General features: G+C 47.2%; 60 protein-coding genes (2 of these 60 cut by a window edge). 3 read left to right on the top strand and 57 right to left on the bottom strand.

Annotated features, from left to right (window positions below; all coding sequences use genetic code 11):
- The 6 genes from OCV88_RS07455 to OCV88_RS07430 form a co-directional block, all read right to left on the bottom strand.
- Positions 1–25 carry the start of a hypothetical protein gene (locus OCV88_RS07455; RefSeq protein ID WP_158424872.1) on the bottom strand. The gene continues 839 nt to the left of window position 1, outside the view, so the window shows 25 of its 864 coding nt (coding positions 1–25); the start codon lies at positions 23–25; its stop codon lies off the left edge, out of view.
- A 9-nt stretch (positions 26–34) separates the two neighbouring features.
- Complete coding sequence (locus OCV88_RS07450) at positions 35–544, bottom strand: capsid assembly scaffolding protein Gp46 family protein (RefSeq protein ID WP_158424871.1); 510 nt, start codon at positions 542–544, stop codon at positions 35–37.
- A 296-nt stretch (positions 545–840) separates the two neighbouring features.
- Positions 841–1,011, bottom strand: coding sequence for a hypothetical protein (locus OCV88_RS07445; RefSeq protein WP_262590933.1), 171 nt, complete (start codon positions 1,009–1,011; stop codon positions 841–843).
- Between the two features lie 296 nt (positions 1,012–1,307).
- A complete protein-coding gene (locus tag OCV88_RS07440; protein WP_158424870.1) occupies positions 1,308–2,603 on the bottom strand; it encodes an AAA family ATPase in 1,296 nt (431 codons plus the stop codon).
- Positions 2,600–2,800 (bottom strand): helix-turn-helix domain-containing protein, encoded by a 201-nt coding sequence (locus OCV88_RS07435; RefSeq protein WP_262590932.1) that lies wholly within the window; start codon positions 2,798–2,800, stop codon positions 2,600–2,602. Before OCV88_RS07435 ends, OCV88_RS07440 begins: the two co-directional genes overlap by 4 nt.
- A gap of 70 nt (positions 2,801–2,870) precedes the next feature.
- On the bottom strand, positions 2,871–3,074 hold the full coding sequence (locus OCV88_RS07430) for a helix-turn-helix domain-containing protein (RefSeq protein ID WP_158424868.1): 204 nt from the start codon (positions 3,072–3,074) through the stop codon (positions 2,871–2,873).
- Positions 3,075–3,230: 156 nt separating this feature from the next.
- Here OCV88_RS07430 and OCV88_RS07425 point away from each other — a divergent pair, with 156 nt between their 5' ends.
- Together OCV88_RS07425 and OCV88_RS07420 are read left to right on the top strand one after the other, a co-directional pair.
- On the top strand, positions 3,231–3,677 hold the full coding sequence (locus OCV88_RS07425; RefSeq protein ID WP_262590930.1) for a helix-turn-helix domain-containing protein: 447 nt from the start codon (positions 3,231–3,233) through the stop codon (positions 3,675–3,677).
- A gap of 57 nt (positions 3,678–3,734) precedes the next feature.
- Complete coding sequence (locus OCV88_RS07420) at positions 3,735–4,691, top strand: tyrosine-type recombinase/integrase (RefSeq protein WP_158424867.1); 957 nt, start codon at positions 3,735–3,737, stop codon at positions 4,689–4,691.
- On the opposite strand, the gene OCV88_RS07415 is transcribed toward OCV88_RS07420, so the two are convergent.
- The 27 genes from OCV88_RS07415 to OCV88_RS07285 all read right to left on the bottom strand — a co-directional run bounded on the left by OCV88_RS07415 (position 4,656) and on the right by OCV88_RS07285 (position 30,854).
- Positions 4,656–4,814, bottom strand: coding sequence for a hypothetical protein (locus OCV88_RS07415; protein ID WP_262590928.1), 159 nt, complete (start codon positions 4,812–4,814; stop codon positions 4,656–4,658). The genes OCV88_RS07420 and OCV88_RS07415 overlap by 36 nt on opposite strands.
- A gap of 15 nt (positions 4,815–4,829) precedes the next feature.
- Entirely contained in the window at positions 4,830–6,362 is a 1,533-nt protein-coding gene (locus OCV88_RS07410; RefSeq protein WP_158424866.1) for a recombinase family protein, read from the bottom strand.
- Positions 6,359–7,996 (bottom strand): recombinase family protein, encoded by a 1,638-nt coding sequence (locus OCV88_RS07405; RefSeq protein WP_158424865.1) that lies wholly within the window; start codon positions 7,994–7,996, stop codon positions 6,359–6,361. Before OCV88_RS07405 ends, OCV88_RS07410 begins: the two co-directional genes overlap by 4 nt.
- Before the next feature lies 1 nt (position 7,997).
- Positions 7,998–9,617, bottom strand: coding sequence for a recombinase family protein (locus OCV88_RS07400; RefSeq protein ID WP_158424864.1), 1,620 nt, complete (start codon positions 9,615–9,617; stop codon positions 7,998–8,000).
- Between the two features lie 144 nt (positions 9,618–9,761).
- Positions 9,762–9,992 carry a DUF6870 family protein gene (locus tag OCV88_RS07395; RefSeq protein ID WP_087180054.1) on the bottom strand — a complete coding sequence of 77 codons (231 nt, stop codon included), beginning with the start codon at positions 9,990–9,992 and terminating at the stop codon, positions 9,762–9,764.
- A gap of 650 nt (positions 9,993–10,642) precedes the next feature.
- Positions 10,643–11,068 carry an RNA polymerase sigma factor gene (locus tag OCV88_RS07390; protein WP_067536939.1) on the bottom strand — a complete coding sequence of 142 codons (426 nt, stop codon included), beginning with the start codon at positions 11,066–11,068 and terminating at the stop codon, positions 10,643–10,645.
- Between the two features lie 512 nt (positions 11,069–11,580).
- A complete protein-coding gene (locus OCV88_RS16020; RefSeq protein WP_301858578.1) occupies positions 11,581–11,886 on the bottom strand; it encodes a winged helix-turn-helix domain-containing protein in 306 nt (101 codons plus the stop codon).
- A 215-nt stretch (positions 11,887–12,101) separates the two neighbouring features.
- The gene (locus OCV88_RS07380) at positions 12,102–12,533 is read right to left on the bottom strand and encodes a metal-dependent transcriptional regulator (RefSeq protein WP_436796612.1); all 432 of its coding nucleotides are present in this window, start codon (positions 12,531–12,533) and stop codon (positions 12,102–12,104) included.
- Between the two features lie 47 nt (positions 12,534–12,580).
- On the bottom strand, positions 12,581–14,299 hold the full coding sequence (locus OCV88_RS07375; protein WP_158424861.1) for an ABC transporter ATP-binding protein: 1,719 nt from the start codon (positions 14,297–14,299) through the stop codon (positions 12,581–12,583).
- Complete coding sequence (locus OCV88_RS07370) at positions 14,293–16,083, bottom strand: ABC transporter ATP-binding protein (RefSeq protein WP_158424860.1); 1,791 nt, start codon at positions 16,081–16,083, stop codon at positions 14,293–14,295. Before OCV88_RS07370 ends, OCV88_RS07375 begins: the two co-directional genes overlap by 7 nt.
- A gap of 171 nt (positions 16,084–16,254) precedes the next feature.
- Complete coding sequence (locus OCV88_RS07365; protein WP_067536924.1) at positions 16,255–17,898, bottom strand: nickel ABC transporter substrate-binding protein; 1,644 nt, start codon at positions 17,896–17,898, stop codon at positions 16,255–16,257.
- Positions 17,899–17,951: 53 nt separating this feature from the next.
- Positions 17,952–18,716, bottom strand: coding sequence for an ABC transporter ATP-binding protein (locus OCV88_RS07360; RefSeq protein ID WP_158424859.1), 765 nt, complete (start codon positions 18,714–18,716; stop codon positions 17,952–17,954).
- Entirely contained in the window at positions 18,713–19,522 is an 810-nt protein-coding gene (locus OCV88_RS07355) for an ATP-binding cassette domain-containing protein (protein WP_308170321.1), read from the bottom strand. The genes OCV88_RS07360 and OCV88_RS07355 overlap by 4 nt, the downstream gene beginning before the upstream one ends.
- Positions 19,482–20,300, bottom strand: a complete 819-nt coding sequence (locus tag OCV88_RS07350; protein WP_067536912.1) for an ABC transporter permease — start codon at positions 20,298–20,300, stop codon at positions 19,482–19,484. The genes OCV88_RS07355 and OCV88_RS07350 overlap by 41 nt, the downstream gene beginning before the upstream one ends.
- The gene (locus OCV88_RS07345) at positions 20,297–21,256 is read right to left on the bottom strand and encodes an ABC transporter permease (RefSeq protein WP_067536909.1); all 960 of its coding nucleotides are present in this window, start codon (positions 21,254–21,256) and stop codon (positions 20,297–20,299) included. Before OCV88_RS07345 ends, OCV88_RS07350 begins: the two co-directional genes overlap by 4 nt.
- A 170-nt stretch (positions 21,257–21,426) precedes the next feature.
- The gene (locus OCV88_RS07340) at positions 21,427–22,413 is read right to left on the bottom strand and encodes a helix-turn-helix domain-containing protein (RefSeq protein ID WP_082907428.1); all 987 of its coding nucleotides are present in this window, start codon (positions 22,411–22,413) and stop codon (positions 21,427–21,429) included.
- 241 nt (positions 22,414–22,654) lie between these two features.
- Positions 22,655–24,064, bottom strand: a complete 1,410-nt coding sequence (locus OCV88_RS07335; protein ID WP_158424997.1) for a relaxase/mobilization nuclease domain-containing protein — start codon at positions 24,062–24,064, stop codon at positions 22,655–22,657.
- Positions 24,065–24,152: 88 nt separating this feature from the next.
- On the bottom strand, positions 24,153–24,443 hold the full coding sequence (locus OCV88_RS07330) for a CD1845 family protein (protein WP_005361132.1): 291 nt from the start codon (positions 24,441–24,443) through the stop codon (positions 24,153–24,155).
- Between the two features lie 85 nt (positions 24,444–24,528).
- Positions 24,529–24,873, bottom strand: a complete 345-nt coding sequence (locus OCV88_RS07325) for a plasmid mobilization protein (RefSeq protein WP_005361131.1) — start codon at positions 24,871–24,873, stop codon at positions 24,529–24,531.
- On the bottom strand, positions 24,870–25,568 hold the full coding sequence (locus OCV88_RS07320) for a hypothetical protein (protein WP_015542941.1): 699 nt from the start codon (positions 25,566–25,568) through the stop codon (positions 24,870–24,872). Before OCV88_RS07320 ends, OCV88_RS07325 begins: the two co-directional genes overlap by 4 nt.
- Entirely contained in the window at positions 25,568–26,488 is a 921-nt protein-coding gene (locus OCV88_RS07315; protein ID WP_158424858.1) for a DUF4316 domain-containing protein, read from the bottom strand. Before OCV88_RS07315 ends, OCV88_RS07320 begins: the two co-directional genes overlap by 1 nt.
- 13 nt (positions 26,489–26,501) lie before the next feature.
- Complete coding sequence (locus tag OCV88_RS07310; RefSeq protein ID WP_442871277.1) at positions 26,502–27,095, bottom strand: hypothetical protein; 594 nt, start codon at positions 27,093–27,095, stop codon at positions 26,502–26,504.
- A gap of 192 nt (positions 27,096–27,287) precedes the next feature.
- Positions 27,288–27,656, bottom strand: a complete 369-nt coding sequence (locus OCV88_RS07305) for a cysteine-rich VLP protein (RefSeq protein WP_158424857.1) — start codon at positions 27,654–27,656, stop codon at positions 27,288–27,290.
- Between the two features lie 5 nt (positions 27,657–27,661).
- Positions 27,662–28,045 carry a hypothetical protein gene (locus tag OCV88_RS07300; protein WP_015542944.1) on the bottom strand — a complete coding sequence of 128 codons (384 nt, stop codon included), beginning with the start codon at positions 28,043–28,045 and terminating at the stop codon, positions 27,662–27,664.
- The gene (locus tag OCV88_RS07295) at positions 28,042–30,150 is read right to left on the bottom strand and encodes a DNA topoisomerase 3 (RefSeq protein WP_158424856.1); all 2,109 of its coding nucleotides are present in this window, start codon (positions 30,148–30,150) and stop codon (positions 28,042–28,044) included. The genes OCV88_RS07300 and OCV88_RS07295 overlap by 4 nt, the downstream gene beginning before the upstream one ends.
- 3 nt (positions 30,151–30,153) lie before the next feature.
- Positions 30,154–30,279, bottom strand: coding sequence for a DUF3789 domain-containing protein (locus OCV88_RS07290; protein WP_081017347.1), 126 nt, complete (start codon positions 30,277–30,279; stop codon positions 30,154–30,156).
- Between the two features lie 65 nt (positions 30,280–30,344).
- Positions 30,345–30,854: an SLOG family protein gene (locus OCV88_RS07285; RefSeq protein WP_025577925.1), complete on the bottom strand. Its 510-nt coding sequence runs from the start codon at positions 30,852–30,854 to the stop codon at positions 30,345–30,347.
- A 150-nt stretch (positions 30,855–31,004) separates the two neighbouring features.
- Here OCV88_RS07285 and OCV88_RS07280 point away from each other — a divergent pair, with 150 nt between their 5' ends.
- Positions 31,005–31,319 carry a helix-turn-helix domain-containing protein gene (locus tag OCV88_RS07280; protein ID WP_005361112.1) on the top strand — a complete coding sequence of 105 codons (315 nt, stop codon included), beginning with the start codon at positions 31,005–31,007 and terminating at the stop codon, positions 31,317–31,319.
- A 119-nt stretch (positions 31,320–31,438) separates the two neighbouring features.
- Here OCV88_RS07280 and OCV88_RS07275 read toward each other — a convergent pair whose 3' ends face one another.
- From OCV88_RS07275 to OCV88_RS07160, 24 genes are all read right to left on the bottom strand, one after another.
- A complete protein-coding gene (locus tag OCV88_RS07275) occupies positions 31,439–31,852 on the bottom strand; it encodes a dUTP diphosphatase (protein ID WP_158424855.1) in 414 nt (137 codons plus the stop codon).
- A complete protein-coding gene (locus OCV88_RS07270; protein ID WP_262591003.1) occupies positions 31,849–32,616 on the bottom strand; it encodes an FAD-dependent thymidylate synthase in 768 nt (255 codons plus the stop codon). The genes OCV88_RS07275 and OCV88_RS07270 overlap by 4 nt, the downstream gene beginning before the upstream one ends.
- The gene (locus OCV88_RS07265) at positions 32,612–32,929 is read right to left on the bottom strand and encodes a hypothetical protein (RefSeq protein WP_029676883.1); all 318 of its coding nucleotides are present in this window, start codon (positions 32,927–32,929) and stop codon (positions 32,612–32,614) included. Before OCV88_RS07265 ends, OCV88_RS07270 begins: the two co-directional genes overlap by 5 nt.
- A gap of 83 nt (positions 32,930–33,012) precedes the next feature.
- Complete coding sequence (locus tag OCV88_RS07260; RefSeq protein WP_025577928.1) at positions 33,013–34,011, bottom strand: nucleotidyl transferase AbiEii/AbiGii toxin family protein; 999 nt, start codon at positions 34,009–34,011, stop codon at positions 33,013–33,015.
- On the bottom strand, positions 34,008–34,625 hold the full coding sequence (locus OCV88_RS07255) for a DUF6088 family protein (protein ID WP_025577929.1): 618 nt from the start codon (positions 34,623–34,625) through the stop codon (positions 34,008–34,010). The genes OCV88_RS07260 and OCV88_RS07255 overlap by 4 nt, the downstream gene beginning before the upstream one ends.
- 188 nt (positions 34,626–34,813) lie before the next feature.
- Positions 34,814–35,296, bottom strand: coding sequence for a hypothetical protein (locus OCV88_RS07250; protein ID WP_025577932.1), 483 nt, complete (start codon positions 35,294–35,296; stop codon positions 34,814–34,816).
- A gap of 62 nt (positions 35,297–35,358) precedes the next feature.
- A complete protein-coding gene (gene srtB, locus OCV88_RS07245) occupies positions 35,359–40,269 on the bottom strand; it encodes a class B sortase (RefSeq protein WP_158424853.1) in 4,911 nt (1,636 codons plus the stop codon).
- A gap of 39 nt (positions 40,270–40,308) precedes the next feature.
- Entirely contained in the window at positions 40,309–41,421 is a 1,113-nt protein-coding gene (locus OCV88_RS07240) for a DUF4366 domain-containing protein (protein ID WP_055156909.1), read from the bottom strand.
- On the bottom strand, positions 41,411–41,656 hold the full coding sequence (locus OCV88_RS07235; protein ID WP_025577937.1) for a DUF4315 family protein: 246 nt from the start codon (positions 41,654–41,656) through the stop codon (positions 41,411–41,413). The genes OCV88_RS07240 and OCV88_RS07235 overlap by 11 nt, the downstream gene beginning before the upstream one ends.
- An 18-nt stretch (positions 41,657–41,674) precedes the next feature.
- The gene (locus tag OCV88_RS07230) at positions 41,675–44,353 is read right to left on the bottom strand and encodes a CD1108 family mobile element protein (protein ID WP_158424852.1); all 2,679 of its coding nucleotides are present in this window, start codon (positions 44,351–44,353) and stop codon (positions 41,675–41,677) included.
- A 33-nt stretch (positions 44,354–44,386) separates the two neighbouring features.
- Positions 44,387–46,822, bottom strand: coding sequence for a VirB4-like conjugal transfer ATPase, CD1110 family (locus OCV88_RS07225; protein WP_373158104.1), 2,436 nt, complete (start codon positions 46,820–46,822; stop codon positions 44,387–44,389).
- Positions 46,761–47,195, bottom strand: coding sequence for a PrgI family protein (locus OCV88_RS07220; protein WP_158424851.1), 435 nt, complete (start codon positions 47,193–47,195; stop codon positions 46,761–46,763). The genes OCV88_RS07225 and OCV88_RS07220 overlap by 62 nt, the downstream gene beginning before the upstream one ends.
- Before the next feature lie 36 nt (positions 47,196–47,231).
- Positions 47,232–47,972, bottom strand: coding sequence for a hypothetical protein (locus OCV88_RS07215; protein ID WP_216880893.1), 741 nt, complete (start codon positions 47,970–47,972; stop codon positions 47,232–47,234).
- A 2-nt stretch (positions 47,973–47,974) separates the two neighbouring features.
- A complete protein-coding gene (locus OCV88_RS07210) occupies positions 47,975–48,532 on the bottom strand; it encodes an MT-A70 family methyltransferase (protein WP_015542954.1) in 558 nt (185 codons plus the stop codon).
- Positions 48,532–48,984 carry a SpoVG family protein gene (locus OCV88_RS07205; RefSeq protein ID WP_015542955.1) on the bottom strand — a complete coding sequence of 151 codons (453 nt, stop codon included), beginning with the start codon at positions 48,982–48,984 and terminating at the stop codon, positions 48,532–48,534. Before OCV88_RS07205 ends, OCV88_RS07210 begins: the two co-directional genes overlap by 1 nt.
- A gap of 38 nt (positions 48,985–49,022) precedes the next feature.
- A complete protein-coding gene (locus tag OCV88_RS07200) occupies positions 49,023–49,886 on the bottom strand; it encodes a VirB6/TrbL-like conjugal transfer protein, CD1112 family (protein WP_015542956.1) in 864 nt (287 codons plus the stop codon).
- A gap of 10 nt (positions 49,887–49,896) precedes the next feature.
- Positions 49,897–50,112 (bottom strand): Maff2 family mobile element protein, encoded by a 216-nt coding sequence (locus tag OCV88_RS07195; protein ID WP_005361081.1) that lies wholly within the window; start codon positions 50,110–50,112, stop codon positions 49,897–49,899.
- 245 nt (positions 50,113–50,357) lie between these two features.
- Positions 50,358–52,202, bottom strand: a complete 1,845-nt coding sequence (locus tag OCV88_RS07190; RefSeq protein WP_158424850.1) for a VirD4-like conjugal transfer protein, CD1115 family — start codon at positions 52,200–52,202, stop codon at positions 50,358–50,360.
- On the bottom strand, positions 52,199–52,675 hold the full coding sequence (locus tag OCV88_RS07185; RefSeq protein ID WP_243269680.1) for a PcfB family protein: 477 nt from the start codon (positions 52,673–52,675) through the stop codon (positions 52,199–52,201). The genes OCV88_RS07190 and OCV88_RS07185 overlap by 4 nt, the downstream gene beginning before the upstream one ends.
- 45 nt (positions 52,676–52,720) lie before the next feature.
- Entirely contained in the window at positions 52,721–53,536 is an 816-nt protein-coding gene (locus tag OCV88_RS07180) for a hypothetical protein (protein ID WP_005361071.1), read from the bottom strand.
- Positions 53,537–53,553: 17 nt separating this feature from the next.
- The gene (locus OCV88_RS07175; RefSeq protein WP_005361068.1) at positions 53,554–53,970 is read right to left on the bottom strand and encodes a DUF3846 domain-containing protein; all 417 of its coding nucleotides are present in this window, start codon (positions 53,968–53,970) and stop codon (positions 53,554–53,556) included.
- A complete protein-coding gene (locus OCV88_RS07170; protein WP_025580367.1) occupies positions 53,967–54,797 on the bottom strand; it encodes a hypothetical protein in 831 nt (276 codons plus the stop codon). Before OCV88_RS07170 ends, OCV88_RS07175 begins: the two co-directional genes overlap by 4 nt.
- Positions 54,798–54,815: 18 nt before the next feature.
- On the bottom strand, positions 54,816–56,744 hold the full coding sequence (locus OCV88_RS07165; RefSeq protein ID WP_262591002.1) for an LPD1 domain-containing protein: 1,929 nt from the start codon (positions 56,742–56,744) through the stop codon (positions 54,816–54,818).
- Positions 56,745–56,870: 126 nt separating this feature from the next.
- Positions 56,871–57,671, bottom strand: the 3' portion of a protein-coding gene (locus OCV88_RS07160; RefSeq protein WP_158424847.1) for a hypothetical protein. Its footprint extends 102 nt past the window's final position; 801 of the gene's 903 nt are visible here — the last part of the coding sequence; its start codon lies beyond the right edge, outside the window — the gene reads right to left on this strand; the stop codon is at positions 56,871–56,873.

The following is a 57,671-nucleotide window of genomic DNA, read 5'->3' as shown; positions in this document are numbered from 1 at the left end:
ATTTTGTCACTAAATTAATTGCCATTTTATTTTCCTATTGTCTTGATTTAGGAGAAAAAGCATGTAACAATGCCCGATCCTGGTTAAACGAAGCACCTGCTCTTGGTTCAGGTCCCCCCAATCGTCTTTTCAATTCTTTGCTCATGGCCTCCCTGAACACCGAGGTTATCTCTTTATAACTTCTCTCGCACGCTTCTTTAGTACTATAAGTCATAACATCTGCCAGAGAAGAGGGAAATCCATCGCGGATCAGAGCATCCTTTGCATCTGCCTTCAACTCTCTTTCAAGCACTTTCCTTTCTCTAATTTCCAAATCACTTTCCTGCTGTTCTTCCTGAAACAGCTTCTGCATTTTCCTGCGCTCAGCGGTGATTTTTTTTGCAATAATACGGTCAACATCTTCATCGGTATATTTTTTTTCTGCTTCCCTTTTTGATGCCTGATTTTGTTCACCCTGGGCTCCTTCCTTTTCTTCTGCGGTAGAAGCATCCGCTTTTTTCGCATCTTCTGCACTCTGATAATCCAACATTTGTTCATCGCCCATGTCCTGGCTCCTTTCCGTTTTACGACCGCAGTCGGTACTTACACAGTTTTTGCCGTGATGCCGCACGCTTGGGGATAAAGGATTCTTGTACAATATAAAAGCACGCAAAAAGGACGCAGAAACAACAATAGCATACACATTGTCATTCCCACGTCTTAAGACTTACACCGCAAGGAGAGCACCGGTGCGGTACTTTTATATTGTTATATGTATTCTAGCACAACAACATCAGTTTTACAAGCCCTTTCCGCTGCCGCACTTTCCTGACCAGGATTAACAAAATGCTTGATATTTATCTATTTAACTTCAGGTTTTTTCAGGTTTTGCCTCAATATGATATACGCTCTCCGGTAACGCCCCTGCTGTCTCTTTGGACTTTTCCATGAGAGAACCGTATTGCCAAGAAGTTTTAAAATACTTTTTAATTCTGCTTCATCTTCATAAGACAATTTTATTTTCACTGCCATATTTCACCTTCTTTCCAGATTTCCGCTGCCCAGGAAACATAAAGCCGCCAAACAACATTATATTTTCTCCCATCCTGCCCCTGGTATCCTGCCAGCATTCAAAATGACCTTTCTTCACTGGCACAGCAGCATTTTCCCCGCTGTTTTAGGCCCTCTTCCCGCCGGCCATCCTGGCACAGCGCAGCTCCCACGATATTTTGGTGGTGCCAGTTTGGCACAACCACTCAAATGCGAATTATAAAACACACTTCCCCGTTATGCCAGCTTTGAAATATTCTCTAAAGAAACTATTTTATCTATAAATTAAGCCTTTCCTGTTCCGGCTCCCGCTGCTTGGTCTCATGTCCCGGCAGTACCCAGACTGCCTGGAAGGGAAAAACATTTTCTTTTTTACTGATAATACCCAGCTCTTCTCTGGCCCGCTGCAAAGTTCTTTCTGAAACCTTATTAGCTGCTGCCAGATTTTTTAGTTCCCTGGCCAAACGTCTTCCTTCCGGCATATTATTTATAAGAAACATCTTCGCCGCTTCTACCGCTGGAGCACTGGTGACTCTTTTTTTGTTTCTGATAGCTGTATAATCATCCATGGTCAGATTATTTTCTCCGGCATAAACAATGCCTCCCATTTCAGGATTGATCTCAAATAGTATTGTTTTTCCCCTCCTGTCCAGACTGGATTTCTCATGGGACATAAACTTCATATTATCTTCCCCCGGAACCGGTCCCAAAGCAATATAACTCCGGCAGATTCCCATAATATCAGTGGAACCCAGCACCCTGGTAATAGCGTCTCCTTTTCCGTTTTTATTAAAATGGCAGATGAGCACCACCGCTACACCATATTTCTCCGCCAGTTCCGATATATGTCCCAGCTTATCCCTTGTCTTATTGGGCGCGTTCATATCCACTTCAGCACCTATGTAAGCCTGAAACGGATCAAAGATCATAAGATCCGGTTTATAATCCCGCATGTACTCTTCAATTTCAGGGCTGTCAAATAAAAGCTGTGTTTTTGAAGTCACTGTAGCAATATTTCTCATATCCGCCCCGCATATCTTTAGACGCTTCTTTATGGTATCTCCAATTCCGTCTTCTGCTGTTAAATAAATGGTCTTTCCAGGCTTTGCCTGAAATGGAATCTGATTAAAGAAACTGCGCCCGGTTGAAACACATGCCGTCATATAGCAAAGCAGATATGTCTTCCCGGTTCCCGGATATGCCGCGCATATTGTCACTTTCCCCCTGGGAACATAGGGCTGATACAGCCATGTAATTTCTTCTTCCTTCACATCAGACATACATACAAGAGAGATTTTATCCCGTTGCTTTTTGGCTGACCGGGCTTTTTTTACATCACAAACAGCAGTTTGCGGCCTTCCGGAAATTTCTTTTTCCTTTTCGGTATAGGCCGCCTGCCCCGGTCTCTTCCATTCACTGAACGCCTGATCAAACTGAATCCACAATCTGTCTGCCGTCAGTGTATTGCGAACCGTATTAAAATGCTGAAAATACAAAGGCTCCATCTCCGAGAAAAAAGTATCAGTCCAATTATTGGGGTCTCTGATTTTCTGAATCATATCTTTTACTTTCATTCACCCCTCACAGCCCCCTTTTCTGCTTCCAAACCAAAAAATCTCTGCTGTACATATGCCGCAGATATCTTTCCTCTGCAGATCAGATATCCCTTTTCCTGCAGCTCATCATTCATTGTGCGTATATATTTATAACTTGCGCTTTCTGATACTCCTAAAAGCGCTGCCAGTTCTCTGGCTGATAAAAATTGTTTCATCACACCGGCTCTCCTTTCTTTTTGTTTTATCCTTTTCCCATCCAATGCCCCGCCCGGGCTTCTTCATTTTTTACTGTTCTTCTGATTTCATAATATCTAACACATCAACACCTAGCGCTTTGGCAATGCGGCCCATTGTGGCCGTGCGTACATTTTTACCAACAATCACATTGTTAACTGTTGGCCTTGGCATTTCTGCAGTTTTATGCAAATCGTCTGCATTCATACAGGCTCTTGCCATTGCAAGTTCAAGCTTACGTCTGTCTGCTTTCATTTCTTCACCTCGCTTTTATAGATTGTTTTCAATCTGTATTTTGAATGTATCAGATTATTTTCAATCTGTCAATAATATTTTTAGATTGTTTTCAATCTATACTTTTCTGTTTTATTATGTTATTCTATTTTTGATAGAAACGAGGTGATTATCAAAATGTCATATACAGGGGATATGATACGAAAATACAGGAAAGAAAAAGGATTGACCCAAAAAAAGCTAGGGGAACTGTGCGGCATTGCCGATTCAAACATTAGAAAATACGAATCAGGAGCACAAAACCCTAAATTAGAAACGCTAGATAAAATAGCTAATGCGTTTAATATAGATGTTTGGGCTTTATACGAAAATTACGGACTGCCAGATCCACTAGAATCTAGTCAAAACACCAGTGCCTTTCTGAATTATCTTGAAAAATTAGGATATGAATTTATTGACGGTTCCTTTTATGATGCTGATGCCGAAGAAGTTGGATTGCTCCATATAAAAAGTGACAATGCAGATATTCCTCTCACTCGAAATGATTTTGACAATTTGGAAAAAGCCATCAAAGACAATATAGAACTTGAAATATACCGATTGCGAAGGGAAAAACACATTTAAAGAGAATATCCCCATTACTCCACGCCCCGCCCGGCAGAGTATAAGGAGGATATTAAAATGCCATCATATTATGATGAAAAAACAAAGTCCTGGTACGTAAAACTGTACTACACAGACTACACGGGAACCAGAAAGCAGAAAATGAAACGGGGCTTTAAACTTCAGAGGGAAGCAAAGGAATGGGAACGCCAGTTTCTAGAACGGCAGCAGGGCACGCCAGATATTACCTTTCAGGTGTTGTATGACCTGTATATAGAGGATATGAGCCACAGGCTCAGGCAAAACAGCATTGACGGAAAAAAGAACGTATTTAAAAACCGGATACTGCCTTATTTTAAAGATAAAAAGGTGAATGCTATTACTCCCATGGATATCAGAAAATGGCAAAATGAACAGATCAGTCTTGGGTACTCTGATGCTTATCTTGACCGGATCCAGAACATGATGACAACTATTATGAATTACGCAGTTTCTTATTACGGTTTACATACAAATCCCTGTAATAAGGCCGGACATATGGGGAAGCGCACCCGGTCATTAAAATTCTGGACAAGGGAGCAATATCTTAGTGTTCTGACCGAAATAACGGATATAAGCGCAAGAATGGCGCTGCAGCTGCTTTTTTACTCCGGTATGCGCTTTGGGGAACTTCTAGCCCTTACTTTTCAGGACTTGGACTTTGAGCATTGCACTATATCTATAACCAAGTCTTTGCAAAGAAAAGCCACTGGAGACCTAATCACGCCGCCTAAAACTGATAACGGCAATCGTACGATCACAATTCCAAGCCTTATTATGCAAGAGCTTAAGCAGTACACTGATAAAATTTATGGTATACAGCCAGAGCAGCATATATTTACTTTTACCAAAAGTTTAGTCAGGGGAAATATGAAACGCGGCTCAGAGGCCGCCGGTGTTCCTTTCATCCGGATCCATGACCTCAGACACCCTTATGTCAAGTCCACGACAAAAAAATATTTATTTTTTCTTGTCCCCACGTTCCAGCTTTCTTGATAGGAATTTTGCCGCCTCCCGTTTCTGTTCGGCGGCAAAAAACGCATGAAGTCGCTCCTTTTCTTCCGGCAGCATACACCCAAAAGTTGTGCCGCCTTTTCTGTAATAAAACGCAATCCGCATAACCAATTCCTTTCCTCAGTCGTGAGTTGTAAAGCTGTCCCTTATCTTAAAGGCAATATCTACCCGTTTATCAGGATAAACATAAATCTTATCAATCAGAAGATCAACTAATTCCGAAGTCAGCCCATCGCTTTCCGTCAGCATCCGGGAAATATCCATCTGCTGGCGCTGGTGCTGCCGTTCTTCCTGTTCGGCTTCAAGACGGGCCATGACAACCGCTTTGGTATTCTGTACTTCCAACAGTTTTTCACTGATCTGCTCTTTTTGATCCTTGTATTCCAAGAGCGGAATCCTGCCGGAAACAAGAGCTTCATACAGTTTCCGCTTTTCTTCCTGCAGTTCAAAAATCTGCCGGTCAAAGTCAGCTTGACGTATAGCAACGGTATCTACCTTACGGAGATCCGCTAAGCTGTCAATACCGAAGGCTACCTGAAACTGTTTGCATAGCAATTCATATACAAGCTGATTCAGTTCTTTTTCCCGGATATGAATGTTATAGCAGTCAAGTAAAGGAATCGTGCTGGAAAAGCGGCACCGGTAAGATGTCCCATTTGCCAGGTGCAAGGCATGTTTACAGCATCCGCAGATAACCTTCCCACGCAGGAGATAGTCGTGTTTTTTCCTATTTGGAATCTTAAAACGCTGAATAGAGGCATTGGCTTTTGAAAAGATTTCCTCATTCACCAGCGGTATATGATGGTCCGGTATTTTGATCCAGTCGCTTTCCGCTTTGCTCCGCATCTTGTGGCCGCCGATTTCTGTAACCTCTCTTTTGCCAATCACATAAGTGCCCATATATCGTTCGTCAGCAAGAATCCGAAGCACAGTAGAATTGCACCACATTCCGTGAGTTCTTGAAACATCGTGTGTCTTAATCCCTTTTCGGGCCTTATGCTCTCCGGGTGTGGGAATCTGCTGACGGGAAAGTTCCCGCGCAATATCGGTTGCGTTCATGCCATTTACGGCATATTCAAAAATTTTCTGTACTACTTCGGAAGTCTCCGGGTCCGGCACCATCCGTCCGTTTTCCCCTTTGCGATAACCGTAAGGGCAAATTTTACTTTGGTATTCGCCCCGCTGGAACTTCAGGTATTTGGCCGTTTTGGTCTTTACCGACATATCACGGCTATAATACTCGCTGATTAAATACTTGAAGGCGACTTCCATACCGCCGGTATCGCCTTTCAGCTTTTTGGTATCAAAATCATCATTGACAGAGATAAAGCGGGTATGGAACAGCGGAAATACCCGCTCGATAAAATAGCCTGTTTCCAAACTGTTGCGGCCAAAGCGGGAAAAATCCTTTACCATGATACAGTCAATCCGATTAGCCCGTACCAGGTCAAGCAATTCCTGCACCGCAGGGCGCTCGAAGTTTGCCCCGCTGTACCCGTTATCTACAAATTCCGTAAGTTCCGCATTAGCATATTCCGGCAGTTCAGAGGCATATTCCCGAAGGATGTTTCTCTGGCTGGAAATACTCATACTGTCTGTTTTGGCGTCCTCCAAAGAGAGACGGATGTAAAGAGCAATCCTGTACTTCTTCATTCTGCCTCCGCCTCCTTAAACGCCTCAAATTCTGCGCGGAACGTGAATTTTACATCTACCTGTTTATCCGGGTAGACTGTGATCCGCTCAATCAACCGCCCAATGAGGGCGGCGGTCAGGACGCCTCCACTCAAAAGTTCCTGTTCGTCTTTTTCCAGATCTTTGCACTTTTCAGCCTGCTTCTGGCGGACATCAGCCTGCTTTTCGTAAAAAGCAAGCTCCTTTTGCGCTGCCTGTATCTGCTTTTCATAGGTCGCTTTCAGGTCGAAGTATTCTTCACTGTCAATCGCACCGTTCATCAGATTTTCATAAAGAGTCTGCAAAAGCTCACGGCTTTGGTTAAACTGCAGCTTTGCCCGGTTGATTTTCTCACGGGAAGCAGCTTCTTTTTCGTGCTTTTGCATGTTGTCTTTCAGAAGCAGCGCGTAATCCCCCAGGACGGCGGCAAGTTCCCTTTTAAGAATATCCAGTATCGTTGCGATCAGCTCGGTTTCGCTGATGGAAACGCCAGTGCATTTATCTTTATGTACCCTGGTAGGTGTCAGGCAGTGGAAGCGATATGAACCATTGCATTGTTGGCGCTGGCGGTGCAGGCTTCTCCCGCAGTCTCCACAGAAGATACGCCCCTTGAAAATATTGGGCGTGTATGGGATAACGGGGTGCTTCTTGCTTTCCTCGGCCACTTCTGCCCGGTACTTCTGAACGGCATCGAAAATCTCTTTGGAAACGATAGGCTCATGGGTTCCAGTAACGACAATCAGGTTTTCCTCGCCTGCGGGCACCTGCCGGTGAAGGACCGTTTTTGTTCGCCCTTGCACCATGTCGCCGGTATATTTATCCTCCTTCAAAATCTTGGCAACTGTCCAGGTCTGCCAGTAGCCGCGCCCTGCTAACGCCTGATGGGTGATCTCCCCGGTTTGCATCTTATACTTTCCGGGAGAAGGGTAGTTTCCTTCATTGAGCAGAAGCACAATCCGGTTGAGGGGGACTTTTTCATAAGCCCACTGGAAAATCTGGCGTACCACAGGAGCCGCCACCGGATCAATAATCAATTTGTGGCAGTCATCAGGGTCTTTCATATATCCAAATGGCGCCCTGCCACCCACATACTTGCCCTCTTTCATATCCTGACGGGCCTGGGCCTTTATCTTACGTCCTATGTCCAGAGCATAGGCTTCGTTAATCATATTTTTCAGCGGAAGGATAATACCGCCGTGGAGATTATCAGGATTTTCAGAATCAAATTGATCCGTAACGCTGATGAACCGGACATTATGGGAAGGGAAATACCGCTCAATGTAATATCCCGTGTCAATGGCATTGCGTCCCAGGCGTGAAAGGTCTTTGACAATCACACAGCCCACTTTGCCGGATTCAATATCCGAAAGCATCCGTTGGAAGCCGTCACGGTTGAAATTCGTTCCTGTTGCTCCATTGTCGATATAAATGTCATAAAGACGCAGTTCAGGTTTTCCCAATAGGAATTTTTCGAGAACCAGCTTTTGCGTTTCGATAGAATTTCCACGTTTATTGTTATCCTCCACAGACAGCCGGATATACAGCGCCGTGCTGATAAACGGGGAAGCAGGCATGGCAGCCTGCGCCATAGTATGTTTCCTGCTCTTTCTCGCCATTTCAGACCACCATCCTTTCCTGTACCGGCGTAATCAGGGCGAGGGCTTTTTCATATTCGTCCTGATAATTAAATTGAATCTGCAATTCGTCTTTTCCAAGCACTGTAATCACCTGCACAAGCTGGATCACCGCCTTGCGGTCCAGTTCTTCCAGATCGGAAAAACGCCTGAAATTCTCAATCCAACGATTCCGCTCACTCCGGTTTTCCATTACATCGGTCCGTTTTTCCTTAAGGGCGGCAACCGCCTGTTCCAGTTGGGTGATACGGGCGCTGTAACTGCTTTTGTTATAAAGGAACTCCGCCTTGTCCAGAAAGCCGTTTACCATGCTCTCATACAGCTTCATCTTATATTGACGGATCTGCTCCAACTGCTGCTCGTTCTGGGCGATCTGCCGCGAATACTCTTTGATAAGTTCACGGTTGATACGGCTCTGGTCTATGCCGGATAAGATTTCATCCAAAGAGACTACATTGGCAATAAACCCTTTCAGGCTGTCCCGCACGCACTCCATCAGCTCATGTTCCTTTACCATGACCGGATGGGCGCAGCCGTTCTTCTTTCCGGTGGGACAATAGTAATAGTGATATTCTTTGTCTTTGTAGCGGTTCGTTTTGCGTACCATCCGGCTGCCGCAGCAACCGCAGACCAGTATGCCGGAAAACAGATAGACTTTATCTTTTTGGGGAGATGTACGGGTGTCCAGGTTGCGAATCCTTTGCACCAGGTCAAAATCATTCCGATCAATAATGGCTTCGTGAGCATTTTCCACGCGAACCCACTCGGAGGAAGGGCGGCTCTCCATTTCTTTCAGTTTGAAGTGCTGGGAACCCTTTCGGCCCTGGACCAGCGTACCGGTATAGGTTTCATCCTGCAAGATCCGGGTGACAGTATTTGCCGACCACCGGCAATCCTTCCGGTCTGTATAGCCTTTCTTGGCATGGGGAAGGCCATAATACTTTTTATATGCCAAAGGAGAGAGCGTACCCAGCCGGTTCAGCTCATTCGCGATGGCGTAGGGGCTGAATCCTTCCAGGCGCATCCTGAAAATGCTCCGCACCACCTGGGCAGCATATTCGTCTACTACAAGAAGATTATGGTTATCTTCGGATTTACGATAGCCGTAAACCGGGAAAGCTCCAACGAAATCCCCATTCTTACGCTTAGTTTCCAGGGAACTTCTCGTCTTAATGGAAATATCCCGTGCATAGGCTTCATTCATAATGTTCTTTACTGATACAGTCAGGTCATCGCCTGCGCTCTCATTGAGAGTATCGATATTGTCATTGATGGCAATAAACCTCACGCCATAGGCCGGAAAGACACGGCGCATATAGCGGCCAGTCTCAATATACTCACGGCCAAGACGGGAAAGGTCTTTGACGATGACACAGTTGATCTTTCCCTCCATGATGTCATCCATCATTTCTTTAAAAGCCGGACGGTCAAAGATAACCCCGCTGTACCCATCGTCTACCTTTTCGGAAACCAGCTCGATTTCCGGGTGACGGCTCACGAAATCTTCGATCAGCTTTCGTTGATTGCCGACACTGTTGCTTTCATTTGATTTGTCATCCGTATAAGATAAGCGGATATATTTGGCAGCTTTATAAACCTGCATAGAAAAACACTCCTTTCATCACGGAAAAATCCCCGCAATTCAAGGAGTGCAGTCTGCGTATCGGTATTCAATTCCTTTTCCATGTTTATTATAACGCTCCATGCGGGAAAAATCAGCCCCCAAAATAAAAAATATCAATAATTTTCAGCGTAGGATTCCGCGGAGGCATTCTTCCAGGGTAGCGCCTCCCTGGGAAAAACTTGCCCTGACAACAAATCCACCGCATTTGAAATGATACGGGTCCCGGATCTGCCGGACAAACTCGGCAATCCTTTCTTCCCGCGGCAGGTCCTTATTGACAGATACATCCCGGATGTCGGCAAGTCTGTCTGCTTCCGGGGTATGTATGACCGTATAGGCCGGTGTTTGAGTCATAACAACAGCTCCTTTCTTTTCATACTGGATCATCAAAATCACATGAATAAGGCCGGACACACGAAAAGAGCGGCCCGGCCTCATGGTATCTGATTTCGATTTTATAAGAATCCATGCCGCTGCTCGAAAATCAAAACAACGGCATGGATGTTTTCTTGGTAACTTGCCGTATTTGCCACGCCCCCCGGCAGGCCCTTTTCCGGGCCGGGGATGCCACAGGCTGCGGCCAGCTTTACCGCATCATAGCCCTGCTTGTGCCGTCGCTTCGCCAGAGCTAACGAACACAGAAGGGACTCCCCCCAAGTCTTTGACGGGTCGTGAGAAAGTATCATTATACCCTGTATCAGTCATCGCGTCTGGCCTGCCACAGCCAGATCAATGGATAGCGTAGATCGCTCGGACGGCTGGGCTTCATCACCTCCTTAAAGCCGCCTGTCATCGCGCCGCTCCATTTGCCGCTCGGAATACAGGGAAAGTACCTATGGCACCGTATATGCAGTTTTCAAGGTCCAGATGAAGGATTGGGAGCTTGTCTGCATATACAGGTGGGTGTGGCACCGTTGAAGGTTCTCACTCACCGAAATGGCATTGTCCCAAAAAATTGTCCTTCTATAAGTCGTGACATTTTCGGGGGTACATTTATAGGGGGTTTAGAAATTTTCTTCTAAAATTTTTTCCAGACGCCGAAGTCCGCGCCGAATACTTTCATGGACAGCATGGAGAGAAACACCTTCCATCTTGGCAATATCCATCAGGGTAATGCCGAGAATATAGTGAGCGTACACACGCTGGCGTTGTTTCTCTGGCAATGAAGAAATCGCCTGGTACAGCCGTTCTTCCTCCAGGTGCCTTTCTACGATCTCCTGCAGCGTTGGGGTAAAAAGAACAGCTTCGCGTTCAATATCATCCCCATAATCAAGAGAAAGGAATGCCTTATGCCGGTATGTACGGCGGCGATATGCCACTTCTTTCCGCTGATATTCTACCAGCACATCCACAACCTCATCGGGCAGGCTGATAAACAGATCCGTTTTATATATTTCCGGGTAAAATTCCCGCAGATTGATTTCTTTCATGGTAATCCTCCAATTTCGATTTTTGAGTGGGTAATGGGCAAATCGAAATCAGAGGGGCGGTGATCTACACCGTACAGGTCCGGCGGCAGGCTTGTCCTGCGCCTTATTTGTAAAAAAGAGCGCCCACCGTACAGCGGTAAGCTGCGCCTGTCGTATTCCGTCACCATCTGACGGAGCAGAATGGAAAATGCAAAATCCTGTCGAATGGAAAAACCCCGCAATCCATCGCAGGATTACGGGGTTTGAATCTCTTTTATATGACCGGCTATGTCGAGGCCGGTATTCTGACCTCGGCAGCATTTTCCATGCCCTCCTTTATTGAAGGAGAGCAGAGTTACCTATTATGTCCACCTCCCTCATTTTGGGGCATTATATAGGGATAAATGCTATAATTCTTCCAGAAGCGTCATGGTTTTACTGAATTTAATCAACAATACATGACAAAATCAGGCATTATCCACACAGCAGAAAAAACGAAAATTTAAGGGTGCGGCAGAAATACCGCACCCTTTCTATACTTCAAATTTATAACCTACACCATAGACGCTTTTCACATATTCCGGCAAATCAGGGGCAACCCGGAGTTTCTTTCGCAGGTTGCTTATATGGTTGTTGATCGCTTTCCGGGAATAGTAGGAATAATCCTCATGCCATACCAGATCCAGGAGCATTTCATAAGTGAATACCCGCTTTGGGTTCAGTATGAGCAAAGCGAAGATTTCAAATTCCTTGACCGTCAGCGGAATTACCTGGCTCCGCACGGTAACAAGGTGCTGCTCCAAGCAGAAATACAAATCACCTTCCCGGATTTCCGTCAATGGCTGATCTGCCTGCGGAGGGATAAAATACTGGCCTCGAAGAAGTGTTAAGTATGGGACATCAGCCGGAATATTGCCAGCCTCATAATCACGAACAAACTGAGCCAGCTCCTTCTTTTGGCAGGGAGAAAGCAGAGTAAATAGCTTTTCACCAATCTGCCTGCCGGAATCTTTTAAATCCAGTACGGCTAATTTCCCATGTTATCACCACCTCCTTAGTCCTCTAAAGCATCTTTCAGTTTTTGAAAAGATTCTTCGCTGATAGCATGTTCCAATCGGCAAGCGTCTCTTTCCGCTGTTTTTGGATCTACACCAGCAGCGATCAATCGTTTGGTAAAAAAACGATGGCGTTCATAAATCTTTTCTGCCACTTCCTTACCCTTAGTCGTTAAAGAAATCGACTTATTATCCTCACGCACTAAGAATCCGCTTTCGCATAGTCTTGTAACCATATTTGTAATAGTCGGCTTTGAACGCTCTAAAAAGGTTGCAAGATCAACGCAGCGAACATCACCTTTCTGACGATCAAGAATCAGAACTGCTTCTAAATAATCTTCACCCGTAGCCCGAAGTTCTTCGGCATAAGATTCGGAAGGTGAAACCGCCTCCTGAGTTTTGTGTTTTTCCCATGCCATCTTTGCGATCATTGAAATCAATAGAGTGCGTCACCTCCTTTTCAGTAGATTCGTGATTATCATTTACCGCGCTGTAACGCAACCAAGTGAGCATATAGCCCGTTCTTTTTCATAAGCTCCTGTGGTGTACCCATTTCGCTTACCTTTCCATCATCCAAAACCACGATTTTATCCGCATTAGCAACTGTCCTCATACGGTGAGCAATCACCATAACGGTCTTATCTTTCAGCAAGACAGAAAGAGCATCCTGTACCAATGTTTCACTCTCAGCATCCATAGAGGCTGTAGCCTCGTCCAAAAGGATTACCGGCGCATTTTTTAGCAATGCTCTCGCAATGGAAATCCGTTGCCGTTCTCCACCGGAAAGGGCGCTGCCATTTTCGCCAATATTCGTCTGATACCCCTGTGGCAGCCGAGAAATAAATTCTTCGCACTGTGCAGCCCTTGCCGCCGCTTTTACTTCTTCGTCAGTTGCACCGCTTCGTCCAAGGCGAATATTCTCCATGACAGTTTCATCAAAGAGAAGTACATCTTGGAAAACAATAGCAAAGTTTTTGAATAATGTTTCCGGTTCTACGCTCTTTACATCGACACCACCTAAAGTGATTTGGCCGGAATCTGCATCCCAGAACCGTGCTGCCAATTTTGAAGCAGTAGATTTGCCGCTTCCCGACGGACCTACTAAGGCGGTGACTTCACCTTGTTTTGCTGTGAAGGAAACGCCTTTCAACACCGGTTCCTCATTATAAGAGAAATGGACATTCTTAAATTCAATGTCAAATCCTTTGTTATTGCAAACATTACTTCCTGTCTGTTCCGGTGTTGCGTCAATCTGTTTCATTCTCTTTACGCTTACCAGTGAAGAAAAGACCTCGGCCATCAACATAAAGCAGCTTGTGAAGGGGTCATAAATTCTGCCAGCAAAAATAAGGTATAAGATAAACATGGGAATCGTGAGGGAGCCAGCCGCCACAAGATAGCCACCTACCAGCAGTACCGCAACAAGGCCAAAGCGCAGAATAAATTGTGCTGTTGTAGTCGCTGCGCCAGGCGCGATCTCATTTCGGAAAGAGCATTTCACCACATAGTCCAGCTTTTTTTCCAGACCGGCCAGATATTCTTCTTCTCTGGAGCAAGATTTCAATTCCTGAATCGTATCAAGATATTCCTGTACTCCATCATAGGCTGCACGTTTAGCGTCCATATTAGCACTTTCTGCCTTAGCCTGTGCCTTTCGTGCTGCAAAGACCACCAGTGCTGCTACGGGAACAGGAATCACAATACAAAGCCCTAACCGCCAATCCATTACAAGCAGACCTATCGCCGTAATGATAAACATGAAAATGGTTCCAAAAAGTTGCGGAAGGGCATTAGAAAACACACGCTCCAGCGCCGTACAATCACCCATGATAGTTGTGGTCAGATCGGAAAGATTTTTCTGCCCGAAGAAGGACAACGGAAGTCTGCGAAGTTTTTCAGCAAGAACAATTCGGCGGTTCGCACTTTCCTCATAAGCCACGGTATAGGTTTTGTTATATTGAAGCCATTGGGTACAAAATACAATAATAAACAAAACCACCGTCATAATGCAAAAAACAGGAATATATTCTGAAATTCCAGATGATTCGCCCGATATTACATTCAGCAGTTCCCAGATTACCATGATTAAAAGGCTGGACGGGATAATTAGGCAAATATTGCTGAGAGTCGTTGCGGCAATCCCTTTATTTAAGTCTTTTGAGCCTTGGTCGCTCAAAGCAAACAGACGCTTTAGCATACTTTCACCTCATTTCCAATATGCCACTGTGTTGTCTTGGTATAGTTCTCCCACATACGGGCATATTCACCATTTTTCTTTACCAATTCGTTATGCCTGCCGCTTTCAACAAGCTCTCCCTGCCGCATGACCAAAATCTGATCGGCATCCTGCACCGTTGAAAGCCGGTGAGCAATCATAATAACTGTTTTTCCCTTTGTAAGCCCCTCAAATGCCTGCTGTATCTGCTGCTCGTTTTCGGGGTCAGCATAGGCTGTAGCCTCGTCAAGTACGATAATAGGTGCATCTTTCAAAATAGCTCTTGCAATCGCAATACGTTGGGTTTCACCCCCCGATAAGTACACACCTTTGCTGCCGACTACTGTATCGATTCCTTTAGGGAATTTAGCCAATATATCATCACATTGAGCCAAATGTGCTGCCCGCATGACTTCTTCTCTTGTTGCACTTGGGCGTCCAGCCCGAATGTTCTCAAATAGACTATCCTTGAACAGTTTTGGGTCCTGGAATACAAAGGCGACCATCTTCATTAAATCTGGATGGGCAATGCTGCGAATGTCTACACCGCCAATTTTAATGCTGCCGGCCTGTGCGTCATAAAATCGGGGAATCAAGCTGGCAGTGGTACTCTTACCGGAGCCGGAATGTCCCACAAGGGCGGTTGTTGTACCGGCTTTTGCACAAAAACTAAGATGAGAAACTGCCGGCTGCTCTGCGCCTTCATAGGTAAAGGTTACTCCTTCAAAAGAAATATCATAGCTTGCAGGGCGTTTCGGTTGTGCAGTTTCTTCCTGCGGTTCTGCGTTCAAAATCATATCAATACGCCGCATGGATTCTTCAGCCTGCATTTTGTAACTCGTCATATAGAGAATCTTGTTCAGCATTACCGCACAGGCCGGTGAAAAAATCACATAAAACAGAAAACTTTGTGTGAACCCAACAAGGTCAGAAGATACCAACCCTATAATCAGTGCAGTAGGAACCAATACAAGGAAGCTGGAATTGATAACGGAATTAAAGGCAACCATACCCTTTTTACAAGACATCGTGTAAGCTAAAGCAAATTTTCGATAGGACTTGATTGCCTCATTAAATTTTGTTATGGACTGCACCGTTTGCCCAAACACCTTCAAGACGGAAATTCCACGGATGTATTCTACCGCCTCGTGATTCATCGTTTCCAACGAGTCCTGATAGGTCTGCATCAGTTTCATGCCTTCCTTGCCCATCAGAGATTTTTGCAGGAAAAAGCCGATTCCAAAAAGCAGAAGTAGTGGTACACCAATGCGCCAGTCAAACAGAAGCATTAAAATCAGGCTTACTACCATAGTTACTTGTGCGCCAACCAAGTCTGGAAGTTGATGGGCTATAAAAGTTTCTGTTTGAAAACTATTTTCGTCAATGATTTTCCGCAGTTTGCCGCTGGGATTGGTATCAAAATATCCCATAGGCATTTTCGCCAGATGTTTCAGCGCAGCCATTTTTAGATTCTTTTCGGTATGAAACGCCGTCACATGAGAGCATAGCAAAGCACAGAAATATAATGCCAGACCGATCAGCTCCAAAACTAAGGCAATCATTCCCCAGCGAACTAAACTTTGCGTGTCCAAAGCACTGCCGGTAAAGACATTTACCAATTCACGTGCTGCAAAATAGACGCAGAGGAATGGTCCTAAAATAAAGATGGCACTAACACCGGATAAAATACGGGATATATTCAATAAACTGCGTTTTTCTCCTGTAAATTCGAGAAGCCGCTTTATCCCGCCGTTCTTTTGTTTCATCGAAACAAAGCCTCCTTTCAAATTGGTTAGCAATAACTAACCTTTTCTTTCATTATAATTGGTGGAAAATATACATTCAACGACCTATCAGGTATATTGTTACTCCAATCAGCTCACGATAAAAGGTGAAAGAAAAGGCGGCTGGCGAAAGCCGCCTTTTCCCACAGGCAATCAGTTTACTTTTATGTTTTGAACGGATGTAAAATTAGAATCCATAGGGAATGTATAGTCGGTGATTTTATCGCTGTAAATTGCCAGTTGGTGCATATATACAAGAGGGGTTGTCAGTTCTTCATCGGCGATTGTTGTTAAAATCGTTTGATAAATTTCCTGAATCCTCGTTTCATCGGTAGAAGAATCCAATTCAGCAACCAGATCCGCAAGTTCCGGCTGGGTGGAGCCTAAAAGCATCACAATAGGATCCATGGAAGTCTGAGGGTTAATATTCGTAACAACATTAGCCGGATCATAAAAACCGCCTTGAGTTTTGAATACCGTCAAACCATAATCCCCGCTTTGAACCATAGCATACCAATCCATCATTGCGGCAGACTGGGGTGTTAATTCAATGCCAATTTTCTGTGCTTGATTGCAGATGTAGACAACCAAGTTATCGTCCGAAGCAGAGCCGGTCTGATACAGGAAAGCAGCCGAAATATTTGCCCCATCCTTTTCCCGGATTCCGTCACCGTCTGTATCAACATATCCAGCTTCATCCAACATTTGATTTGCCGCATCAATATCAAAGGTTGCCTCTGAAAGCTCCAAATCACAATACGGCAGGTCTGTGGAGAAAAAGCTGTCTGCCCGATCATGCAAGCCACCATAAATGCTGTCTGCTACGGCATCTTTATCAATAGCAGAGGCAATCGCCTTTCGGATAACCGAATCGCCAAAAACAGTATCGTTCAGGTTATATCCCACATAGTAAGTCTGCAAAGCCTTATCATCGATTTGTGCTCCAAAGCCTTCGGTCTGGCTGATTTCGTCATAACTTTCAGCAGAAACATTTTTGATACCGGATATAAAATCAACTTCTCCATTTTTCAGCGCAAGAATCTTGGCATCATTATCAGGGATGCTCTTAATAGAAAAGCTATCTACTTCCGGTGTTTCACCCCAATAGTTGGGATTGCGTACAAAATTCCATGTCTGGCCATCATTGTCCCCTTCGTACATATATGGGCCGGTTCCATAGGTGGCTGTCCGAAAAGTATCTTTAGCGGTTAAATCATCATTCAACTGCTCGCTGGAGACAATACCAAAAGGATTGGCAAGGCAAAGTTCCCGCAAAGTATTATAGTAAGGCTGCGTCAGCCGAAGTTCTACTGTATAATCCCCGGTGGCTTCGGCACTTTCAATGATTGTAGAAAGGCGTCCATACCCTCCGTTATACTGGCCGAGATTTACAGGCACAGCCATCAATGATTTTGCCACATCTTCGGCGGTCAGATCTGAGCCATCCGAAAACTTAACGCCTTCTCTGATCTGGAAGGTATACACCAGTCCGTCATCACTCATAGACCAATCTTCGGCCAGAGATCCGACCAGTTCATTATTTTCATTGTATGTCACCAGCGTATCATAGAAACTGGTGAGGTAATAGGTAATATCGTACTGGCTGGAAGATACTTCGGGAGTGAGGATCGTATAGAAATATTCAAATCCCCAGCTTTCAGCCAAATTAACATGTACGGCCTCTGTTCCTGTTGTCCCTGAACCGGATTCTGCTGATTCCTTATTGTTGGAGCAGGCCGCAAGGGAAACAACCATCGCTGCGGACAGCAGAGCTGCCGCTAATCGTTTGAATTTCATCGTGTGATTTTCCTTTCTTGATTTTTATTTACCCAAATTCATTGGATTCCAAATTAAATAATTCCACTGGCTTCTAACAGCACTTTGCTATACGGCTGCTGAAATACCGAAGGATCCCCGGAAAAAGTGACCTGCTCAACCAGTTTCGAACTCCGCATCACAAGAATTTCATCTGCCACTACTACAGCAAGTTCCATGTCGTGGGTAATGAAAATCAAAGTGAAGCCGACCTCTTTTTGGAGATCAATGATTTCCTCCACAATTTTTTTCCGAAGCGGCAGGTCAAAACCGTTTGTAGCTTCATCGAAAATTAAGCACTCCGGTTCCGCAGCCAACGCTCGTGCTATCGCAATACGCTTTTGCTCACCACCGGACAATTCCGAAGGAAGCCGTGCATAGTAGGACACCGGAAGATTACAAAGTGTCAGCAATTCTTCGCACCGCTTTTTCCGCCGCGCTTTGTCCATACCAAAAAAGCAGATCAGCGGTTCCTCAATGGATTTTCCTACAGACATCTTTGGATCCAATGCCGAAGCGGAATTTTGTTGGATAATCTGCACTCTCTTAAAATGTTCCTTCCGGGCTTTATAGCGCCTGCCATATAGCGGCATATTATCAAAATATACATTTCCGCCATCCGGTTTTTGCAGTCCAGCAATCATCCGTGCAAGTGTTGTTTTCCCAGAGCCAGATTCACCGACAATCGCATAACGTCCTCCATTTTTGAAAACGGCACTGATCGGCGATACCGCTGTAAATCTGTTTTGTGAAAACGAGCCTTCTGAAAAAGTACAGCTTAAATCTCTTGTTTCAATCAATCGTCACCCCTCCTTTCTAAACGGCACGCACCTAAGAGATAGGCGGTATATTCTTCTTTGGGAGCCTTGATAATTTCCTGAGTATTTCCAGCTTCAATTACTTTTCCGTGGTTCATTATCAGCAAATGATCGGAAAAGGAGGCGGCACGCAGATCGTGGGTAACAAAGAGTACAGACATACCCTCTGTGCAAAGTTTTTTCAGTTCCTTCATCAGCTCCATACGATTACAGGCATCAATAGCCGTGGTTGCTTCATCCGCAATTAAAATCTGCGGTTCATTGATAAGCGCAGCAGTTATCATCAACCGCTGCAGCATGCCGCCGGAAAGGGCAAAAGGATAACTTTTCAATATCCTGTCTGTATCCTCTAACCCCAGCCGCCGTAAAGTTTTGTCAAATAAAGTGTGCATTTCCGCTTTGGAAGAACGATCATGGTGCAGCCGATAGGTTTTCTCCAACTGCTTTCCTACACGTATCGAAGGATTGAAAGCTGTCATTGGATTTTGCATGATGAAACATATTTCTTTCCCATAGATCTGTTTTCGGTCCTTTTTGTGCAGGGCCAGAAGATCAATCCCTTGAAAAATAATCTGGCCCGTAGCCTGGTAAGCGGAACCAAGCAACCCCATAATCGCTTTGCAGATCGTTGTTTTTCCCGCACCTGAACTTCCGACAATCGAAAGCATTTCTCCCTTTTCAATTTGAAAAGATATGTTTTCTGCTACAGGCTCACCGGAGGGGAGAGAAATCGTAAGTTTTTTCACTTCAAGTGGCACTGATTTCGTCCTCCTTTCCAATCCTGTCACGCAGACCTTCGCCCAAGAGATTGAAACCGGCACAGCAGACAATCAAGCAGATACCGGGGTATATTATCAGGCTGGGATTGATGTAAATGCTGCTTCTGGCTTCATCCAGCATGGCGCCCCATTCCGGTGTGCCTGCAATCAAACCCACCCCCAAAAATGCAAAACTGGAAACAGACATAATCGCAGTTGCAATTCCGGTTGTAAAATAAACAATAAACTGTGGAAGCACATTTGGAATCAAATGGCGGGTCACAATACGAAAGTTAGAGGCACCGGAAATTTTGGAGGCTTCTATGTATTCTTTTCCACACTCTGTTTTTGCGTAAGAACGTACCATCCGCAAAAACCATGAAGCCATGGAAATGCCAATCGCAATTATGATGCTGGCAACCGAATCATCCACAGCCGAAACCAGCGACATCGCAATGACGATTAAAGGAAAAGCCATTAAAATATCGCACACCAGCCGCATGATTTCGTCCAATATACCGCCTTTATAGCTGGAATAACAGCCAACAAAAAGGGTTATCGCCGCAATGACAATCAACACAGGAATGGACAGGCCGAGAGAGTATCTTGCCCCATAAATCAGGCGTGACAATTCACACCGTCCCATCTGGTCGCAGCCCAAAGGGTATTCGGCAGATGGTGGTGCATTTTTCAAGGCAAGATTTGTTGCATTGGGATCATTGGGTGCCAATATGGGAGCGGCAACAGCCAATATTACAAAGAGGGCAATTAAGGCGATTCCTATCATAATTTGTGGTTTTCTTTTCATACACGCTTCCTCCTATATGCCGGGCATATCATACTGGAAAGGATGTCTGCTACTGTATTAAATAGAACGAAAAGAACTGCACACACCAAAATAGCCCCGGATATTCCATATACATCCATGCTTTCGCAGGATTCCATCAGATAGATTCCAAGCCCATCAATGGAAAACACGCTTTCCACCAAGGCAGATGTTCCAAACAATGCGGCACAGTATTGAGCGAATAAAGTGATTGCCGCAGGCAGAGCGTTACGCAAAACCTCTCCAAAAACAATCTGTGAATTAGAAAATCCCCTTGCTTTGGCATAAAGCACATAATCGCTTTTAAGTTCATTTAGAACAGAGGCGCGTAGCACTCTTGTCGATATACAGATGATTGGCACTGCCATAGCGATTGAGGGTAGTATCAGCGATTTTATGCTGCCATCTGCAATGACATGAAAAATCGGAATGTTCACTGCGAAAGCCGTCAAAAGAATAAGGGCCAGCCAAAAACTTGGGACGCAGATTCCAATGATACAGATAATCCGCGTTACATTGTCAAAGATACCATTCTTCCGTATCACCGAAATCGCCGATAGGATGACTGTAAACAAAATTACCCACGCCATTGCCATGACTATGACAGTACAAGTGACTGGCAGGGCAGCTTTTATGTTTTCAATCACCGGCTGCCTGTTTGTAATGGCAGTGCCCAGATCACCAGTTGCCACACCGGTTATGTAGTCAAAATATCTTTCGTGGAACGGCGCATCCAAACCAAGCTGTTCCCTCACTGCTTGAATTTGTTCCTCTGTAGCAAAAATACTGTTTTTCCTTACAATCATTTCCGCTGGATCCGTGCCAGTAAACACCTGCAAGCAGAAACTTAAAGTTACAACGCCCCAGATCACGATGATAAAACTAACGAGGCGTTTCAAAATTCTTCTCCCAATACTTCCCTTGTTTAACACATCCATGTCACTCGCTTTCTTTATATAGTTAGCAACGCCTAACCCATGACTTTGAAAAAGAGCCGCAACACTGCGGCTCTTTCATTAACTCTTATTGCCACCGGCTATTGTTAATTATAGCAGGCCGAAAAGGGTGGCTTCTATAACCAAGCGGGTGAATTTTTAATCCAATTAGCTCACCACGATTTGCAGCGATATGCAAACGGAGTAACGCCCATAATTGACTTAAAAGCGGCGGAAAACTTGCTTTGATTTTCATATCCGGCAGCCTCGGCTACTTCGCAGATACTAAGCTGTGGTTCGGAAACAAGCAGTTCCGCAGCAGCCTCCATACGCTTTATTTTCATAAAGGTACCTATCGAGTTGCCAGCGATAGAAGTAAAACACCGCTTCATGCTGGATTCTGCCACATGGAACATCTCTGCCAGTTGAGAGATCGTTATTTTGGAAAAAGGGTTCTCAATGATATATTGGTATGCTTGTTGTGTCCCTTTGGAAACATCCTCAGAAAACTGTCGGGGTTTTTTCACATAGCTGGCATCCAATAGGCTTAAAAACAGCAAAAGTTCGATCACTTTAATCCAGAAATACGGAATCCGGATTCTCTCATCCACCCGATAAAGTTCGCTGAAAATATGATCTATTTCATGCTTAGACTTAATCAAAAGAGAACGTCCATCACCACATAGAGTATCACGGATTTGCTGCAGGTTAATATCTCCTTGCCGAAAATCTGTATTGAGGGTCTTTTGAGCTCCTTCCATTTCTAAGAGAACAGTAATACCACGATATTTTTTTAACGGAATCCTTGAACCAACAAATAACTGTTGCCCTTTACAAAGATTACTAACCGATAAATCTCCTTCACCTAAAAAGCTAACAGAGCCACCGGCCAATTCACACTCATAGCATCCTTCCAGACAGTGATCGATTTGAAGAAAATCCTCTTTCGGAATTAAAGGTTGATAGCAGGAATCCATATTGAGATGATTATATGTTATCTGTATTCCAGGGGCCACATCATAACAGGTCATTTCTCCGGTTCCGGTATCTGTGCTTTGTTGAAGAATCAAATTTGCACTTTTTTCTTTTTTTTCAGGAAAATATATATCGTGAAGCTGTGATTGTTTCATCGCCGCTTCCATCAAATCACCCCATTTCATTCTTCTTGATTAGCCACAACTAACCACGATATATACTACTACATCCTCATTAAAAATGCAAGGTGTTAGCAAATCGGCAAGCAATGCAATCTTACGTAAGATTGCGTATTTAGCAGAAATCCCGTTCCCGGAATTCCTGCTAAATGCTTGTTGGTGACATATCCCCAAACCCCTGAAATCATTGCCGGTGGCAATGGCTGCGCATTCCGTTGGAACGCTGAAAGCGAAAAGCAGACAAACCTTATTGACGGGATTTTTCTGTGCTGCGCTGCGGTTGTGGCGGGGAAGAAATCTCCAATAGATATTCCACATTGGCCCGAACATTATGAAGTTCTTTCATATCATTTTTGGCCTGCTTATAGGCAGAATAGGCTTTCCGTTTTTGTTCCAGAAGGTCGGTGTATTCCTCCCGGAGAGATTTGACAGAGGGGAGCTTTTTGATTCCCAACTCGTCAAAATGATTCTTTGCCGCCTGGTGCAACAAAATTTCAGCCTCATGTGCTGTTCGGAATTTTTTGCTGTACCCGGCTTTGCGATATTCTACATAGACAGCCCTCGTTTTCGCATAGTTTACGATCTGCTTTTGCAGCTCGGCATTGGCATTCATTCTTGACTCCAGATCTTTGATCTGAACGGATAAGGTATTGAAATTAGTGGTAGTGGCGTTGGCTTTTTCCAGAAGATCCTCATAACCCATATCGCCATGTTCTTTTAAATAGAGCACTGCCTGAGAAAGCTGCTTTAGATTGAACACTTTTGCCCAGCGCTCATAACCAGGCCCCTTGCCGGAACGGATTGCAGCTTCAATATCAACCAGCAATCCAACTTTGGAAACCGTTTTTTTAGAAAAGGCATGGCGGGGTTTTACTGTCCGTGTACCGGCAATCCGTTTTTTGATGGCCTGTTCTGTATAATCGCCTTTGAGCGTATCGCATCGGGTATAATTTTCTTGTCCCGGAACTCGGAACCGAAGATGTTTTCTTTCACGGTTGACTTCCAGCCCAGCAGTTTCCAGCTTCTGTAGAAGTTCCTCAAAATCTTTTGGCTTTTCCTCTAATGCAGCATCAATAGCAATGCGTATCTGCTCCTGAAAGGAAGGCTGCTTTTTATTTCCCAGCCATGTGCCATAATGCTCCCGGCTGGGTTTCGGATTTTCTACAATCGAAAGTCCATGCTCCAAACACAGCTTGTCATTCATTCGCCGGATTGCCCAGGTAGAGCCCCAGAAGTTGCGAAATTTTTTCTGACAGTCCAGTGTAGTAGAGTTGATAATGATGTGATTATGGACATGGTGCTTATCCACATGGGTGCAGACAACAAAGGCATGGTTTCCTTTTGTGAGCTTCAGTGCCAGATCCCTGCCGATCTGATTAGCTTCTTCTGGCGTAACTTCGCCGGGCTTAAATGCCTGACGGAGATGGTAGGCGATCACATCATCTGCACCCTGATTTCTGCCGGTCAGATTTGCATACTGTCGTTTGGACAGAAGAAACTCTGCATCAGCAAGCCGGGTATCACACTCATAGCCATAAATGAATTTTCCAAAATCGGTTTTCTGCGGATTTTCTACATAATCAATAATATCTGAGATCGCAGTAGAGATATTCCGACCTTTTCCTACATGCAGAGGCATCAGTCTTGTGGTCGCTATTTTCGTCACCTCCTTAACTTAATTCCAATCAGAGAAGTTATAATTGCAGAAAAAGAGCGGGGCTGCCTATGCGCCCCGCCAAATCTGCTTAACCAAATATAAAATCCTTTAAGGCACTGTTTGCCCCGCCAATGATCCCTACCAGCCATGCAGCCGCCAGAGGCAGACCGTATGGACTGATAAGAAAGGCGATCATAAGCCATGCAAGACCCGGCAAAAATCCTGCGACAAAGAACAGCACCAATGCCGCCAGAAAGATGATCCCAGAAAGAATCCCAAGTACCGCACCGGAAAGAACCACTAAAAATTTACATACCAGATAAAGAATCCCCGTAACCAGCATAAAGGGAAGTGCCAGTAATTTACCTATCAAACGCATACGCTTTGCCTCCTTTCAGAAGGGCATCTGCCCTTATAAAAATTTTACCGTGACGGCAAAAAGAAAGCAACGGCTTTCCGGCTGTTTATGAAATGTTTGCAAATCCCCGGATCAGTTTGTCCATGCCATCCCAAAGGCTGTCCAGACGGGTGCGGATGTCATCTATATCTGCGGCATAAATATTGCCGGTCTCATTGGCCCGTCTGGTATATTGGTTTAAGTTATTGGAACAAATGCGGAGAAGCCGGATCATTTCCTGAATATCTCCCATATCAAGGTGAATGATGTAACCGTCTACGGCCATCTTTCGCAGATATGCCGACAGGTTGGTAATGCCAAGTTCCGCCATGCGTTCTTTTACCAGTTCGGCCTCCGGTTCGGACATGACAAATTCGACGCGGACGGATTTTTTGTTATGCCCGCCCTTCATCGTTCCAACCCTCTTTTATGAGATGAGACCTCCTGTGTTGAAACCACCGTCTTTGCTCTTTTGAGTTTTTCCCGCAGGGTGGTCTTTTCCAGCTTATCAAGATATTCCTCCAGATTTCCGGCTGTCGCATGATAGCTGCGTTTGAAGCGTTCCCGTTTTAGAATCATCATCAGCTCCGGCTCATTTTCCGGCAGATAAGTCATTGTTTTAGGGGCTCCATGCTCTGGCATAAACCGGTTCATAAGCTGTCTCCGTTCCTGATAGGGAATCGTGATAACATTTCCATCCGCAAATGCAACGGCTACATTTCCGATTGGACAGGTCAGCTTTTTCATCCGTTCCACATGTTCTCTATAATTTAGCGGATAGAGATTGCCAAATATTTTTCCGTCCCTGACTTCTTTCAAAGAGATGGCATAAGCCAAAACGGGATCATTTGTCTGTTCCTGGTAAAACCGCCACACTTTATTTTCATGGCTTCCATCCAGATAAACTTCCCGTTCGCGCAGGGTATAGGTTCCGCAAGGGCGTGACATCCAAAGAAGCTGTTTATCCTCTGAACGGTCTGACACAGCCAGTTTTGAAATCAGTTCCTTATCCAGGTCAAAGTCCTCTTTATAATGTTGGGTATGAAGATCTACGATACGGGAAAGAGCACCCAAAAGATCTACATCCTCAAATCTTACCCCGGCCATCAGCGTTCCCTTTCCGACACAGGAGGGATCATCTGCCTTGCTTCATGCTCCGGTTTGTCTGCTTTCAAACGGTCCATCAAAGACGGCTTTGCTTCCGGCACCAGCTCCCGGATTTCTTCATCCGTCTGTCCGTCTGTCAGATCCGGGCGCACAGGAGGTTCGTTGTTCAGCCTGCCATCCAGCATATTGTAGTTCCCGGTTTGTCCTTCCTCATAAAGTTCCGCATTGCGAAGATAACTTTCCGGCGCCTGAAACGGCTGTCCGGCAAACAGAATTTCTCTTTGGGTGGTAAACTGTGCAAGGACCCCATTTTGCAGTCTCGCAAATTCTTCATACTGGCGCAAGGTAAGCCCTCGTTCCAACATTTCCGTCTGGGTATGCGCCCAGCCTTCTCCATAAAGAAAATAATACATATCGGGCTGATCACAGACAAAACACAGGGAACCGTCCTGATTGTCATAGTAAGATGGCTGCATATCCTGGTAATGGCAACGTTCCTCACGCCCCAAATACACACGGTTGTCCGCACCCAGCATAGCGACCATACCCGCGTAATTACTATGGACCGCAGAGCGGATTTCTACCAGCGGATCTGTTTGAGAAGGAATCTGTCGGCCCGGAATCTCGTTTTGTTTTTCCGCTGCATCATTTCTTGGTATTACTTCTTCATGGCTGCGCGCATCCAGTTCCGGTTGAGATGTTCCTTTCCGAACAGCGCCGGGTTCCGGTTCTTTTTCTTTCACATAGTATCGGACATTTGCTGTCGTATGCTCGTTGGCTTCCTTTGCATAGTTTTCAGCGTCGGCTTTGCTATCAAACCCCAACGGTTTTCCATTTTCCTTGCACCAGCTTTGTGCCGGTCCGAAAATAGAAGTGCTGCTTCGTACTGCCCATACACCATAGGTCCGTTTCCTTTCCATTTCGCATCCCTCCTTATCGTTCCTGCTGTTTGGAAGTTTGTTGCTTTTTTACTGGGTCTGCCGGTTTTGTTGCCTTTAGCTGCTGACGGAGAGAATTCTTATGCTCCGGTTCGGAATCTGTGATGTTGACATATTCGCCAATGATACAGAGCGCTTCTCCATAACTGCCGGAAGCAAATACCCGGTCAGACATTTCTTTTGCCTGTTCTTTTAGACCATGCTCCCGCAAAGTACGGGAAGCAATACCAAGCAGATTAAAAATGTTCCCATCTGCTCCGATCAGAGGGCAGTCCGGTTTATCTGCCAATGGTTCCGGTGTTTCTATAAATCCGCCTAAATAATTCGGCACAAAGTCCGACAGCCATGTGCCGCCATAGACTTCATGGGTCTGTAAACGCCACAGGGCAAGTTTCCCTATATCCAGTTTCACATCATCAAAAGGGTAAAGCAGACAGGTCAGTTCTCCGTGCTGAAAAGCAAACACATTTTCAAACTGGCTGCCATCTTTCAATATGCCTGCATTTGTCAGCATTTCGTTGATCCCGTCCACCCATTCTGTCAGATCTCCGCCGCAGCCCTGTAAAATCAGTCCTTCCTTATCCGGCATACGGCGAAGATCCTCTGCAGTAATCGTGTTGATATTCAAAAAATCGCCTCCTATCGTTTTTGTTAAAATATAAGTTTTGTCCGCAACTTAACCTCATTTCAAAGCACCGGAGTATTCTTATACAGCTCCCTTAAAAACAGATGCGAATAGCCATTGAAAATCAAGGACTTTTGGGGCTAAGTTGCGGACATATCATGGTTGGTTTTGCCGCTGCCGGCGTTTGCGTTTCCGCTCGGATTTCCGTCTTGCATAGACCCGGCAGGCATCGGAGCAATATGCCTGGCTGGTTATAGGAAGATATGATTTTCCACACACAGAGCATATTTTCTGTCTCATGGAGGTGTCCCCGCCGGTAATGGCTGATTCCAGTGCTGCATCCACCGGCAACACCGCTTTTTCAAAGTACCGGCAATAAGCACCGGTCCACCATTTATTCAGCATGTAGCAAGGGCTGTCCAGGGGAAGGCAGATCTTATCCTGAGAGTCATAGTTGGCGCAAAGCTCTGTAACCAGCTTTCGGATTGCAGACTGCTCCGAGCGTTTTAATTCCCTCTCTGCCATAATGCCTACCTTTCCGGGTCACTGCTTTGTCTGCCGCCGGAAATTCCGGTTGCATCAGTAACATTCCTGGACTGTGAAAGGGCATCGGCGATAGAGTTCCGCTTTTTCTGTTTTGGTTCATGGTAAATAAAAAGTTCGTTTTTTCCCGGTACATACAACAAGCCATTTTCTTCGCAGCGGAAAATATCACATTCTTTGTCAGTTGAAACAGCATAAAACCCTCTATAATCAAAGGGTACCTTTTGCCGCTCCTGATAGGTACACAGCCCTAAGTTGGGGTCACTTGCCAGCCGTTTCGATATGGCGAAAAAGTCGCCTTCTTTTTTGTAAAATTTTCGTATGGGCGTGAAGTGATAACCTCCATATTCAAAGGTTTTTCGATCAATCATTTGCGCCTGCCTTTCTTTACGGGAAATTCCAGCTTGAAATTCACATATTTACCGCCGGTATCATCCAGGATCACTTCCGCATCATAGGTCCTTCCTGTTTTTTCACTGTAAAGCCCGGACATAGAAATGCGGCCCTCTTTCAAAAGAGCCGCTGCCACAGACTTTGTGATAGATTTTTTCTTGCTGGAAAAGAAACGGTTATCTTTCCAAAGAGCAAAAGAACATTCCCTGTTGCCGCAGAAAAAACCTTTCTTTCCTTCAAATACCGGGGCACCGCAGCGGGGACATACCCCCACGGCTTCGTGTGCAGTTCCTTTGGAAGAAGGAAACAGATCCGCAAAACGTTCTTCCGGGGTAGTATGTTCTTTTACCAGCGTCCGGCTCATATCTGCAATCTGATCCATAAAAGATGTTGCCGACAGTTCGCCATGTTCCACTTGTTTCAGCATGGATTCCCATTCTGCAGTTAAGATGGGAGATTTGATATTGTCCGGCAGGACTGCGATCAGGTTCTTTCCTTTTTCCGTAGGAATGAGCTGCTTTTTCTTTCGCTGTACAAATCCGGCAGAAACCAGCTTTTCCAGTGTTGCCGCACGGGTAGCCGGAGTACCCAATCCTTTACGCTCGGCATCTTCCGGCATATCTTCCGCACCGGCAGTCTCCATAGCGGACAGCAGTGTGTCCTCCGTATAGTGTTTCGGCGGTGAAGTTTTCCCTTCACGGAGACTTGCTGATACAGCTTCAAAAGTCTGTCCTTCCTGCAGCACAGGGAGAGCGACAGCTTCATTTTCTTTGTGTTCCGTTTCACTCTGCCTGATACTCATACGGTGAATCCGTTCCACCTCTTTCCAGCCGGACTGTAAAATAGTCTTTCCTTTTGCCGTAAAAGTATATCCCTGGCAGTCCAATATAGCGGTGACCGCTTCAAATCGGTGTACCTGCGTTGTGGCACAAAGCAGTCTGACGGCAAGCAGGGTAAGCACATCCCGCTCCCCGGAAGGAAGCTCTGACAGGTCTGTCCGTGCGATTTCCACAGTTGGGATAATGGCATGGTGGTCAGTCACTTTGCTGTCATCTGTTACCCGGTCAATGTCCGGCTCTCCGGCGTAGCCTTTTCCAAAGATCATATTGTCACGCAGCCACAGGATCAGGGAAGCGGCGGTTGCCTGCATGTCCTTCGTCAAATACTGGCTGTCCGTTCTCGGATAGGTTGCCAGCTTCTTTTCATAGAGAGATTGCACATAATCAAGGGTCTGTTGAGCCGTATAGCCATAAATACGGTTACATTCCCTTTGCAGAGTTGTAAGGTCATAAAGGCGGGGAGGCTGTATAGTTTTTACCTGCTTTTCCACAGAACGCACAAAAGCGGAGTTGTGGTCACAGTCCATACGGATTTTTTCAGCCTCGGATCGTTCCGTCATTTTTTCGCCGGAAGCAGTAAAACCTCCGCAGGTGATTTCCGGCACATAAAAAGGCTTACTGATGAAGGATTCAATATCCGACTCACGCTGTACCAAAAGTGCCAGTGTCGGTGACATAACACGGCCGACATTTAGGGTGACACCATACAGGACAGAAAAAAGCCGGGTGGCATTGATCCCGATCAGCCAGTCGGCTCCTGCCCGGCAGACCGCCGCATCATAGAGCTTATCGTAATCACTGCCGGGGTGGAGATGGTCAAAGCCCTCACGGATCGCCGCATCCTCCATACTGGAAATCCAAAGGCGCTCCATAGGCTTTTTACATCCGGCATATTCATAGACCAGACGGAAGATCAGTTCTCCTTCTCGTCCGGCATCCGTAGCGCATACCACGGAATCCACCCGTTTGTCCTTCATCAATCGGCACAAAAGGGCAAGCTGCGTTTTCTTATCCTTTGGCACTTCATATTTCCAGTTTTCCGGTAGGATCGGAAGATCCTCATACCGCCATTTGGCGTACTGTTCTTTGTAAGCCTCCGGCTGTGCCAGTTCCAAAAGATGTCCCACGCACCAGCTCACCAGATAGCCGGAACCCTCGAGATAACCGTCTTTTCTTTCCGTTGCGCCTAATACTGCTGCCAGTGACATAGCAACAGAGGGCTTTTCTGCAATCACAAGTTTCAATTTTTATTCCTCCTTCATAGTTTCAAATTCTTTATCCGCAAGTTTTCCGGTTTGCATAAGACACATCAACATAACGCCGGAAGCCATTCCTCCGGCAAAGGTAAGGAAATGTGAAATCAGGTTCCACATAAGCATTCCTCCTAAAAATGGGTAAAGAAAAACGCCCACTTCAAAGTGAGCGCATCAACAGGTATCTATTTTGTTTTTGGTTTCAAGTGATCCGGCAGGACGATTTCTCCAACTGGGATTTCCCGCAGTTCCTTCTTCATCCGATGGGTAAAGCGGATCGTCTTTGCTGTACCTCCGGTTTCCCGTCCGTCATATACAGCGATCACTCGGTCGGAGTGTTCCACCATATAACGATTTCTGTGGGAGTAGACGCTTGGGAGATATTTTTCCTGTATCACAACAACATCCGCACAAGCCTCCAGCAGTTCACGGGTTCTTGTTTTCTTATTTAGGCTGTCCAGACGCTTGCGGTAAGGGATCACTGCGATCAGCTCCAGTGCCGGGGTGGTCTGCTTTCTTTCCAGCACCAGCTCCACAAAATACTGGTCTACGCCATCTGCAAAACCGCTCATAAAACAGGTGAACCCATCTGTAACAGCAGCATCGATCTCATGTGCCAAGGCTGTTTTTATTTTGTTGATCTCATTCTGCGGTAAATCCCTGTGTCCGGTAACACAGCAAGTTTTTCCTTTCATCGGTCATCCCTCCATCTGATAGGTAAAATTCTTCACTTTTCATATAGTAATAGATTTAATTTAGCAAGTCAACGATAATACCCTTTTTCCTTTTGCGGATAATAAAGGGGGCGTGAGGTACAATCTATTACAGAATGGGAGGTGAAGGCGATGTATGAAGATTTTGTCCCGGAACGATTAGCGAAGCTGCGGACACAAAAAGGAGTTTCCGCACGCGATATGTCTTTATCGTTAGGTCAGGCAAACAACTACATCAATAATATTGAGAATAAAAAGTCACTTCCCGCTATGCAGTCTTTTTTCTACATCTGCGAATATCTGGGTGTGACACCGCAGGAATTCTTTGATGAAGGAAATACCTACCCGGAAACCTTAAAGGAATTCATTGCAGAGGCAAGACAGCTTGATCCTCAATCCATGCAATATATCCTCGGTATTATGAAAGAACTCAATAGCAGAAAGTAAGCGGTCACGGTAATGGCCGCTTTTTTCGTGACTTTCTTTATTATATTTTATAATGTTCTCGAAATGTCCGCTCCCTATACCGATAAGTATTCAAAAACTGTTCTCCAAACAGCCTTTTTCTATTCGCCGGTACTGCCAAAGCTGCCGGTTCCTCGTTCTGTTCCCAGATCGGTTACAAAATCCGCAATGACGATCGGCGTGATCACAAGCTGCCCGATACGGGCTCCCTTAAAAAGAGACTGCGCCTGATTGCTTACATTGCTGATGATCGCATGGATCTCTCCACGGTAGCCGGAATCCACAGGCGGCAGTGCACAGACCAGACCTTTTACCGCCATGCTGGTACGGGGAAAGATATATCCCGCATATCCATCCGGTATTTCCAGTCCAAAACCCAAAGGAATTTTGGCGATTTCTCCGGGCTGTAAGGTACAGTCATAGGGCAGATAAACATCCGCTCCGGCATCATTGCCATGCGGACGGTAAGGACGCTGGTGCTCCGGTACGCCAAAGTCGATCAGTTTTATTTTCATCGGCAGTCTCCTTCCCAAAGAGCAGGATAATCTTTTTCCAAAATATCCTCTGGCGTCATATTTGCCTGCAGTTTTCGTCCGCAGGTCATTTTCCCTTCCAGACATCGATCCATCTGACAAAAAGGCCCGGTCAGTGATGGGGCAAACAAAGTAGGGCTTAGTTCATAAAGTTCTTTCCAGACCTTTAGCAGCACGATCCTTGTTTCATCTGTATTTCTCCGGCATACCCGCTGGCTGATGATATGTTTCCACTGATAAGGGGTGGCGCTGATGAGCAGTACATTCCGCAATCCCTGGGGCGTGGCATAGCCGGCCGCATCGTGCCCGCTTCCGGCAGTGCACAGGGCTTCATAACATTTCATGCTTTCATTACAGCTTTTTAAGTACAGTTCCCGTACCACTGCCGAAGCCGTCATAATAGAATACGGGACAGCGAAATCCGCCTGTCCCGTATAGTTGCTGTACTGCAGCGATGCACTCATAAATTTTACTTCGTTCTGGTGGCGGGTGATCTGCGCCAGAAAACGCCTGCTGGCGCCGACAATGGCTACCGTGATCACCGCAAATTTCTGGATGGTAGGATGGGGAAGCGCCCCCATAGCTGCTACTGTCTGAACGCTGAATGATTTTTCGTAGAGCTCCATCAGGTCGTCCATTGAGGCAATCTTATGTCCCTGCTGGGTAAGCCTTGCCGCAAAGACCATGTTTTTTTCTGCTTCCGCTACCGCCTGGCAGTTCAAAATTTTTACTTCAATCTGTTTAATTGGTATGTCCCTCCTTTACAATCGCTTTCAGTAAGAACAGATAGTTAAGACTGTCTGTGATCTTTTCGTCCCATGTGTCCATCGGATAAACCACTTCTTCGGCAAAGCACATATCGTATAGAGAAACAATATGCTTTGCCAGCATACCGGCAAGGGCACGCTGGGGCGTTGTGTGCTGTAAAGCTGCCGCTGCCTTAAATGCACCCAGCCGGTCCGGGTCATCCCCGGTGTATTCTTTGGTTTTCCGTTTCAAGGTATCAGCACAGAGCCGCACCTGTTCGTCAAAAACGGCATTGACTTCATTTTGCGTAATATAGCATCCCTCCTTTGAAAACAAGAAACCGGCTATTCTAAAGCATCTTAGAATAGCCGGCAAATAAATGGATATGTAATTGTTTATAGTGTATTGATCTCTTTTTCCAGTTCCTGGACCGCTGCTATGACTGTCTCAAATGTCGGAACATCCCCATACAACATATCCTGCATAGAGTTATAGTCCGCTTCCAATGCTGCAAACCGATATTCCGGCGGGAGTAATTTTAATGTGCCCGGCACAGCCTCCGGGTACTTCGCCCATGATCTGGGATAGAATTTCATTTTGAAATCTACAACTTTCTTCAGGAGGTCAAGCCTGGAAAAAGCAGCTTCTTTAACCGGTGTTGCAGCCATGCGGTAGAGATCATAATAATGTCTGGAATACCGCTGCGGCATTTCCAAATGTTCCGGTCTGTTCGCTTCATGGTGCAGGATTGTGGCTTTTTCCCAGAAGGTCCGTTCCGGGGCAACGGTAAGGATTGCAGTTTCTTTTTGCTCAAAAATCTTCGGATAATATTTTGCCGCGTAAGGTTCGATCTGCGCTGTTTTTGCAGGAGTCCACGCTGCCAGCGCACCAATCTCTAAACGGATCACCTGTAAGGTCGCCGTATTTGTAAAAAGGTGCGGATAGGCGAAAATGACCGTCTGTTTATCCTTTTCATCTATGTAGACATTTGCTTCACAACCGATTTCCTGGGATAAGCCGGCTTTGACTGCCGGGCAGAATGTTTCGGACAGAAATACCTCCGCACGCGCATTGGCTTCTTTGTTAAAAGCATCCTGTTTTGTATTGGAACGTTTCTCCCATGGTTCATCTTTGCCATATCCCAATACACGCCAGTCCAGAATCAAATCAATATCTTCTGAAAACCGGCTGATCAGGTGAAAGGCTTTTGAAAGGCTGGTACCTCCCTTAAAGGTGATGGACTCTTTCCATGGTGAGCGGTGAAATAAATAATCCAGCGTAAAACATACCCAAAAGTCTTTTTCTACGATGGCATCATTCAGTCCCATTTTATCTGCTGTATTTCTGAACAGCTCCCTGCGGTCGTTATCTGAAAGTCTTGCTATATTTCTCATTGTACCTTTTCACCTCCACAAATCTGTCGTATCGTATCGTAAACCCAATCCGTAGACTCTGTTGCTTCCTTCAAACAAGCCTGTTTATCCTTGTCTGTCAGTTTTTCGGAAAGCATCTGTATGACTTCTGGCGTAACATTCGATTTGCCAAGCGTTTTTAATGCCTGTATAACCAAACTTGTCATATAGGACAATCCGGTAATCTCCTTATTGGTCCGGTGCTTAAATTCCAGCTTTGTAGAGTTCCACTCGTAGGTCTTATATGGACCATCGCTGATATAGGACCATACTGCTGTTACCTGTGTTGAAAGACCTAACAGGTTCAATGCTGTATTCCCACATGGGGCAATCGTCCAGTGATAACTTCGTGCCAATGCGTTCGCCACCGCTTCCGGGTCTGCCGCCACATATTCATCCAGAAGTTTGCTATATTTTGGTTTTTCATAAACACCTTTCAAAATGCGGCGAAGCATACCTGCCTGTGTAAGCCGGTTTAAGTTCCGTCTTATGGTTTCCGTATCGGCAATATCCGCAAAATCAGAACTGATGAAAATAGTTCCTTCCGCCGCTGCTTTTATCTGCTCCTGAATCTGTTTGGAATAGCCATTTGCCATATTGCTCACCTCCTTTTGTCCCGAATATTATATATTATTCGGGACAAATTTTCAATAGGCTTCAAGAGTTTTAGCAATAGTATTCCACATAGAACAGAATTTATACATCAGTTTCAAATTTTATATCAGGAGATGGGAACTATCGTATTCTTATTTTGTCCCGAATATTGTGTATTATTCGGGACATTTTAAGCACTCGGCAGGTAGATCCAGTCGTGCATCAGGCACACGCTGGGTTCGTCCTCCCTTGGAACCAGACGGTAGGTACATTCCCCATAGACCGTGCGTTTGTCCTCGATCTCCATGCCATAGGCTTTATAAAAGCGGTATTCCAGATTGGAGATGATACAGCGCAGGGTTTGCAGAGCCTCCCTCTGAGCTGATACGATCAGGTCACGGTCAATGCTGCGCTTCAAAAACAGCAGCGACTTGTAAAGCTGTACCTCTGTGCGGTAAGGGCGGCAGTCTTTCGTTTCCAGCCATCCGCAAAAAGCGACCGGTCCGCTCTGGATCACACTGCGGTCCGGGTGATAATACTCGTAGCAGTCCAGGTTTGCCGTATTCAGAAGATAGAGCATTTCCCGGACTTCATTTTCCGGCATGTCGTAAAACCGCAAAAGTGAGCGGTAAAGATGGACATAGCCGGGAATGGAAATAATGGTATTTACCATAAAATAAAATCCTCCTTGTAAACAGCAGGTGCGGGAGCTTTTGCCCCCGCACCGTCTAAAATCTATATTTCGTTATCTACTTTCACGAGTTTTCCCATGACAAGGAAGCGTCCTGTGCCGCCCGGCGTACAGGTAGAAAGGGTCAGTACCTTATCGCTGCAGGTCACAGTCACATCACTTTCCACCGCAGAACGTTCCTTCATAGCTGTAAGCCAGGTAGTATAAGCACCGTCATCCTTCCAGGAAAGCTGCCAGGGAGAAGTTTCACTGCCGGATTCTTCCGGCTTTGCTGCAAAAGCCGCAAAGATCTCCATGACATAACCACCCTTCGGAGTAACGAGATACATCTGCCTGTGAGCATCAAAGTAACTTTGTTCATCGTACCGGTTCAGCAGCGCAAACATGGAACCATCCCGCATATTATGACCATAAATGATCGTATTGCGGTCTGAAAAATCTGCCCGGTTTTCATAATCGGCAAACAGGCAGCCAACCTTGTTATAGGTTCCGTCATAAAGATGGTTCAGGTAATATTCGTTGTTGTCGGTCTGCGTTACCGGATAATTGAGCACCGTATCAGGAAGGGAAAGCCATCCGATGATGTCCGGTCCATTTTCACGGAGCGTTTCAAAGTCTACCGAAGGCAGGACAATATCGGTATCGTCCCGTTTTGGTTCTGTCGGATCGGGTGCCGACTCCGGGGAAGCTGTCTGCTCCGGTACTTCCACATATCCGGCAAGATCTCGATAGGCATCTTTACTCTCAGCATACTGGTTCAAGTCACGGAACACCAAAAAACCGCTGCCAAGAGCCACCAGAACGCAGAGTGAAAGGACAGAAACCCCGACAGCCGTTCTTTTCAGGGAAGTCCTGCTGTATTTTCCCTTTTTGAAATAATACACAGCAAATACGCTGCCGCCGATCAGTGCGGCTGCCAGCAGTCCGCCATACAGGAAAATATACGGATCATCCCCGGTCTGCGGTACCGGCTTTTGAGGGGTGGAAGGATTGGAGGGAACAGAAGGCTTTTCCGGGTTCTTTGGGTTATCCGGCTTTTCCGGTTTTTCATTAAAGAACTGGACCGTAGATGTCTGATCTGCCTTGATCTCCACCGTAGCGGCATCAGGAATGATGTAATCCTTGCTTGCCCGGTTTGCAACTTCTGTTACGGTATAAATACCGACACGAAGGCCCTTAACTTCAATCACGCCGGATTTTGGAGTGGTGAATGTCTCGCAGTAGGAGCCGTCCGCACTCTTAACCTCGATGGCAAAACCATCTTTGCGCCCGTCGCTGGAATCCTTTGTGATCTTTAAGTTGCCGCGGTAAGCCTCATTGGTAAATCCGTGCCCGGCTTCTCCATTTTCCACAACTGCGACCTGTCCATCTTCTGTGATGGAAAAATAGTAAGCGTTTGAGTCAGGCTGATAGCCCTCCGGCGCTTTGCTTTCTTTGATAAAGTAGCCGCCAGCCAGAAGGTTTTCCGCCGTATGATAGCCTGCATCGGTTTCTTTCAGCGTACCGATCTTTTGATCGTCAGGATCATATTCCTGGTTGGCGTTGGAATCCGCATACAGGTCAAACACTGCACCGGACAGGAAGCGCAGGAAAGAATTCTTGTCTTTCTTATCCTCCTTTTCCACAGGGGAAGGTTCCTCCACAGCTTCGGTTTTGGTTACCTGAACACTGCCGCGGATCAGGGTGTTTTCCACACGGATCTCGATATGCTGTCCGTCTGCACCGATATATACATGGTGCTGCTGCGGGCTTACCGTATAAAGGTCAGGGGCAGAGATCTCCTTGACGATCCAGTGTCCGTAAGGAATGTTCTCAAAGGAAAAACTGCCGTCTTTTCCGGTAATAGCAGTAAGCAGCGCATTTTCTTCAGTAAATTCTTCGGTATCAGGTCTAAACAGACCCATGAGCGCACCGGCAAGCGTGACATCCTCGCCGCCTTCCGGGTTTTCCCCGACTTTTACACCGTCTACACGCCCACGGAGAAGTTCATTGGAAACAGCCTCGCCTTCATTGACAAGGATCTGTACCAGGGCGGTTTCCTGACCAGCATACTCAAAGACAACCGGATATTCCTGATCCGAAAGGATATAGGCGCCGTTGGTTGTGCGTTCCTTGACATAATAGCTGCCAAAAGGCAGGTCGGAAGCGAAGGAAGCGCTGTAACCGCCGGATTCCACAGACGAAACAGAGACCACTTCCAGAAGTCCACCTGCCGGGATCACGCTGCCATCTGTCGCCGTCAGGTCTGCGGAAGCATAAAGTCCAAAGGAAATATCCTTATATTCCTCGTTCATGCCAAGACCGAACAGGTCATCGGTCTCCATTGCCTTGAAAAGTGTGACATCCACTTTCTGGCGTTCGTCATAAAGACCGGCCGCTGTCTGTGTAACCTCTACGGTCTCACCCGCATAGGTCAGTTCCACATATTCCGGTTGAGGATTCAGCACACAGCCGGAAGGAGCCTGACGTTCCTCCAGCCGGTAACGGCCGAGATAAAGGGGCCCGCTTTTTGCTGAACCGTCCTCGCCGGTCGTAAGTGTTTCCACAACCGTATCTTTTGCTGCCCGCAAGGTACCGTCACCGGTATAAATATCTTCATCTGCGATCACATCATAGACCGCTCCGGGAAGTCCGGCAACCTCATATACCGGTTGGTACAGTCCGTCGTTTTCCTGGACAGAAGCAAATACTTCTCCGGTCTTTGTGATGGTAAGCTGGCCTTTCTGCGGCATATTGTACTGCGTGACCGTCACAACCGCCTCGCTGCCGTCAATGGTAAACGGTACCGGCTGGTCGGAAAGCACATAGCCGTAAGGAGCAGCTACCTCATAAAGTTCATAATCCCCGGCGGCCAAAGGCTCCGGCAGCATCAGCCAGCCCTCGTCAGAAACATAGAAGGTATCCAGTGTTTCCGGGTTCGGATAGTAGACGGTCTGGGTGATAAATTCCCCGGTGGAAAGATCCTTGATCTGAAAACCGGTTCCGGTCACAGGGATAATCTTTCCGGTCTCTGCGTCACATTTTTCAACTTTCAGACGGGCTGTGATGGTGCGGTTGTTCAGGATATAGCTGTAAGTCTTTCCGTCAGAGGAAATGAATACCGTAAAGTCCGGGACAAAGGCTTTGCCTTCCTCGCCTGCGATTTGATGGACCGTATAATGCCCATACGGAAGCGGTTTACTGGAAGCAAAACCATCCGCATCCGTGGTAAGAAGGTCGCGTTCACTTTCCTTTGCCGCGTCATAGCTTCCGGCTGCCTTTAAGTAAATTTCAAAGACTGCGCCTGCTTCCGGGCGTTCGATGATACCGGCATTGGGATCGTCGGTATTTTCGCCCTCAGGCACATCCGGGTCCAGGTCATCGGTGTGCTTGACAAGCTGGATATTTCCGTAAATAACCGTTTCCGTCACCTGATTTTCTGTGGTATTGAGTTCCACTTCATACAGGGAAGGGGATGCACCCACTTCATAAACGGTTTCATTCAGAAGATACCCGGTGCTCGGTTCGATCTCCCGGATCGTCCAGCTATCCCCGCACACATAATAGCGAGTCATAAAGCTGCCATCCGGCCCGGTAGTATAAGTGTCGATCAGTTCGCCATCACGGAAGATCCCATAGGTCGCCCCTGCAAGCGTGGCGTCCCCCTGGGCATTTCCGGTATCAGCGTCGCTCTTTACCACATGGACGCGGAACTTCTTCAGGATATTGCTGAAATGTACCGAAGAAGTTTGCCCGCTTTCAATGGTCACGTACTGTGCGGAAGGGGTCACATAGCGGTCCACCGGCAGCTCTTTTACCAGATAGGTTCCCGGCAGGAGCTTCTTTTCAATCTGGCCGTTTTCTCCGGTCGTGACTTCCTCATTGACTTCATTTCCCAAAATGTCCGTACCGGAAATATGGAAGGTGATACCGGAAACAATGCCGTCCTCACTGGTCTTGACAAGTTTTGCAGTACCGTAAGTTTCCGTTTTGATCTTTACAAAGAAGGAAACCGGATCGCTGGCGCCGGTCATCATGGTCTGGTAGCCTGGTCTGCCCCAGATCAGCATGTCATTTGCCACCGGGATATTCTTTCGGAATTCAAACAGCACCGGATCCATCATCATCTGCCTGCTGGTAAAGGTGTATTCATTTCCGTTTCTTGTCACAGAAACGCCGCTGCCTTTCAAAGCCTCCAGGTCGATCTTCAAGTTGTTGGTATCTGTGACCGTCAGGGTATAGACCTTTTTTTCTACATCCCATTTCAGTTCCAGTTCCGGTGCTTCGCTTTTCTTAGAAGAAGTAAAGGAAGGGACTGTGGAATGGGAAGCGACCTGTGCCAGAATCCAGTCATAGGCTTTTTCAGCCGGTCGTCCGGCGATCACGCTGAAATACTGGTCACCATCTGCGTGGCCGTTTCCGTGGCGGTTGTACGGATCGCTTCTAAGCTGCTGCTGGTATTCCCAAAGGATGATCTGGGTTGCCATCTTATAGTCATCCTCGTTGATTCCGGAAACAGGGAGCGCCGCACCGGGTTTCCAGCCATAGATCGCAGTCAGGGTGATCCCCCTCCTTGCCTCGGCAGGAAGCAGGTTCAGGTATTGGCTGTTGGTCCCGCTTTCCGAAACATAGGTATTTTCCGAAGTATGGTAAGGAATCCCGCTCTCCACACAGTAAACCTGGTGGCTGATCCCGTCAGAATCCGTCAGCATATAGTGCCGGTAAGCATTGCCCCCGGAACTGGTGTGTACATCGATGGTTCCGTCTGCATGGTAGGCAAGATAGGTGTAAGGCGCCGGGGCACGGTAGTGGTTCCCATCAGAGCCCACATACTGGTCGCCCAGCCAGGAGCTTGCCGTCTGTCCGACAGACATGGCAAAAGCCTGAGCCGGAAGAAGCCCCAAAATGCTTGCCATACAAAGCAAAAACGCCAACAGCTTGCGAAAGCCGCGGCGTCTGGTTATGATATGTTCCATGAAAAAATCCTCACTTTCATAAAATCTAAAAGGACAGCCTTATTTGCTGTCCTTGTCGTCAAAATCATCCTCGGAAAGATATTCCGGTTCCCCGTATGCCTCATCCGGGTCAAAGCCTTCGCCATAACCGTCATCCTCAAATTCCGCATCGTCCTCGGCCTGCTGTTTCGGACGCACGATTTTTACATAGTAACCGATCCCGCCGACCGCAAGTAAGGCAGCAAGGATAAACAGGATCGTGCCGACGCTGCCGGTTTCTTTCTTCGGCTTTTCCGGTTCTGCCGGTTTTTCAGTTTCCGCCGGCTTTTCTTTTCCTTTGCAGCCATTTAAGTCATTTTTGCAGACCGGACAGCCAGTATTAACCTTTCCTGCCTCACATTTTTCTGTGCAGTTGCAGCTTTCTTCCTGGGGAATCATGCTCATGCTGCCATTGTTCTTTTCTGCAAGCGCCATCAGGTCGGACTCTGTGACGCCGTTTAAGAAGTAGACATTGTTATCTTCCCGTTTCCCGTCGATCACCAGATAAAAGACATTGCCCGCGTCCGTAGTGATGGTGTAAAACTGCTTTTCCCCATCCGTACCGCTGATGTTGTCCTGTACCGTTCCGGTGCCTTCCGGGGTAAATGCACCTTCCGGGATCGCAGAAGTATTTTCCTGCTGTCCGGTACTGTTATCTGAACCGGAAGAATTTCCGCCGCCGGAGGGGGTTGCAGCGTTTGAGCCGGAAGGTTTTTCTTCCTTAGGCGGTTTTGTCTGTGTACCGGACGGACTCTGGGGTGCTGCCGTAGCAGGTTTCTTTTCAGGAGCCGGTTCTTTGTAATACGGATTATCCAGCTTTACCACATCAGAACGGTTGCCGGCATAATCTTTTGCGTATATGCTTACCTGTTTTTCTGTTCCGGCATAATCTTTCAGTGCGACCGACGCTTTCCCGTCGGTGAGGGAGTTGATACGGTTTTCATCAACAAAGACCGCCTCCACGCCGGATAGATCGTCACTGCTTTCTATTTTCAGGGCATCGCCCTCCATGGAAGCAGTCAGCGTTGGCGGTGTGGTGTCTTTGGAACCGCCGGCATGAGCCGTTACAGGTAATGCGCTGACACTTACAAGAAGCGTAAGCGCCAGCAGCAGGGAAAGTTTTTTAAGCCTCATGCACATCCTCCTTCTCCTGCGGTAAAACAGTTTCCGAAGGGGCTGCCTGCTGTGATTTCAAAAAATCCGCAAGCTGCTGGGGCGTCAGTTTGAAACTGCGCGCCACCGCTACATAATCGGTATTTTCCAGCTCTGTTTTCTGTTCCTCCAGCTTATGGAGCTTTGCCTGCATTTCCGCAATCTTTGTTTTGGTCTTTTCAATTTCCTTTTCCAGTTTTTCAATTTTAGGATTCAATTTATTACCTCCAATCTGTTAAGGCAGACGCCCAAATGTATAAAAATGCTGCTGCCAGTAGCTTGTATTGATGTTTGCATAAGAAATCGGGTCTCCACAGTGGATCATCATTCCATTTCCCACATAGATCCCTACATGGCTTGCGCCGCTGGTGTTGTAGGTCCCCTGGAAGAAGATCAGGTCGCCCGGTTTTGCATCCGCACTTGATACCGGCGTACATACACCTAAAAGACCATCCGCGGTCAGCCTTCCGAAATTCCAGCCAACGCCGCAGTTGTTGATCACCCAGGACACATAGCCGGAACAGTCAAAGGAAGTGGAAGGGCTTGCGCCTCCCCATACATACGGATAGCCAAGATATTTTTCCGCCTCGGCCATCATTGCGGCAAACTGTTCATCCGCAAGGGCTTCCGGTGGAATGTCATAATCGAAGTAGTTTCCTGTGCCGCCTGAACCAACTTCCGGCAGGTGCCGTTCGCTGGTATCGCCGGTACCGGCAAAATACAGGGGATTCAAATACTGGCCGTCAACCAGGACTTCTAAGTGCAGGTGGGCCCCGGTAGAATTTCCGGTATTCCCGACCTTTGCGATCACATCCCCGGCTTTGACCTCCTGCCCGGCAGAAACAAGGATCTGGGAACAGTGCCCGTATTTGGTCGTCAGGGTATGTCCTTCGTATGCCTCGCCTTCAATAGCGACACACAAGCCATAACCGCCGGCATTTCCCGCAAGGGTGACCGTTCCGTCATGCCCGGCAAGGATCTCTGTGCCCTCCGGCATCCCGATGTCCACACCGGTGTGATAGTTCTTTTCCCCACTGATGGGATGTACCCGGTAGCCGTAATAACTGGTCACATAAGGGAGCCAGTTGGTGCCAAAGACATTTTTGACATACTGGCGGTTTCCTTTTGTCTGCAGCAGGATCTCGCAGATCTCTTTCTGGTCTGCGTTCATCCGGGAAACGACCAGGTTTTCTAGAGGTGTGACTGTGAGCTTGACATTTAAGATGCGCCATTCATAAGGCACTTCCTTCTGGGTTTCTTCCCCGGTTTCCGGATCAACGGAAGTTTCGGTGCGGTAACGGATCTCGGTTTCTTCTGAAAAGGACAGGGTATATTGTTCCTGGAAAAGCTGCCGCAGCACGCTTTCCACTTCATCGTAAGTAAATCCCTGATAAGCAGAAGTCAGATACCCCATCAGCACATACGGGTCATGCTCGATTGCGCCCAGGTTATACCGGTATTCGTCATAGCCGGGGCGGTCTGATTCCACCCGGTCTATTTCCATTTGCAGATCCGTTTCCCATTCGGTATAGGTAAGCTCCGCCTGGTTGATGTCCTGATCATCTGCAAGATAGGTAGAAGCAGCCAGACTTCCCAAACCGCCGGTCCCGATATTGGAGAACGTGGAAAACAGGGATGTGATCAGGAAAATTACCAAAAGGAGAAGCAGGAGGACAAGGCAGATTACAGGGTGCCGTTTGACCGCATGGACAATACCGACGCTGACCCTCTCTGTTGCGACTGCGGCATTTTTTGCCTGTTTCCCGGCTTCACGGGCAGCCTTGGCATACTGCCTTTTCAGTTTTTGTTTCTGCCATATCCGGGCAATCGCATGTTTCTTCAGCTCCGGGTGGTCGCTAAGAGCCTGCCGGTAAGCAAGTCTTGCGTTTGCTTTTGCTGATTTTTGCTGTAATTTCGCTGCCTTTCGGTAGGGGGCAGTTTTATGCCGGTGATATGCCGTGCGAAGCCCTGCCTCGCCCACAAGTTCAGAGCGGTGGGCTGCCTTGATGCCCACATTTTCATCCTCTGCCTCATAAATCTTTTTATGAGCGTAACCAATGGCAGTATTGGCGCCCGCCTTGACCGGACGCAGGGGTACAGGTCCTTTTACATGGACCTTTTGGGATTTGACCTCCTTTTCAAATTTTAAGTGTTTTTTGGCTTTTCCGGTCTCCGGGTCGGAAACCGTCTCCATGCGCAGTTTCTTCCGGGCAGGTAGACGATTTTGCGCCTGCTCTGCTTTTTGTGCAGTCCGTTCCGCCTTCCGTCTTGCATGGGTGAGCTTTTTATCCTTTGTCTCCGGCGGTAGTTCATCCGCAGTAAATTCCAGCTTGGATGTTTTCGGCGGTTCGCTATCCATACCCTTTTCCTTCTGCGCTGCCTGTTCCTCCGCCTGTGCCGCTTCCTGAAAACGCTGCTGATATTTGTTCCCATGCTGGTGTGTTCGGTAACGGTGTTCCTGACCGGATCTGTCTGTGCCGTTCGGTGGGGCTGAGCCTTCGGAAGAAGGAGCATATTTTCCGGTATCATGGTCTGTCACATCCTCTGTTACAAAAGAACGCTTGGAAGCCTCCTGCCGGAAATTGCTTCGCACGTTGTCCTGTATCGGGGGCGCTGTCCTGGTAGCATCCGGTGTCTCAAAGTGTTCCGAAAAACCATCCAAAGCGTTTGCATACGCTTCGCCCTGTTCCAGCAAGGACGCCGGTGTTTCCGGTGACAGATGGGAAAATTCCGTCTGTACAGGGATGTCCTGCCTGTGTGTCTTGCCGTTGACAGAAGAAGGGGTGTCCCGTGCCCTGCGCAGGTCAAAATCCTGTTCGGTCTGCCTGGCTGCCGGTTGATCCTCCCCGTGGGAATCACGCACCGGCATCCGGGTATCTTTGCGCTTCCTTTGAAATTCCCTGTCGTGTGCCATTGTTCTCACCTCCGATCCATTTTAATTTTTGTCTCACGCTTTGGTCCCCGCTACTTCATCCGGTCTTGTGGTAAGCACGCTGTACAAGAGTGTGTCCTTCGGGAAGTGGTCCACAAAGGGGATGATCACATTTCCAAAGAACAAAAGCCCCTCGCCGGGACCGGAATGGGTCACATACGAAAGCTGGTGCGGGGAGATTCCCAACTGCTTTGCCAAAATCTGACGGTCTCCCTGGGCCTGGTTGAGCATATAGATAAAGTCCGAGTTCTCAAAAATATTTTCGATCTCACGGGAAGCCAGAAGGTCCTTGACATTCTGCGTTAAACCTGATGGGATTCCGCCCCATTTACGGAAGCGTTTCCAGATCTCCACGCTGAAACTTCCTGTCTGCCCTTTCAAAAGAAGATGGAATTCGTCGATATAGAACCAGGTTGTTTTATGTTTGGAGCGATTGGCCGTGACACGGTTCCACACCGCATCCTGCATGATCAAAAGCCCGATTTCCTTTAAGGCTTTTCCCAGTGACTTAAGCTGGAAACACAGTACCCGGTGTTTATCCATCTGGATATTGGAACGGTGGTTGAACACGTTAAGGGAACCATTGACATAGATTTCCAGCGCCGTTGCGATATTCTGTGCCTCCGGTTCAGACTGTTTCAAAAGCAGCTCGTAAAGATCACCTAAGATCGGCATATTTTCCGGGCACGGGTCCTGCAGGTATTCCCGGTACACCAGTCTGGTACAACGGTCGATGATCGTCCTTTCAATGGGGGAAAGTCCTTCTTTGCCGCCGATGATAAGGTCACACAGCGACAGGATAAAATCACTTTTCAAAGTGATCGGGTTTTCATCATCGGAATAGTCCAGATTGATGTCCATCGGGTTGATGTAGTTCGTGGAAGTAGGGGAAATATCAATGACCTGCCCCTGGGAACCGAACTGCTGTACCAGCGGCCCATACTCATTTTCCGGGTCGGCGATAATGATGTCGTCCTCCGTCAGAAGGAACACATTGACGATCTCACGCTTGGCAGAGAAAGATTTGCCGCTTCCTGGGGTACCGAGAAACAGCCCATTGGGGTTTTTCAGCGTTTTTCTGTTCGCCATGATCAGGTTATTGGAAAGGGCGTTCAGGCCGTAATACAACGCCTCGCCCTCCTGGAACAGTTCACAGGTCGTAAACGGTACAAAAATCGCTGTGCTGCTGGTCGTAAGCCCGCGCTCAATTTCAATCTGGTTCGTACCAAGAGCAAGCGAGGACATAAGCCCCTGTTCCTGCTGGTAATCCAGCCGTTTTAAGGCACAGTTGTATTTCTGTGCCACACCCGAAGCGGCAAAAATATCATTGAACAGCTTTTGGCGTTTGGCAGTGATATTTTCCACCAGTACCGTCACAAGGAACATGCGCTCATTGCGGCTCTGCAAATCCTGCAAAAGATTTTTGGCTTCCTCTCCATAGGTGGCAAGGTCGGTGGGAATGATGTCCATGTCATACCCGGATCGGACCGCTTTCTTTTGTTCCTCAATGGTCATTTTCTGCAGGTCCGACATTTTGCGCTTGATGTTTCGGATCGCCTGCGCCTGGTCGATAGACTGGATATGCAGGTTGACGGTCACGGCGTCGTTTAAGTCAAGAAGATCCGCTAAAAGCCGGTCAGTAAGCTCCGGCGCTAGAATCTGCAAAAAGGAGACAGCACCGGAATGGTCGCCTACCCGAAATGTCTTTCCATCCTTTGAAAAAGACAGCCCGGATGGGGAAACGAAGTCTTTGGTAGAAAGACCGGTCTTAGGCAGATCCGACCACTGGAAATGAAACTTTTCCTGGCCGTCCGGGTGAAGCTGGCTGTGAAGAAGTTCCAGACGTTCCAGTCCGTTTAAGGATCTCGCCTGAACTCCCAGAGTCTTGAAATTTGCCAGCACATCCGTTTCAATGCGTTCCAGACGCATTTTCGCAGTACGCAGGTCATCTGCCTCGATCCCAAAGGTAATGTATTTGCGTTTGGTGAGACCGTTATTTCCTTTCTGCAACTGGTTCTTTAACATATCCCCGTATTCCTTGCGGATTCCGTCATACTCGTCGCCGCGGGGAGGGATGTCAATGCTTTTGGTAAAATCCTGCATATTGGCCCGCTGGTTGATAAAGGTAAGCTGCACATGGATCGAGGCGTCGAAGTAATTTAAGAAATCGCAGTAACCCTCGAAGATCTGTGCTTTATCATCTGCCTGTGCAAGCTGATAGTTAATATCAAAAAACTGCACCGTTTTGGTGTAAAGGGTATCGGTCAGCCGGCAGATCCCATCCCGGTACATTTCACGGTAGGGAATGCTCTGCTGGACCGTCTGCGGGGCATCTGCTTTCAGCCCGGCAAAAAAGCCGCCTTTTTTAGACGGCTTGGAACGGGCAGACTTAGTCTTGCCCTGCTTTGCATCGGCTCCGGTCTTTTTGGCCTGCCTGATGTTTTTTTGCAGACGCTTTTCCTGAGCTTCCTGCTGCTTGTTTTTTGGCAATCTTTGTAACCTCCTTCTTTGACATAGATTTATACAGGTTATCCGTCCTGTATGGACGGTCCTTCGGCCAGAGCTTATAACGGAGCCGGTTCTTCAAGATCTTTTCTGCCGGCTGCCCGTCACGCTCATACATGGCGAAGAAGAAAAAGGGCATCATCAGCCCGATCATCAAAAGTACAGCCGCCGAGTTCCCGATCGCCCCGCGGGTAAAGAAATACACCGGAAGGCCGACAAGCCCGGCAAGGCTGAAACAAATAAGCTGGCGCTTCGTCAGATTGAAGGCCAGCTTGGTCTTAACTTTGGTTAAATCCTTTGGTACAGGTACATAAGGCATCTATACACCTCCCATCGTAATATAGTTTCCGGTCCATTAGCGTGCACCAAAATCGCGTACCGCTTTCTCCGCAGCCGGACATTCCCGCACTTCCTGAGCCGCATTTTGCAGCCGTGCCAGGACAGAAACAGCCGGTCCTCTCTGACACAGGTATTCCTGGCTGTCTCGGATTCCGGCAATATTTTCCCGAATATCCATATCCACGTCGAACACATCCGAAACTGGCAAAAGCCAACGGTCTGCAAAGTATTTCAAAGGATTCTCAAGCGCCAGCACATCATCCAGCATTTCATCCCCGAACTCAAACTTTGTTGTCAGATAGGAATACGCCTCCTGCATGGCTGTAATTTCAGCAGCTTTTTCAATTAAGGATTCCTTATCCTTTGACATAAGGCTTTCCCGGTAGGCAAAGTAATTCTGTCCCAGTCGTTTCATCAGGAGCGTATATTTGTCCTGTGCGGAAGGCTCGCTTGTGAAATGTTCAAATTTTTGCTCTGCATCAATTTCTTTGAGAAGATCGCAGATCGGGAAACTGTGTTCATGGTTATTTTCTTCCCAGCACCATCGGGCTACATCCAACGGGTCCTGAAAAGAAAGAAGTGCCTCTACTTCCGCCGGAGTAAATACATGCTCAACCTTCAGATAATAGTGGAGTTCCGAAAGTCCCTGCAACTCGTAAATGCTGCCGATGTTCTGTGCATCCAGCATATCCGCATGAACCTTCAAACACTCGTCCAGCCGTTCCATAAGCAGCCGCTTTGCATCTTGTTCTATCAAAATCACCCCTTTCGCTCCGGCATAGTCAGCGTACAGTTCACTTCATTGCCCCACACATCCCAGCCGGGTGTCTTTTGTCTTGCAAACAGTTCCACTCTGGGCTGATCGCCCATGAGTTTTACGATCTTATCCCGCACCTCGTCCGGTTTCTTGCTGTGCTGCTCAATATGGGAGATTACAAACTGATGGATTCCCGCACACTGGCGTTTCGGTCGGCCTCTGGTTGCCAGCAGGCAGACCTCCGCATTAGATCGGGTCCAAAAGCCCATGCCATAAAACCAGCTATCCGCTTTCCGGTTCTGTTTGAGCCATAGAAAAGCCAGCGTTTTATATTTGAATCCCCAGGCATCGATCACCCGGAAGGCTTCATTGAGCTGCGGGAAGGTCGCCCACAGAAAAAGGGTGCTGTCTTTTGCGGCAAGTTCCGATACCGGCAGGGCACAGATTTCTTCAATGCTCATTGTGGGGTAATGGTTCTCCGCAACGCCGCTTCCATGTTTCCTATCATAGCGCCAGGGCGGATCGGCATAGATAATGCCGTACTGTTTCGTTTCCGGCATTAGCGAGCCTGCTCATTCTTAGATGGGGCAGGTTTGGCCGGCTGTTCTTTGACCTTACCGGCATTTTCCTTCAATGCACCGGTCAGGGAAGGTTTTTCCGCAGCTCCCTTTGTTGCTTCAAGAGTTGCTTGCAAATTTTCAATAGCCTGCCCATACCCATCGATCAGAGCGTCATTAAGCTGTTTGCGGAACTCTGCCGTAACCGGCCAGCAGACATCTTTCCAGTTGCCTCCCTTATCCTGGGTTGCGGGCATATTGACATACAGCCCCTTTTCACTGGAACAGATACGGAAGCCGTCAATCTTAAAGCATCCGCCAATCGTAACATTGGCAAACGCCAGCAGGTTTCCCATTGGGGCGATCGGACGCACGCGGACATCCAGCTTCATGCCGTTTGTCATTTCCGGCGTCTGTGTCTCCGGCGCCATTTTTTCTGTATTGGTTTTACTCATATATAAAATCCTCCTTTTTAGAATTGGTTTTGTTCATGCTATCTTGCATTAAATATGGATTTGGATAACGAACCTGTCTTAAACAGGGCAAAGGCCAGCAGTACCGTATAACCCGCCGTTCCCCAGATCGCGCCGTGCACGTCGCCGGACGATGGGATAGACTGGACCAGCACTGCATAAATGGCAACACAGATCAGAATCAAAAAACCCTGAAAACCCAGGGCAAAAAGGGAACGCAGATACCCGGTTCCCATTTGTCCCCATTCCCGGTTTGCCATTGTGGAAAACGGGATCGGTGCAAGGCTCACGGTTAAATAAATCTCGATCATACGGCCATATACAATGACAAAGATCACGATGGACAGTACCCACATACACAGATTGATGATGTTGGTTTCCAGCCACAGTCCAATCAGTTCCCACATTCCCATTGCTTCAAGCTGGGTTTCCAGATCAGACAACGCCGCCTGCACATCCAGGTTCCCGTTTATGACACCGGCACTTTGCGACACCACATTTTGGGCCACATCAAAGACCGCCATCACAATCGTAAAACAGTTGGTGAGCAGGTAAGTGGCAACAAAAGTCTTGAAAATCCACTTGAAGATGTTGAATGTATCGAATTCGTGCATGTTGTTCTTTTCGAGAATCATCTGGATCAGTTCATACACCAGAACAAAGGTCAGGATCATGCCCGCAATGGGAATGACGACAGTTTCCGAAAGATTTTGGATCATGGAAAATACGCCGCCATTCCAGCCCTGCGGGGTCTGTCCTACTTGATTTGCCACATCCGCAACCTGATTGTTGACGGAGTTGAAAATGCTGGTGTACTGTCCGGTGATCGCATCGATCAAGCCCTCTTTAATCCAGTCTGTTATCCGTTCAAACAGACTGCCCATAAATCAGCCCTTAACCGAACAGGCCGGAAAGCAGCGGAATCAGCGTTGCACCAACCAGAGCGATACCTCCGCCTGCCATAAGCTGCTTGATCCCCTGGGATTTTGCACCTGGGTTATCATTTCCGTAACCTTCGAGAAGGTTTACAACACCCCATGCGCCCAGACCTGCGCCCAGGGCGATCACAAGGATCTTCAAAGTATCAATCGCGCTTGCAAAAAATGCCATAATGTTCCTCCTTTAATTTCAGAAATTTTAATTTGTGATATGGCCGTATCAGGCCGGAAACAAAAAAAGTCGCCGCACTGTTTTTAGAAAAAAATCTGTTTCAAACAGCACGGCGGCATGGGGCAGGAAGAATCCTGCGGTTATTTACTTTTCAGGGAGAATCACGAATCCTCAAAAAATCCTCCTTTCATCGTGACAAAAACAAAGCCTGCCGGGGCATCATGCTTTGACAGGCAGGAACAACTCTATAAAGTCTGGGAAGCCAGATCTTCGGCTGTGACTTCATAATTGCGGTATCGTTCACCGGGACGCATCGGCATCCGGGTAGAAAGAAACTTTTCGATATTAAAAGCGTTCTTCTCATTAAAATCGGAAAGCAGTTTGTAATTTGGGTGTTTGGTTATATCGTATTTCCGGGAGAGGAACGGCCGCACACCCCTGATCTGCAGCAGACATTTGCCCCCGTCCATAACTGCCAGTTCATCCACCGACATCAGATCCTTTCCCAGCTTTTGAAAATTTTGTCCGTGGGATTCCTGATTGCCCTTTGTGACACTGGTGTTATACAGGTCGATGGTCTCTTTCCCCAATAGGGAGTTCCAGCTTTTTAAGGTGGTTTCTTCTTTGCCTCCTAAGAAAAGAGAGGCGTCACAGTTACCGATGACGGTGTCCATGTTGTCTTTATACAGGGCTTTGAGCTGGCTTTGCGCCTGCAGCACCAGGCAGGCAGAGATCTCACGGCTTCGGATGGTCGCCATAAGACGCTCCAGGTTCGGGATCTGCCCGATATTTGCCGCCTCGTCGATCAGGCAGCGTACATGGATGGGAAGCCTTCCGCCATATATATCATCTGCCCGTTCGCACAAGCGGTTAAACAAAATGGAATAGATCAGACTGATCAAAAATGCAAAGGTCCCGTCCGTATCACTCATAATAAGGAAAAGAGCAGTCCGTTCATCCCCCAGCATATCCAGATCCAGTTCGTCATACATGGTAATTTCCCTGACTTCTTTAATGTCAAAAGGAGCCAGTCTGGAAGCACAGGAAATAAGGATCGACTTTGCTGTTTTTCCGGCAGCGAGCTTATATTTCTTATATTGACGCAGGGCAAAATGATCCGGGTCTTTTTGTTCCAGCGCGTCAAAGAGAAGGTCAACGGCATTTTTGAACGATTCATCATCCTCACGGACCTCCATTGCGTTCAGCATTTCTACCAGTGTGGCAAAATTCTGTTCGTTTGCCGGGGCTTCATAGTAGATATATCCGATCAGTGCCGTATAGAGCAGGGTTTCTGCTTTGACCCAGAAATCGTCTCCGGCTTTTCCTTCGCCTTTGGTATTGGAGATCAGAGTCGTGACGATTTTCAAAATATCTTTCTCGGAATGAATGTAGGCGAATGGGTTAAAGTGCATACTTTTCTGAAAATTGATCGTATTGAATACCCGTATTTTATAGGGCTCATAGATGATCTTTCCTTTTTCATTCCGCACAGGCTTTCCGTCCTTGTCCAGCTTTGGCGTGCCTCGCTGTAACATCTTTTCGCATTCCACAAGGACTGTACCTTTCGGATCGGTGACGACGTAGGAACTGTGCATTTGCATCAGATTGGGCTTGATGAAAAAGCGCGTTTTTCCCGAACCTGATCCTCCGACTACCAGTACATTTTTATTTCTTGCATTGGCCGGATTTTTGGGCCTTCCTTTTAACATCAGTCCTTCACTTTGGGTAAGAATGATATTGTTTTCCGGCTTTGGGTCCATAAACGGGGCAATATCGGCTTTATTTCCCCAACGAGCTGAACCGTATTCCACATTTTTGCGGTATTTCTTAGCGTCTTTCCCTCTAAGATAGACTGCCAGCCGCATAATGGCTGCACCGCATAAACCGATCAGCCAGTCCATTGCCGCCCCCGGCCACATACTCTGAAACGCAAGGGCAAAGCCTTCGGACAGTCCTAACAGCTTTTGGGAAGCGTCCGCTCCGGGAGCCAGACGCACCGCCTCGCCCAGCTTGGCAAATACCAGAAGGAGCAGAAGATACGGAAGATGGAGAATAACCTGTTTTTTCAGTGTTTCTGCATCGATCTTCATCGTTCCGGTCCTCCGTGTTCTTTGTTCTTTACACGGTCACGGCCAAGCGACTGTGCCAGTTCTTTGAACTTATGAAGCTGTGTAAGCAGCGACGGTCTGCTGCTGCGTGTAAGGTCTTTCTTTGTATATTCCTTAAAAGCTGCCGTCAGTGCATCCGCCTGGTTTGCCTTGAAATATACCATCCATTTTGGGGGATCGGTCCCAAGTTCCTTTTCTATATGGTAGCGTACCTGATGTTTCCTGGCATACCGTTCAAAAGAGCGGATTCGCCCTGAAACTTCAATGGTATTGGCTCCGGGGTCTTTATAAGTCAGCCGCTTCATGCTGTTGCGCCCGACTTTTGGCATTGTGCGTTCCTGTTCCATCTTTTGGAGTACCGCAGTAATAGCCGCACGCAGTACCCGCCCTGACAGTTTTGCTGCCTGTATAGAAACAGAAACCGTTCGTTGTTCGAGATCTTCCTGCAAGAGCATCCTCCTTTCTGATAAAATCGGTATTTATAATATGGAAATAACTTTTTACCGGCTTTCCCCAAGAACCTGCTGTCGGGAAGCGTGTTCAAAGGCTTTTGCTGCCTGATCGACCTGAATTTTAGCATGTTTCAAAAGCGTCTTGATGATCGTAGCCGGGCGTTCCTGTTCCTCCAGATGATCGACCATCCCTTTGCACTCATCCGGGAGGTATGCCGCCATATCTTTCAACACATCGGAAAAGTTACCCATAAAGCCCCAGCAGCTATCCGACAGCTCCCCGTTTTTATAAAGCTCAAACCCATAACATTCGCCACGCAGATAGGAATCATAAGCGGCGACTTCGCTGCGCATCAGTGCGTCCGCTTTCTGCCGGATGGCGCCGGTCATCTTGTCAGCGTCAAATTCCTTTAGGGCATCTTCTTTGGAAACATAGATCCAGCCGACCTGTCCGCTGTCCCATTCTGCATGAGGAGCCCTGCCTGAGAAACTTTCTGTACTCATGGCAAGACCTGAGTGGTCGTAGAGATAGAGGGGGAGCATCAGATACTTTTCCGAAATTACTTTCTGCATTGCTTCATCGATCGCCCGTTCCTCTGTCTTTGGTCCATGCCGGAAACGGCTGCTTACAATGTTTACCATCCGTTCATAGCGTTTCATGCCGGCTTCATCATGTCCTACGGTATCTAAATACATTTCCCGCAGGAAGTCATCTTTGTCCATATGGTTGTGATGGTCGCCCAGCGCATAGCGGGGATGAAAGCATACCATCGTCCCAAAATGTTCATCTACCTCACGGGGAGAGATCAGAATATCGTCCGGCTGCACCATAAGGGCATAAGGTTCATTTACTGCCATTAACATAATTGGCTCCTTTCTTTCTACAAATCCGGGCCGGAATGGTGCATCATCGGTTTTTCCCGGTGCTCATTGGTTGCAGGCTGCTTGACTGCAATGATCTCGCCGGCAAGCCTTGCAAATTTTTCAGGGTACTTGAATTGCTCCCCATATTTCTCCATCAGATCCGGGGAAAGGTCTGTAAAATTTTCCTCGCCAAGACCAACGATCAGAAAATTCCCGGACACAATATCATAGATGTGACCGTCATCGTCAAAGAGAGCTCGGTTCAAAGGCAGCCCCATCAGCTTGCCTTCTTCATTGCAGATCAGAGCCACCGGGTCCTCATACGGATAGACCGCCTGAATATCTCCGCCCACTGCCGCCTGCAAGGATTTCAGACCACTTTCGATCTCCGCAGCATAAGGGGACTTGCCCGGCTCTACCATTAACACTTTCATAATTGTATATCCTCCTTCTTTTTCATTGCCGTACCGGGAGTGGTTGGCGTTTTTTCCTGAGTTTTTGCCACAGAGAGCTTCCCCAGGACGGAAGGCTTCTCCTGGTTTTCGGGTGTAAAAATACCGCCCTCCGAAACCTCGGCGGCGGCATGTTCCGTTTTGGCCTGTTCCAGTCCTTCAACCGTATAGCCAGGTAAAAGAGTACCGTGAACCATAAAATGGTGCTCATATTCTTTCGGGATTGGCGGGGAAATTTCCGTGAATAAATGGGAATAGGCTTTCTTTCGCCCATCCAGGTATTTTATGGCTGCGTTCTTATCTGTATATCGTTTCTGGTTTTGTCCGGCAATCTTTGCTCCATATCCCTGCTTCGGGGAATGAATACGGACTTCCCATGTCACATACCAGGCAATCGGAACACTCTGTTTGGTTTCTCTGTCATATTTCGTATCTTCCCAAATACTGCAGGTCATCTGATAGACCCGGTTGCTGATTTTCTGATCCGCCCTCCAGTTATCGGTGTCTTTCCACTGGTTGCCGGTATGTTCAATCTCCGGTGTACGAAGATATTCCAAAGCCCGGTTGATCGTCTGTGTTGCCGCTGCCTGCTGTTCCCACTGTTTTGCGGCAGCTACTACGATTTCATAGGCTTTCTGCTCCCCGTCGATACTTCCTTGGCGCATAGCTTCTAGGCTATCTGTTCCCATTGTGATCAGAGTAGAAATGTCCACATTTTCACAAACTACGCTGTGTTCTATTTTAAGCTCTGATCCCGGCGTCAAGTGGTCGCCATACCGGTAGGCATGGTAATCCCTGTTTTCTTCCAAAATGCTGTTCACCTCCTGCTATATTTCCGGCTCATGGTTTTTTCTGGAAACCGTCTGTGCCGGTGATTTTTTATCTGCCGGTCTGTTTGCCGCAAGCTGATCCATCACGGAAGGACGGCCGACGCCGAACATGGATAGCTGACCGTCCGCTGCCTCACGAAGTTCAGAAACAGAGAGGGGAAGCGTTACATCGGCATGGGTCAATAGCTGTTCCCGTTTCAAATCCTGAATAATCTCGTCAAAAACAGCGTTGATCGCACGGCGTTCTTCCCCCACAGGGAAGGCTTTCAATACCTCCATTTCTCCGCCTTTACCGGAAACCAGGGTAAGGGCACAGTCGGCATGGCCTGCCAGATAATCCGATGTGTAGGGCAGTTTGTCCTTGATATAACAGGCAAAGGCTCTGGCTGTCATTTCCACGTTGCTGTCCCAATAACCGCCGTCTTTTTCACATTCTTTTCCCATGCGTACCGAATTACGGTAAAAATCAGTTTCCGTCCGTCCAATCTGCGGAGCTTCCTGCGCCTGCATCCCGGAAAGCATACGCTCAAAAATTTCCAGCCGTTCCCGTTCACTTTTGGGAATTACCCGGCCGGTAACATTCTTTTTAAATGCGCTGATCTGTTCCACAGAGCCGGGTTCGCCGGACAAAAATGCTTCCCGCAAGACTGCGTAGGTTTCCATCTGTTCCTCATTGCCATACCGTTTCAGGGAAGCAAGAACCGAGGAATCCAGCCAGCTTGCTGCATTTTTCCGGGTGCGTTCTGTTTGTGCTTCCGTGCGCTTTGCTGCCTGTTCCGGTGTTTCCGGTTTATACTTCATGGTGTCAATGAGTTTTTGGAACGGCGCATAGAGGCGGGGCTGTTCTGACAGCATCCCTTTTGCGCCCATCTTTGTACCAAGATAATCGTCAAGTCCATGCCACCATTCATGTGCCAGCGAACCGGCTCCGTGCATTTTCGTAAGATTGATGACTGTACGCAAAGGTTCATAATGAGCCGCAGCATTGCCGCTGCCTCTTGCACCAAAAGCGATAGCAAGCGTTCCCTGATAAGCAATATCTTTATCGCTGATCTTAAGGGCTGACGCCAGATCCTTTAGTGCTTCAAATCCCATGTTAAGGGAGGTCTGACGGTCGTTCTGGTTCATCCAGTTTCCAAACTCGCCGCCGCGAAACCCAAAGGTATCAAGATAATGCTGTCCGGTGATCTCCACACCATTCCGGTAATCCGGCCCGGTACGTTTGACATGGGCGAGCTGGGGAGGGACAAACCGGATCTTTCCGTTTTTGTTCCTGCCTTTGGCAAGTTCCTGCACCCATTTCAGGGCAGCTTCTTTGGTCTCAAAATTGGTCCGCAGGATCGAATAGCCTTTTGTCACATAGTAGGTACCGGGTTTCCAGTCCTCATTTTTAGAATAGGTATGTTTCCCGTCGTTGAAGTGGATCGCATAACCTTTCGGTATTTTCTGCTCTTTGGAAACACAAAACTGTTCCTTTTTTGCTTTCTGAGTAAAGTTGCGCTCAAAATATTCAGCCGAGCGGATCAGCATGGTATTGGACAATTTGTTTGTGATCACGGGATTGTCCTGTCCCTTTTTCGTTGCCCGGTAATGGATTCCGCTTCCCCAGCCCTGTACCTTTTCTAAATATCCATTGTCAACGAAAAAGCGGTCATAGGCTCTCACAGTATCCTCCACAGTACGGACATCTGAAAGCACTGCCTGCAATTCCCGGACTGTTTTTATATATTCCTTTTGTCTCGCAGTCCGTTTTTCCGGGGTGTCATCCGTGCGGTAATACTGAGGGGAAGCGTTTAAGCCGTCCCTCGCTTTTTTGATAAAATAGACCACGCCAAGAGGAATCCCTTCCTCCAGCATGGCTGCATAGTCCGGCTTTTTCCAGACATTATCCTTTTTCACAAATTTTTCGGCTTCGCGCTCATTCATGGCTTCCAGATCATCCGCATACAGCCCGCGGTCTTTCCACAAGTCTTTTTTCGCACCACCGATCTTTTCGCCGAAATCTTCATGCACTCCTGCCAATCTTCATCACCTCCAGTCAGTGTAGAATTCTTATCGCTCCGGGGCAGGGCGGCGTTCTTCGTTTTTGTAAAGTTGTGGGAGGTTTCCTGTGAGCCGGTCGGTTTCCCTGCGGATCAGTTTGTCCAAAGCGCCTAAATCCTCTGGTGCAATGGCAAACTCCCGGTAATTTTCATACCACAAGCCCGTAGAGATTGCCGCGATGGGCGCAATTTTCTCCGAACCGGATGGAAGAAGGCGATACACAGGGGCTTCGTCATAAAGAAGCATCTGCTTTGCCGTTCCCTGTGGTATGCGGTACTTATCCATATCCGGGTTCTGGGCTGCCTCCATATATTGCATATTCAGGCGTTCTTCTAAATCCTGGGGCATATAACGAAATGCCTGATCCATCCACTGTCTGAACATCGTGGAATAGTGGTACTGCCATTCCGTAACTTGATTCGGGGCATAAGAAAATCCCCAACTTTTCAGAGCATCTTTTTCGTAAAGCTCCATTTCAGTCCATTCTTTCAGGCTGACCATAGCTGCTGAACCACCTTTGCGTTCGACATTGACGCCGCAGGGATAGAGGATATTTCTTTTTATATCCTGCCGCAGCGTGCCTAAATCCATCATTAGGACATCCCCGTACAAGTGACCGCCCTCTCTGCGGTCCGTATGAAACAGGAAAGCCCTCGCTCCGATAAACTCCGTTGTTGAGATCATTTGATGAAGATCCGCCGTAGAACAATAAGCAAACAAGGCGTCGGAAAGCCACATGTGATTTTTCCCCATGATGGCAATGGAATCAGCCCCGGTATTTGTCGCCAGAGAACGCATATTGAATTCGCA

The sequence above is a fragment of the Brotonthovivens ammoniilytica genome (genome assembly GCF_025566885.1).
Classification (GTDB): domain Bacteria; phylum Bacillota; class Clostridia; order Lachnospirales; family Lachnospiraceae; genus Brotonthovivens; species Brotonthovivens ammoniilytica.
Note: the sequence above shows the minus strand (reverse complement) of the source record. Positions and strands in the feature narration are given on the sequence as shown.

Bases quoted from the DNA above. Each gene is read 5' to 3' on its own strand.
- OCV88_RS07415 (WP_262590928.1), bottom strand. From the start codon at position 4,814: ATGCGGATTGCGTTTTATTACAGAAAAGGCGGCACAACTTTTGGGTGT.
- OCV88_RS07195 (WP_005361081.1), bottom strand. From the start codon at position 50,112: ATGGCATTTTTTGCAAGCGCGATTGATACTTTGAAGATCCTTGTGATC.
- OCV88_RS07205 (WP_015542955.1), bottom strand. From the start codon at position 48,984: ATGAGTAAAACCAATACAGAAAAAATGGCGCCGGAGACACAGACGCCG.
- OCV88_RS07190 (WP_158424850.1), bottom strand. From the start codon at position 52,202: ATGAAGATCGATGCAGAAACACTGAAAAAACAGGTTATTCTCCATCTT.
- OCV88_RS07250 (WP_025577932.1), bottom strand. From the start codon at position 35,296: ATGGTAAATACCATTATTTCCATTCCCGGCTATGTCCATCTTTACCGC.
- OCV88_RS07410 (WP_158424866.1), bottom strand. From the start codon at position 6,362: ATGAAGAAGTACAGGATTGCTCTTTACATCCGTCTCTCTTTGGAGGAC.
- OCV88_RS07300 (WP_015542944.1), bottom strand. From the start codon at position 28,045: ATGATTGATCGAAAAACCTTTGAATATGGAGGTTATCACTTCACGCCC.
- OCV88_RS07395 (WP_087180054.1), bottom strand. From the start codon at position 9,992: ATGACTCAAACACCGGCCTATACGGTCATACATACCCCGGAAGCAGAC.
- OCV88_RS07280 (WP_005361112.1), top strand. From the start codon at position 31,005: ATGTATGAAGATTTTGTCCCGGAACGATTAGCGAAGCTGCGGACACAA.
- OCV88_RS07330 (WP_005361132.1), bottom strand. From the start codon at position 24,443: ATGCGTTTGATAGGTAAATTACTGGCACTTCCCTTTATGCTGGTTACG.
- OCV88_RS07275 (WP_158424855.1), bottom strand. From the start codon at position 31,852: ATGAAAATAAAACTGATCGACTTTGGCGTACCGGAGCACCAGCGTCCT.
- OCV88_RS07210 (WP_015542954.1), bottom strand. From the start codon at position 48,532: ATGCCGGAAACGAAACAGTACGGCATTATCTATGCCGATCCGCCCTGG.
- OCV88_RS07260 (WP_025577928.1), bottom strand. From the start codon at position 34,011: ATGAGAAATATAGCAAGACTTTCAGATAACGACCGCAGGGAGCTGTTC.
- OCV88_RS07230 (WP_158424852.1), bottom strand. From the start codon at position 44,353: ATGGCACACGACAGGGAATTTCAAAGGAAGCGCAAAGATACCCGGATG.
- OCV88_RS07405 (WP_158424865.1), bottom strand. From the start codon at position 7,996: ATGGCGAGAAAGAGCAGGAAACATACTATGGCGCAGGCTGCCATGCCT.
- OCV88_RS07255 (WP_025577929.1), bottom strand. From the start codon at position 34,625: ATGGCAAATGGCTATTCCAAACAGATTCAGGAGCAGATAAAAGCAGCG.
- OCV88_RS07305 (WP_158424857.1), bottom strand. From the start codon at position 27,656: ATGGCAGAGAGGGAATTAAAACGCTCGGAGCAGTCTGCAATCCGAAAG.
- OCV88_RS07345 (WP_067536909.1), bottom strand. From the start codon at position 21,256: ATGGATGTGTTAAACAAGGGAAGTATTGGGAGAAGAATTTTGAAACGC.
- OCV88_RS07290 (WP_081017347.1), bottom strand. From the start codon at position 30,279: ATGTGGAACCTGATTTCACATTTCCTTACCTTTGCCGGAGGAATGGCT.
- OCV88_RS07450 (WP_158424871.1), bottom strand. From the start codon at position 544: ATGGGCGATGAACAAATGTTGGATTATCAGAGTGCAGAAGATGCGAAA.
- OCV88_RS07180 (WP_005361071.1), bottom strand. From the start codon at position 53,536: ATGTTAATGGCAGTAAATGAACCTTATGCCCTTATGGTGCAGCCGGAC.
- OCV88_RS07315 (WP_158424858.1), bottom strand. From the start codon at position 26,488: ATGGAAAGGAAACGGACCTATGGTGTATGGGCAGTACGAAGCAGCACT.
- OCV88_RS07185 (WP_243269680.1), bottom strand. From the start codon at position 52,675: ATGCTCTTGCAGGAAGATCTCGAACAACGAACGGTTTCTGTTTCTATA.
- OCV88_RS07285 (WP_025577925.1), bottom strand. From the start codon at position 30,854: ATGAAAGGAAAAACTTGCTGTGTTACCGGACACAGGGATTTACCGCAG.
- OCV88_RS07325 (WP_005361131.1), bottom strand. From the start codon at position 24,873: ATGAAGGGCGGGCATAACAAAAAATCCGTCCGCGTCGAATTTGTCATG.
- OCV88_RS07390 (WP_067536939.1), bottom strand. From the start codon at position 11,068: ATGAAAGAAATCAATCTGCGGGAATTTTACCCGGAAATATATAAAACG.
- srtB (WP_158424853.1), bottom strand. From the start codon at position 40,269: ATGGAACATATCATAACCAGACGCCGCGGCTTTCGCAAGCTGTTGGCG.
- OCV88_RS07165 (WP_262591002.1), bottom strand. From the start codon at position 56,744: ATGAATGAGCGCGAAGCCGAAAAATTTGTGAAAAAGGATAATGTCTGG.
- OCV88_RS07435 (WP_262590932.1), bottom strand. From the start codon at position 2,800: ATGAAACAATTTTTATCAGCCAGAGAACTGGCAGCGCTTTTAGGAGTA.
- OCV88_RS07340 (WP_082907428.1), bottom strand. From the start codon at position 22,413: ATGAAATGGGGTGATTTGATGGAAGCGGCGATGAAACAATCACAGCTT.
- OCV88_RS07310 (WP_442871277.1), bottom strand. From the start codon at position 27,095: ATGCCGGATAAGGAAGGACTGATTTTACAGGGCTGCGGCGGAGATCTG.
- OCV88_RS07380 (WP_436796612.1), bottom strand. From the start codon at position 12,533: ATGATCGCAAAGATGGCATGGGAAAAACACAAAACTCAGGAGGCGGTT.
- OCV88_RS07400 (WP_158424864.1), bottom strand. From the start codon at position 9,617: ATGCAGGTTTATAAAGCTGCCAAATATATCCGCTTATCTTATACGGAT.
- OCV88_RS07420 (WP_158424867.1), top strand. From the start codon at position 3,735: ATGCCATCATATTATGATGAAAAAACAAAGTCCTGGTACGTAAAACTG.
- OCV88_RS07430 (WP_158424868.1), bottom strand. From the start codon at position 3,074: ATGAAAGCAGACAGACGTAAGCTTGAACTTGCAATGGCAAGAGCCTGT.
- OCV88_RS07440 (WP_158424870.1), bottom strand. From the start codon at position 2,603: ATGAAAGTAAAAGATATGATTCAGAAAATCAGAGACCCCAATAATTGG.
- OCV88_RS07200 (WP_015542956.1), bottom strand. From the start codon at position 49,886: ATGGGCAGTCTGTTTGAACGGATAACAGACTGGATTAAAGAGGGCTTG.
- OCV88_RS07175 (WP_005361068.1), bottom strand. From the start codon at position 53,970: ATGAAAGTGTTAATGGTAGAGCCGGGCAAGTCCCCTTATGCTGCGGAG.
- OCV88_RS07350 (WP_067536912.1), bottom strand. From the start codon at position 20,300: ATGAAAAGAAAACCACAAATTATGATAGGAATCGCCTTAATTGCCCTC.
- OCV88_RS07220 (WP_158424851.1), bottom strand. From the start codon at position 47,195: ATGCCTTATGTACCTGTACCAAAGGATTTAACCAAAGTTAAGACCAAG.
- OCV88_RS07370 (WP_158424860.1), bottom strand. From the start codon at position 16,083: ATGAAACAAAAGAACGGCGGGATAAAGCGGCTTCTCGAATTTACAGGA.
- OCV88_RS07375 (WP_158424861.1), bottom strand. From the start codon at position 14,299: ATGCTAAAGCGTCTGTTTGCTTTGAGCGACCAAGGCTCAAAAGACTTA.
- OCV88_RS07425 (WP_262590930.1), top strand. From the start codon at position 3,231: ATGTCATATACAGGGGATATGATACGAAAATACAGGAAAGAAAAAGGA.
- OCV88_RS07320 (WP_015542941.1), bottom strand. From the start codon at position 25,568: ATGGCCGGGGTAAGATTTGAGGATGTAGATCTTTTGGGTGCTCTTTCC.
- OCV88_RS07365 (WP_067536924.1), bottom strand. From the start codon at position 17,898: ATGAAATTCAAACGATTAGCGGCAGCTCTGCTGTCCGCAGCGATGGTT.
- OCV88_RS07240 (WP_055156909.1), bottom strand. From the start codon at position 41,421: ATGAGGCTTAAAAAACTTTCCCTGCTGCTGGCGCTTACGCTTCTTGTA.
- OCV88_RS07445 (WP_262590933.1), bottom strand. From the start codon at position 1,011: ATGGCAGTGAAAATAAAATTGTCTTATGAAGATGAAGCAGAATTAAAA.